Genomic DNA, 57,420 nt, shown 5'->3' with positions numbered 1-57,420 from the left:
ATTTTGAGGGAGAAGGACACACTATGGGTTTGATGCGTGGTATTTTCGCCGCCGGCTTGATCGCCGCTGCAAGCTATCTCCCGGCCGCTGCCGGCGGCCCGGAATTGTCGGATTGGACGGCCGTCGAAAAGGCAGCGTCCGGACAGACAGTCTATTTCAACGCCTGGGGCGGATCGGAAAACATCAACGCCTATCTCGAATGGGTCGGCGCTGAAATGCAGTCGCGCTACGGGGTGACCGTGGTGCAGGTGAAACTTGAGGATACCGCAAGCGCCGTTGCCAAGGTGATTGCTGAAAAAGCTGCCGGGAAGAACGAAAACGGGTCGGTCGATCTCATCTGGATCAATGGCGAGAACTTCGTCTCGATGAAGCAGCAGGACCTGCTCCTCACCCCCGGCTGGGCAAGCGCGCTGCCCAATTGGCGCTATGTCGATATCGAGAACCAGCCCACCATCCTGACCGACTTCACCGAACCGACGGACGGGCTGGAAAGCCCCTGGGGCGGCGCGAAGATGGTCTTCTTCTACGACAGCGCCCGCACGGAAGCTTCAAGCCTGCCTGACAATGCCACCCAACTGCTCGACTGGGCGAAGAACAACCCCGGCCGCTTTTCCTATCCCGCGCCCCCGGATTTCATCGGCTCTTCCTTCCTGAAGCAGGTGCTGAGCGAAGTCATCGTCGATCCGGCCAAGCTGGCAAAGCCGGTGGTCGAGGAGAGCTTCGAGCAGGATGTCGAGCCGCTGTTCGCCTATCTCGACCAGCTGCATCCGGTGGCCTGGCGCGGAGCCAAGACTTTCCCGCAGAACTATCCTGACATGAAGCAGAAGCTGGCCGATGGCGAGTTGGACATCATTTTCGCCTTCAATCCGTCCGAAGCCTCAGCCGGCATCAAGGCGGGAGAACTGCCCGAAACCGTGCGCTCCTTCACCTTCTCCGGCGGCACGCTCGGCAACACCCATTTCGTCGCCATTCCCTATAATGCCAATGCCAAGGAGGGGGCGCTGCTGACGGCGAACTTCCTGATTTCGCCGGAAGCGCAGCTTCGCAAGCAGGACCCGACCTATTGGGGTGACCCGACCGTTCTTGCCATGCCGAAGCTTCCGGACGCCGATCGTGCCGCCTTCGCAGCGCTTGACCTCGGCGTTGCAACGTTGACACCGGACAAACTCGGCCCCGTGATTGCCGAGCCGCATGCGAGCTGGATGGAGCGCATCGAAGTCGAATGGCGTCGGCGCTATGCCAGCGGCAACTGAGCCGTGAAAGCCCGGGCGACCGATCGCTCCTTCGTGGACGGGTTGACCGCACATCTCCCGAGAAGTGCGGTCGCCCTCACGCTTGGCCTTCTGATCTTGCCGATCACCTTTGGGCTCCTCGGCACGCTGCTGCCGGCCTTCGGCTATCTGCCCGCGCTCGGCGGAGATGACGTCAGCCTGCAACCCTTTCGAGAGCTTGCCGCGACACCAGGCCTTGCCACAGCGGCAGTATTGAGTGTGGCGACCGGCCTTGCCGCCACGTTCATATCTCTCGGTATCACGCTGATCTTCATTGCGAGTTACGCGGGCACACCGACGCTGTCGCGCCTGCAGCATTTGCTGTCGCCCCTGCTGGCGGTTCCGCATGCGGCCGCCGCCTTCGGCTTCGCCTTCCTGATTGCCCCGTCAGGCTTCCTCATCCGCCTCGCCGCGCCACTCCTTGGCATCGACCGGCCGCCGGATATTCTCATTCCCCATGATCCGATGGGGCTGACGATGATTGCGGGCCTGGTGATCAAGGAAACGCCCTTTCTTTTTCTCGTCACGCTCGCAGCCTTGCCGCAGGTCGAACTCGCCTCAGCTCGAAGGCTTGCAGCCTCCTTTGGCTATGGGCGCATCGCGGGCTTCGTCTATCTGCTCTGGCCGGCGCTCTACCGGCAGATCCGTTTCGCCGTCTATGCCGTCATCGCCTATTCGTCCTCGGTCGTGGACGTGGCCCTTATCCTTGGACCAAACTTGCCCGGAACGTTGGCAACCCGGCTCGTCCAGTGGATGAATGATCCGGATCTGTCCGCGCGTTTCCTCGCTTCGGCCGGTGCCGTCCTGCAACTGGGCGTTACCGTGGCCGCACTGCTCACGTGGTTTATCCTCGAACGGCTGGCGTCCGTCCTGCTTCGGCTGGCGAGAGAAAAAGGCTGGCGGTTCCTCCGCGACCAGTTCTTACGCCGCCTATCGATCGTGGTCGTCGGCCTGATCGGCGGCGCGGTGTTTTCAGGTCTTGCCATTCTCGCCCTCTGGTCTCTCGCCGGTCTCTGGCAGTTTCCCGATCTCCTGCCGCAGAGCTTTACGCTCAGAAGCTGGATGAGTGCCCTGCCGCGCATCATCGATCCGCTGATGACCACGCTGGTGACGGGCCTCGCCTCGACGCTCATGGCCATCCTGCTCACCATCGGCTGCCTCGAACGCGAGCTGCAGACGGGACGCAGCGTCGGCGAGAAGGCGCTGTTGATGCTCTATCTGCCGCTGATCGTGCCGCAGATCACCTTCGTCTTCGGTCTTCAGCTTCTTTTCATTGGCAGTGGCGGCGGCGAACACGGGCTCACAGCACTCGTGCTCGTCCACCTCGTCTTCGTGCTGCCTTATGTCTTCCTCTCGCTGGCCGATCCCTGGCGGGCACTCGACCGTCGCTACGAGATCATCGCGACGGCCCTTGGCCGGTCGCGGATTTCGGTGCTCCTGTCGATCCGCCTGCCCATGCTGATCCGTCCGATCCTGACGGCGCTCGCCGTTGGCTTTGCCGTCTCGGTCGGGCAGTATCTGCCAACGCTGCTGATTGGCGAGGGGCGGCTCTCGACCATCACCACGGAGGCCGTCGCTCTCGCCTCTGGCAACAATCGCCGTGTCATCGGAGTCTATGCCCTGCTGCAGACCATCCTGCCTTTCCTCGCCTTCGCGCTCGCGGCGTTGATCCCCGCAGCCCTCCACCGCAATCGCCGGGACATGCGGGTGTGATGATGCTCCAGCGACAGCCCAGCAAAGGTCTCTGCCTCTCGAATATTCTGATCCGCCTCGGTGATGTCAGCCTAATCCAGGTGACCGCAGACGTGCCTGCCGGTTCGGTCTTCACCGTCATGGGACCGTCGGGATCGGGGAAATCCACCTTGCTGTCCTTCATCGGTGGTTTCCTCGATCCAGCGTTCCACGCCGAGGGGACCGTCTCCGTCGATGGTGTCGATCTCCTGGCGCTGGAGCCGCAAGCCCGCCGGGCCGGGATCCTCTTTCAGGACCCGCTGCTCTTCCCGCATATGTCTGTTGGTGCCAATGTCGCCTTTGCCATACCGGCGGATGTGTCGGATCGACGCCAGCGTCGGGAGATCGCGGCAGACATTCTGGCCGAGATGGACCTCGCCGGTTTTGCCGACCGGGACCCGGCCACGCTTTCCGGCGGACAGAAGGCGCGGGTGGCGCTTGCCCGCGTTCTCGTCTCCCGACCCAGACTGCTGCTGCTCGACGAACCCTTCTCCAAGCTCGACATGGCGCTGCGCGCCCAGATGCGCAGCCTGGTATTCGAGCGCGCAAGGACTGCCGGCCTGCCGGTCATTCTCGTCACCCATGACGAGGCCGATGCCGCTGCCGCAGGGGGGCCTGTTCGTCGTATCGGCATGAAGGATGCCTCGGATGGCTGAGGCCCGTGAAACGACGGGATCGATCGTGCTTCTCGGCGGGGGCCATGCCCATGTCGAGGTGGTCCGCCGGCTGGGCGAGCTCGGCTTCGGCGGGCAGATCACACTCGTTTCCCCCTCTCGCCATGCGCCCTATTCCGGCATGCTGCCGGGCCACATCGCGGGGGAGTACAGTTTCGACGATTTCCATATCGACCTGGCCGCACTCTGCAGACGCGCTGGCGTCACCTTCCTCGAAACCGTCGCAACCGGGATCGACCCGGAAGGCCGCATGGTCTCGCTCGCGAGCGGCGAAAGCATCGGCTACGGCCTGCTCTCGATCGATATCGGCTCCACCCCGTCACTGCCTGAGGGCATATCGACCGGTATCTCCGTGAAGCCCATCGCGAGCTTTGCCGATCGCCTTGCGCGGCTCGATGCGCTGGCGAGAGAGGGACGGCTTTCGACACTGGCTGTGGTCGGGCAGGGGGTCGCCGGTGTCGAGGTTGCCTTTGCGCTGAAGCGCCGGTTGGAGGGGCGTGGTATCAGTGTTGCCCTTGTCGGTCGGGCCGCGGAGCCCGTCCCGGAGCGCAGCCGCTGGGCCTGTCGACTGCTGGAACGCGAAATGCGAAAAGCAGGCATCGCCCACTATCCGGCTTTCGATGTTGTGGCTTTCCGCGACGGCGAACTCGTGTCGCGTGACGGGCGGACGCTCTCGGCAGACGAGGTCGTCTGGACGACATCAAGCGGTGCGCCGGCCTTCCTGCGCGCGACCGGGCTCCTCCTCGACGAAAAGGGCTTCATCCGCGTCGAAGAGACGTTGCGTTCCCTATCCCATCCGCAGATCTTCGCGGCTGGCGACGTTGCATCGCTGCCAAGCCCCCGTCCCAAGGCCGGCGTTTTCGCTGTGCGTCAGGGACCGGTGCTGGCCGAGAATATCCATCGTAGCCTCGTGGATAAAAGCCTCGAGCCCTATCGCTCGCAAACCTCCTGGCTGGTCCTGATCTCGCTCGCCGACGGACGGGCCATTGCCGATAAATGGCGCTTCGCGATCCTCGGCCGCTGGGTGGCCCGGTGGAAGCATCGCATCGACAGCCGGTTCATGCACAAATATCGGTCGTGAAGCTATGGGAGGGACGTTCATGACGATGCGAATTCCAGTGAACTCGGCCGTCGAGTTTTCCCGCTCCGCGAATATATCCCAAATAATGCATAGACTGCCTTGAAAACCCTGGAGTTGGGCGAGCGGGAATAGCGGTCGAACACGGCATGCGCACCGGCAATCCTTTGCGGCGATGCGGTCTTCGGCCAGCCATTGCCATCTGGCTCGACAAGTTGTGCGGCGCGTGACTACAGTGATGTCAGGCCCGCTGGGAGGCGCGCCGACGCAGGTCAGCCAATGTCGCCGCATGCACCGCTCGTGTCATCACATGAGCGGTGAATCTGAATGCCCGAAGTTTGCAGAGACAGCCATGACGGAACTCACCTCATCGTTCAGCTACAGCCCGATCCTTGTCGCCCTTTCGGTGGTGGTGGCGATCCAGGCCGGATATGTGGGCATCAGCCTCGCGCTTTTGATCCCCAGCGCCTTTGCCAACCGCCGCCGCCTGTTGATCGCCGGCTCGGCGATGACGCTCGCGGTCGGCATCTGGAGCATGCATTTCATTGGCATGCTGGCAATCACCACCGCCGTCCCGATCGACTATGCTGTCGTGCCCACGCTTCTTTCATTCCTGATTTGCAGTCTCGTCACGGGCGTCGCCATCTACCTCGCTAGCCTGAGGTCACAGCGCCTGCTGGTGATCGCCGCTGTGCTAATGGGTATCGGTATTACCATGATGCACTATGTTGGCATGACGGCTGTGCATTCGGTCTTTCATCTCACGCATGATCCGGTCTACACGCTCGCCAGCATTGCTATTGCCATCGCTGCATCCGGTCTTGCGCTCTGGCTCGCCTTTTCCGCCGAAAGGCGGCCGCCTCTATTTCTCTGTGCTGTGGTGCTCGGCTGCGCGGTATCGGGCATGCATTATATTGCGATGGCCGGTACGACGCTGCATCCGTCCGCCGCAGAGGTTGCAAACACGGCTTCCCTGATCTCCGGAGACATATTGGCGGCCATTGTCAGCGTCGTGGCCTGCAGCATTTCGGCCGTGTTCATGCTGGCGCTGATCCCAGCAGAGGCAATGGATGCGCGCAGAGAGACTGTCTGGCGCGAAGCGCATGCTGTGCCCAATGCTCCTCTTGCGGCAGGTCCGCAGTTGGGCACTCCTCCACAAACCCCGAGAAAACTGGCTGAGCAGCACCTCACGCGGGTCGCAGTGGAAACCGTCGAGTTGCCCGAAGTTGCCGCGTCGTCTGCCCCGATCCCGTCCGTGGGCGACCTTTTGCTTCCGATCGAAAAGAACGGCAAGCGTTTTCACATTGCAGCGGATGATATTGCGTCGGTTCATTCCAACGCGCACTACACCTACATCTTCAATGGTCGTGACGACTTCTTCTGTCCGTTGTCGATCTCTGACATCGCAGCGCGTCTTCCCGAGACGATATTCTCCCGGATCCATCGCAGCTATATCGTCAATCTCTTCTTCGTCATCCGCATCAAAAAGGCGGGCGATTCCGGCGTTGTCGAACTGGACACGCCCGTCAGACGCACCGTGCCAGTCAGCCGGTCGAAATTGACGGCCTTTCGCTCTGAGCTCGCGGCCTTCAAGGCGTCGATGGACGCCGGCTCAACCGACAATCGTTAAGTCAGCTTCCCTGCCGCATTTCGTGCAAGCCACTCCGCATTTCGTGCAAATCGGGGCGATTGGTGTGCTTCTCGTTGTTTGCAGGGCGCATTCATCGCCTGCTGTACGAACTCGACGATCGGCCCAGGAGGTGTGGTCTTGCGTCGTTCGGAACGAAGCTTTGGGAGGAGCGGCGGATGATACCAGGTACATTCGATTACCACCGGCCAACGACGGTCGAAAGCGCTGTCGCGCTGTTGGAGCAACTCGGCGAGGATGCGCGACCGCTGGCTGGCGGTCACAGTCTGATACCGTTGATGAAGACCCGGCTGGCGGCGCCCGAGCATCTGGTGGACCTTTCGGCGATTGAAGGACTGCGGCATGTGGAGGTTGTGGGTGCGGATGTCGTCATCGGTGCGATGACGACGCAGTATTCGGTCATCACCAGCGCTTTGCTCGCCGAACTCGTTCCGATTTTGCGTGAGACCGCCCTGGTCATTGCTGACCCACAGATCCGCTACAAGGGGACGATCGGCGGCAACTGCGCCAATGGCGATCCGGGCAATGACATGCCGGCTCTGATGCAATGTCTTGGGGCGAGCTACGAGCTGACCGGCACAGGCGGCACCCGTCAGGTGCCATCGCGAGATTTCTATCTCGGCGCCTATGAGACGGCGCTTGCGCCAGGTGAGATCCTGACCGCGATCCGTATCCCCATTCCCCCGGCGGGTCATGGCTACGGCTATGAAAAGCTCAAGCGAAAGGTCGGAGACTATGCGACTGCGGCGGCAGCCGTGGTCATCACCATGGCATCCGGGACTTGCACCAGTGCTTCGATCGGTCTGACCAATGTCTCGGAAACGCCGCTCTGGGCCGCCGAGGCGGCAAGGATCCTGGTGGGCAGCACGCTCGACGCGTCCACCGTCAATTCGGCGGTCGCGGCGGCGGAGGCCATCACCAATCCGGCATCCGACATGCGTGGTCCTGCCGAATACCGGACCAAGATGGCCGGTATCATGCTGCGCCGCGCTCTCGAGCGGGCCCGCGTCCGCGCCACCGTCTGAGGGGGGAACCAATGACCAAATCGCATATCAAAGTCACCATCAATGGCAAGGTTGTCGAGGCTCTCGTTGAGCCCCGCACCCTGCTGATCCATTTCCTGCGCGAGCAGCAGAACCTGACAGGTGCCCATATCGGATGCGACACCGGCCATTGCGGCGCCTGCACGGTTGATATGGATGACATGTCGGTGAAGAGCTGCATGACCTTCGCGGTGCAGGCCAACGGCGCCAGTATCACCACAATCGAGGGCGTCGCCAATCCTGACGGAACGCTGAGCGCTCTGCAGGAGGGCTTCCGCATGATGCATGGCCTGCAATGTGGCTACTGCACGCCGGGCATGATCCTGCGCGCGCATCGCCTGCTTCAGGAAAATGCCAATCCGACCGAGGACGAAATCCGCAATGGCATCGCCGGTAATCTCTGTCGCTGCACCGGCTATGTGAACATCGTGAAGGCCATCCAGTATGCGGCGGCCAAGATCAATGGAACACCGTTTCAGGAGGCCGCGGAATGAACGAGCAAGTCAAGATCGATATCGATCGCGCAGAGCGGACCGAAAAACTGCAGGGCATGGGGTGCAAGCGCAAGCGCGTCGAGGACGTCCGCTTTACGCAAGGCAAGGGCTCCTATGTCGATGACCTGAAGTTGCCGGGCATGCTGTTTGGCGATTTCGTCCGCTCGCCGCATGCCCATGCACGCATCGTCAGCATCGACACGTCGCGGGCCAAGGCGCTGCCGGGAGTGATCGCGGTGCTGACGGCGGCGGATCTGAAGCCGCTCGGCCTGCACTACATGCCGACGCTTGCCGGTGACGTGCAGGCGGTTCTTGCTGAAGAGAAAGTGCTGTTCCAAAACCAGGAAGTCGCCTTTGTCATTGCAGAGGATCGCTATATTGCCTCTGATGCGACCGAGCTGGTGGATGTCGTCTATGAAGCGCTGCCCTGCATCGTCGACCCGTTCAAGGCAATGCTGCCGGACGCGCCGATCCTGCGCGAGGACATCAAGGACAAGATGGTGGGTGCGCACGGGCCGCGCAAACATCCCAACCATATTTTCGAATGGCAGATCGGCGACAAGCAGGCAACCGACGACGTCTTTGCCAATGCGGATGTCACCATCAAGGAAATGCTGGTCGATCACCGCACCCATCCGTCGCCACTCGAAACCTGCCAGTCGGTCGCCTCGTTCGACAAGGTCAAGGGGGAGCTGACGCTCTGGGGCACCTTCCAGGCGCCGCATGTCATCCGCACCGTGGTCTCGCTGATCTCGGGCCTGCCGGAGCACAAGATCCATGTGATCGCACCCGATATCGGCGGCGGTTTCGGCAACAAGGTCGGCGCTTATGCGGGCTATGTCTGCTCTGTCGTCGGCTCGATCGTGCTGGGCGTGCCGGTCAAATGGGTGGAGGACCGCATGGAGAACCTCTCCACCACCTCCTTTGCCCGCGATTATCACATGACCACGGAACTTGCTGCCACCAAGGACGGCAAGATCCTCGGCATGCGCGTGCATGTGCTGGCCGATCATGGCGCCTTCGATGCCTGCGCCGATCCGTCCAAGTGGCCGGCCGGTTTCATGAACATCTGTACCGGCTCCTACGACATTCCGGTCGCGCATCTGGTCGTCGATGGTGTCTACACAAACAAGGCGTCAGGCGGCGTGGCCTATCGCTGTTCGTTCCGGGTGACGGAGGCGGTATTTGCCATCGAGCGCGCCATCGAAGTGCTGGCCCAGAAGCTTGGCATGGATGCGGCCGAACTGCGGATCAAGAACTTCATCAAGCCCGAGCAGTTTCCCTATCACTCGGCGCTCGGCTGGGAATATGACAGCGGCGACTATCACACCGCCATGAAGAAGGCGATGGACGCCATTGGCTATACCGCCCTCAGGGCCGAGCAAGCGGAAAAGCGTGAGGCTTTCAAGCGCGGCGAGACACGGGAGATCATGGGCATCGGCATTTCCTTCTTTACGGAAATCGTCGGTGCCGGTCCGGCCAAGAACTGCGATATTCTCGGCATCGCGATGTTTGACAGCGCCGAGATCCGCATCCATCCGACCGGCTCCGTGATTGCCCGAATGGGCACCAAGAGCCAGGGCCAGGGTCACGAGACGACCTATGCCCAGATCATCGCAACCGAACTCGGCATTCCCGCCGACGACATCATGATCGAGGAAGGCAATACCGATACGGCTCCTTACGGTCTCGGCACCTACGGTTCGCGCTCGACCCCGGTCGCGGGGGCGGCCACTGCCGTCGCCGCCCGCAAGATCAAGGCCAAGGCGCAGATGATCGCCGCCCATATGCTCGAAGTGCATGAGGGCGACCTGGAGTGGGATATCGACCGCTTCCGGGTCAAGGGCCTGCCGGAGAAGTTCAAGACGATGAAGGAGATCGCCTGGTCGGCCTATAATGCGCCGCCGCCGAACCTTGAGCCCGGCCTTGAGGCGGTCAATTATTACGAGCCGCCGAACATGACCTATCCTTTCGGCGCCTATTTCTGTGTCATGGATATCGACGTCGATACGGGCGTCGCCAAGACACGGCGCTTCTACGCGCTGGATGATTGCGGGACACGCATCAACCCGATGATTATCGAGGGGCAGGTGCATGGCGGGCTGACCGAAGCCTTTGCCTGTGCCATGGGCCAGGAAATCCGCTACGACGAGATGGGCAATGTGATGGGGGCGTCCTTCATGGACTTCTTCCTTCCGACCGCGGTCGAGACGCCGAAGTGGGAAACGGATTTTACCGTCACACCATCGCCGCATCATCCAATCGGCGCCAAGGGGGTCGGGGAAAGCCCCCATGTCGGCGGCGTGCCGTGTTTCTCCAACGCGGTCAACGATGCCTATGCCTTCCTCGATGCCGGTCACATCCAGATGCCGCATGATGCCTGGCGGCTGTGGAAGGTGGGCGAACGTCTCGGGTTGCACGGATAAGCACGGATCAGTCGATGGCAGTGACGCTTCCACAGGAGAAGATTGCCGCGCAGATGGCCGCGGTCGGGTATGTTCCCGATCGCGACCTGTCGACCGCGCTGTGGCTGATGGACAGCCTGTCACGGCCGCTGCTTCTGGAAGGTGAGGCGGGTGTTGGCAAGACGGAGGTCGCACGCGCCTTGGCGCTCGCACATGATACCAAGCTGATCCGGTTGCAGTGCTATGAAGGGCTGGACCAGAGTTCGGCCCTCTATGAGTGGAACTACCAGCGGCAATTGCTGGCGATCAAGGCGCGTGAAGGCGTCGATGCCGACGAAGTCGAAGAGGCCATATTTTCCGAAAGATATCTGCTTGAACGGCCTCTCCTTGCCGCCATCCGGCAGGCAAAGGCACCGGTTCTGCTGATTGATGAGGTCGACCGGGCAGACGAGGAGTTCGAGGCCTTTCTGCTGGAGCTCCTGTCGGATTTCCAGGTGTCGATACCGGAACTCGGAACCGTGACGGCCATGACCATTCCGCGGGTTATCCTGACGAGCAACGGGACCCGCGAACTGTCGGACGCGCTCAGGCGGCGTTGCCTCTACCACTATGTCGATTTTCCCGATGTCGACCGCGAAGCGCGGATCATTCTGTCGCGACTGCCGGGCATTGATGCGGCGTTGGCGTTACAGATCGCGTCTATGGTGAGCCTCATCCGCAAGGAAGACCTGCGCAAGACGCCGGGCGTGGCCGAGACGCTCGATTGGGCTGCAACGCTTGCCGGCCTCGAGATCCGGCAGCTGCATGACGAACCCGAAGCGGTTCATGAGACGCTCATGTGTTTGATCAAGACGGCCGAGGATAAGGCCCGCATGACGCAGCAGGTCACTGAACGTTTGCTCGGAAAGGTGGCGTGAGATGAGCGCGCTGCGAAAGACCGAGCCTGAACTGGGCGAGTTGATGCGCACGAAGCTTGCGGCCTTTGCGGCTGTCCTGCGCGACAATGGTTTCATCGTCGGTCTTGCGGAGTATCGCGACGCGCTGACGGTGATCAGTGGAGACACTGCAAGACGCCCGTCGCAGCTTCGCCCGGCGCTCAGGTCGCTGTTTTGCAGTCGACACTCGGATTGGATGAAGTTCGACGAGATTTTCGATGCCTTCTGGCTTAAGCGCGGGATGAAGTCCGCTACCCGGATGTCGGGCGCGCCGCAGAAGGCCCCTGATGGAGTGCAGGCCGCGGCGTCCGGTGCGCGTGGCCAAGGTCAGCAGGAACACGCCGATCATGTCCAGCGCGGTGAGGGGGCAGAGGCTGTTGAGACGGGCGAGACCCGGCGCGACGGAGCGTCACGCGCCGAGTTCTTGGGCAAAACCGATTTCCGGCACCTGACGCATCCGGACGATCTCGCCGAAGCGCATCGTCTGGCTGAGCGACTGGCGCTTTCAATGCGCGCACGGATGACGCGGCGCATGCGGTCGCGCCCGCGTGGCCAAAGGCTCGATCTCAGGCGCACCATCCACAAGAGCATTGCGAATGGCGGCACGCCGATGCAGCTCGTCTTCCGGAAACGTCGGGAAAAGCCGTTGCGGCTCGTCGTGCTTCTCGACGGTTCCGGATCGATGAGCCTCTACTCTGCGGTGTTCCTGCGCTTCATGCATGGCGTGCTCGACGCTTTTCAGGAGGCCGAGGCATTCCTCTTTCACATGCGGCTGGTTCATATCTCGCCGGCGCTGCGGGAGCGCGATCCGGAGCGCGCCGTCGAGCGCATGGCACTGATGGGGCAGGGCACCGGCGGCGGCACCCGCATCGGCGACAGTCTGGCAACCTTCAACAAATGGCATGCGAAATGCTGCATCCATTCGCGCACCTGCGTCATGATCGTGTCGGACGGCTATGACACGGGACCGGCCGAACGGCTGGGCGATGAGATGCAGGCGCTCCGCCGCCGGTGCCGGCGGATCGCATGGCTGAACCCGATGATCGGCTGGCAGGGCTATGCCCCCGAGGCTGCCGGTATGAAGGCAGCACTTCCGTTTGTCGATCTTTTTGCACCGGCGCATAATCTGGAGAGCCTGAAGGCGCTCGAACCCTATCTGGCGAGGATCTGAGCATGCAGGAAGCCTCCGATATTCTCGATCTGGTCAGTTTGACCAAGGCGCGGGGCGAACCGTTCGCCATTGCGACCGTCGTCCGTACGGTCTCGGTGACGGCCGCAAAGGCGGGTGCCAAGGCTGTTGTGCTGGCGGACGGAAGTATTTCCGCCGGCTGGATCGGCGGCGGTTGCGCTCGTGGGGCCGTGCTCCGGGCCGCGAGCGACGCCATCCGCGACGGTCAGCCCCGGCTCATCAGTATCCAGCCTGAAGATTTGCTCGATGTGCAGCAGGTGAAAGCCGGAGACGTCAGAGACGGCGTGCTCTACGCACGCAACATGTGCCCGAGCCAGGGTACGATGGATGTGTTCGTTGAACCTGTTCTGCCGCGTCCGCATCTTGCCATTCTCGGGGCGTCCCCGGTGGCTGCGGCCCTTGCCGACATCGCCCGTCGCATGGTTTTTTTCGTTACGGTCTGTGCGCCGCTCGCCGATCATGCAGCTTTTGGCACCGCAGACCGGATGGTCGATGGTTTCGAGCTGCCGACCGATGGTTCGCAACATGGCTTTATCGTCATCGCCACTCAAGGGCGCGGCGACAGTGCTGCGCTGAAAGCGGTTCTCGGCACAAAGAGCCGCTATACCGGCTTTGTCGGTTCGCGCAAAAAATTTGCGGCACTGAGACGCGATCTGGAAGCTGCGGGGCTGGATGTCGGGGCCATGGATGCCATTCGCTCGCCAGCCGGTCTCGACCTCGGCTCCATCACGCCTGATGAAATTGCCTTCTCGATCGTGGCGGAAATGATCGAGATCCGTCGACGCGGCCAGAGAAACTGACAATGGGAGAACAGTCATGGATATGAACGGATCACAACGCATCGAGGCGTCGCGCGAGGTGGTGTACGCGGCACTGAACGATGTCGACATCTTGCGCCAGTGCATACCCGGCTGCGAAACCATCGAAAAGACATCCGAAACCGAGATGGTTGCCAAGGTTACGCTGAGGATCGGTCCGGTGAAGGCGAGCTTTGCCGGCACTGTGACCCTGTCCGATCTCGATCCACCGAACGGTTACACGATCTCGGGCGAGGGCTCGGGCGGCATGGCCGGTTTTGCGAAGGGTGGAGCCAAAGTCACCCTCGACCCGGATGGTGACGCAACGATCCTGAACTACACTGTCAAAGCCGAAATCGGGGGCAAGCTGGCGCAGATGGGTAGCAGGCTGATCGACAGCACTGCGAAGAAACTGGCTGGCGATTTCTTTGAGAAGTTTGGCGCGGTTGTTGGTAAGCCGGCCGACGTAGAGACGGTTGCTGCCGAGGAACCTCCGGAAGAGCCCGCCAGCAAAGGCTGGATGAGCCGCATCCTCGGCACGAGCGCCACAGCCTTCTTCCTGGTCGCTCTCTCACCGAGCCTGTGCTGCCTCACGGGCGATCATGCAGCCATGGCGGACGACATGATGATGTCCTCGATCTGCACATCGCAAACTGCATTGTGACGTCTCTTTGGCCTTGAGCGGATCAGGTTCCAATCCGGGCGCAAGACGCACATCACGGAAGATATGATCGTCGGCGCCCAAAGTCGGCTTTGGGCGTTGCCTTTGCTGGGTTTCAATGGGGGTGCCTCTTCGTATTCGGCTGGGCAGCGCGACATGTTGGAGGCAGAACCGTGGTGGTCCGACCCGTCGGTATTGGTAGCTGCGGTGTTGCACTATTTTGGACCTGGGAGCGCGTTGCACTGTGAGGGAGGACGATAGCCGTGCGAGCGTTGCGGCGCCCCGGGCTTGTCCTCGCCCATACCGCTGCCTGTTCACCGGACGCGGTTGGCCAATTGACCGCGTGAAACCGAGTTCACGCGGGCAGGTGGCTAGCGTTTATTTCATCAGGCCTGCGGCCCGCAAAGCATTCTCGATGACATCCTGAATGCCATCGGTTCTTTGCGGTGTTGCTGGTTTCGTGCCCGCTTGGCGTGCGCCATCCGAGGCGAGTGGCATGTCTCTTCGCTCGAACGACGGCGTCAGTCCCCAACTGCGCGCAATGTGCACCGTTGATGAAATGCCGACATCGAGCATATGCGCAGCGGCGTTGCCGTATCCGGATGTCGTATCGATGGGGGTCCCGTGGCTCATTCCGGAAATCCTGTAGTGCTCGATGGCGTTGCGGCCTGACATGTCTTTCCAGGTTTCCAGTCTGTGGCCATCTACGATTTGCGTGTGGCTTGCGCTTGCGTCGATACCGTGAACGCCTCGCCATTGATCAATGATCGCCTGGGCGTTCGCTTCCACAACAGTGTTGTCACTGGTTCCATGCCAGACGGAGACGGTTGGCCAAGGCCCCTCATGTTGCGAAGCGCTCTTGAGCTTGGCGTCGAGCGTTGCTGTTGATGGAAGCCCATGACCGCGCATGCGGTCGAACGCTTCCGGCACTGTCGAGGCAACGCCAAAGGGCAGGCCGGCAATCATTGCGCCACCGGCGAATACGTCGGGGTAGGATGCAAGAAGCGCATTTGCCATGGCCGCCCCGGCCGAGAGACCGGTCACGAAGATCCTGCGTGGATCGACCCCGTGATGTCCGACCATGTGGGCGATCATCTGGCGGACGGAATGAGCCTCGCCCTTATCGCGTCTAACGTCATCGCTCTGGAACCAGTTGAAACACAGATTGGCATTATTCTGCCTGGACTGTTCCGGAAACAGAACTGCAAATCCGTAGTCGTCGGCAAGCCTAGACCAACCTGATCCGTGATCATAGGCAGCCGCTGTCTGAGTGCATCCATGCAGGACGACGACGAGGGGTGGCGATGTTTGCGGACTGTCGGGCATTCTATACCAGCCTGTTAGCTGGCCGGGATTGTGGAAGGACCCTTCCAGCCTCGTCAGCATGCTTGGCTGATCAGCGGAGCCCTGGACTTGGGTTCGGTAACGAGCCAATCGCTCGATGGTGTCATTGATGCTTCGCATGGGTGACCTTCTGGCGTTCCGGAAAGCCAACCGACATCCCTTTTGCTAAAATAATGCTGCAGTGCACAAATGCAAGGCGGAGGATCGGTTATTGCCGATCCTCCGCTTTATCCCTTACAGGGGGCGAACGCGGTACCGGTCGCGTTCCTTTTCGATTTCTGCCGGACCGTAAGGTTCAGCCGAATGGTCAAACTTCGTCCAGCCCTGTTCCGAATAGGCCTGACGTCGTACCGTCGGGTCGACCCAGTTGGACTGCTTCAGAATCGCCTGGGCTTCCGCTTCCTGGTTGTCCTCCACCCTTGCGGTGACGAGCGTACCGCCGCGGCGGACACCTTCCGCGTAGACATGGGCGTCTTCTTCGGAGACGCCGGAATCGGTGAGTGCACCGATCAAGCCACCGGCTGCACCGCCGGCAACCGCGCCGGCAAGAGCGCCTGCCGCAGTGGCAGCCAGCCAACCTGCTGCAACCACGGGGCCGACGCCTGGGATGGCCATGATGCCAAGGCCCGTCAGAAGGCCGCCTGCGCCGCCGACGACGGCTCCGATGCCAGCACCCGTTCCGGCACCTTCAGCGGCAGCGCTGTCATTGTCGCCGTGCTTATGGCGGTTGTCCGCATTGTTGGACACAATACTGATATCGTCCGATGGAATGCCGCGGGCTTCCAATGCGCTGACGGCCGAGCTTGCGTCGGTATAGGTGTCAAAAAGTCCGGTAACAGTTTTCATGGGAATGACCTTTCTCTGCGTTTCCGCGCTTATTTCGAGACAATATTGCCCTGGTAATCCATGGCGACAGACATGGACTTGCCGTCCTTTGTGGCTGTCGCCTGCCAGACGCCCTTGTCATCGAGCTTGAGATCGGTAACGGCAGTGTAGCCAGCCGCCTCGATGCGCTCTTTGGCCTGTGCCTCAGTGAAGGAATTCGCGCCTTCCACCGGAGCTGGAGCGTTCGGGGTGTCAGGTGTTGCAACCGCTGGCGTGTCGCCGTCCGTTGCTGGAACGGTTGTGGTCTGGGCATAGGCAGACACTGCCGAGGCGCACACGAGCGCCGCCGCGAAAATCATCTTTTTCATGGGTTTTCCTCTTTAGCGGACCTAGTTGTCAGGCCTCGGAGCAACAACACGATTGCGTGCTTAAAGTTCCGCATCGTATTGGCATTCCATGCGGATTCGCTAGGGCGGCGCACTTTGCGCCAGCCCGGTTTTCAGTGTGAACCCCTGGAGGCCTATGGCTTCATGCCCGTGACGTATCGGCTGGGTGTGCCGACGAAATGGCAGGGGGGTGCGGCACACTCCCGGATACATGGAGGCTTGCTTGGCCACGCCTGACAACAGTTCAGACGTTCCGTCCATGCATCCTGGGCGGGTCAGAAATAGTGGGAAAAGTTGGTCATCGGTGAACGCTCATCTGTGAATGAGGCTTCACGTTCAGGCGTATCGTTCAAGAAGCGAACGAAGCGGAAGACGCGCTTGGATGTTCATGTTGAGGAGCACCATTCCGGCGATCTTGCGCTGAATGAACAGCCCGTCAGGTGAGGGCAGGCCCCAGGTTGCCCGGTCGCCGATCAGAACAGTTGCCTTGTCCCGCAGAGACGCAATGATCTGACGGTCGGAAAAGTCGAACATGGGTGTTTCGAGCCTGTGCTGAAGAAGCCCGATTAGCTCATCAATATCCCTGCCGTGTTTCGAAAGCTGCTGAGGGGTCAGGAAGCCCATGGCAACCAGCGCCTGGTGGACCGGCGCCGCCTTGCCGGTCAAACCCGCTCTCAGAAGGTTGCGATAGGCATCGACGCTGGGCCGCGTGAGCGAACGCGTCGCGCCAAAATCGAGAAGCACGATCTTGCACGTCTCCCGTTGCCAGCGGTAGTTGGCGAAATTGGGATCGGTTTGCATCAGCCCGAAATCGAAAAGCTCCTTCAGGACAAGTTCGATCAATGCCGTGGCTGCTGCATCGCGTTCCGGCGCGCTCTGCAGCAACACGGTCTCGATCGGCGTTCCCGCCATGAAAGTCATCGGCAGCACTGTCGGGGTGAGCAATGCCTCGATCGGTTGGGGGACAAGGAAGCGCGGATCGTCTGACAACAGGGCGCGGTACTGCTGCATCTGCGCGGCCTCACGCAGATAATCCGCTTCCTCACGCAGTTGCCTTTTCGCCTCAGCCAGATGGGGTGTAATATCCAGTCTCTGCGGCAGGAGGCCTGAGATGCGCAGCAGTGTCGCGACATTGTCGATGTCGGATTCAATGCTGGCAGCCACCCCCGGGTACTGAACCTTGACGGCTACCTCTTCGCCTGACCGCAGAGTGGCGCGATGCACCTGTCCGATTGAGGCGGCGGCCAGAGGATGCGTGTCGAAGCGCGACACATGGCGGCGCCAGTCTGTGCCCCAGGCCGATCGCATCACCTGCTCCAGCTGGGCCGGTGGCATGATATGTGCGTGATTTCTCAATTGCGCGAGAATCGCCTGCAGTTCCGCAGGCAAGATTTCGCCGGCATCAAGCGAGAGCATCTGGCCAAGTTTCATCGCCGCCCCCCTCATGCGCGAGAGATGCTCCGTGACCTTATGCGCATTGGCCGGTGTTAAGATGAGATCGGAAAGTTGCGGCCTTTCCCCCTGTGCAAGCCGCCGCAGCCCCTCGGACATGATGCCGGTCGCCACGCCACCCGCCATTTGTCCAAGCGTCGCAAGGCGACCAAGACGGGAGGTTCTGACGGGACTGTAACGGGGATCTTTCATCGTAATAGCGCCTGCAAACGGGGGCGAATGCGCAAAAAGCCGCGATAGGCGCGTTCAAAGAGTGGTGTCATCGGTGCCCAGCCGGCGATCAGGCCAAGCGGGCGCAGAATGGGGATTGCCCGCCACATGGCCGCGAAGGCCGCAGCACCGGAATAGAGCATGCCGTTCGCCTCTGCATGGAAGCGAGCAAGGATCTCAGCGCGGTCCAGGGGGCAGGCGTTTGTCGGATCGCAGGCGTCAATGAACTGGATCGCATTTTTGCGATCGAGCCGTCGCATCAGCGCGATTTCGCGCAGGCAAAGAGGGCAGCTGCTATCAAACCACACCTTGACCAGTTGGGTCATGCCGTCAGCCCCGCAGACCGCAGCAATGCCGGGATCTTCTCCTTGAGTGCAAAAAAGCCCTTTCGGCAATGCGGCCAGGCCTGACGATCCCATGCCCTGACATGCTCGGTCCATATCATCTGGTGTTGCTCCGCAGATCGTCTGACCGTTTCGGCGTGCGGCACGGTTGGTCCGACAGTGACAAAGCCTGTCACCACCTGGCGGCAGCCTTGAGCGCGCGCGGCGGCGGTCGTTGCGTCTGAATACACTCCCAGGCGTTCGGCGTTCGGCCAACGAGCTTGGGCCCGCAAAACCGCATCATCGAGTGCGGCGCTGTCATAGGGATCCGTGCCCGAGAGATAGGCAATGGCGGATACCTGCAGGCCCGATAACTCCGGAAGGGTCTCGAGTGAAAGATCCTCGACAGACAGCAAGAGCAGGCTCTCAACTTTCTCGTCCACGGGGGGTGCCGGTCGTGGTGATGACGGTGCGGGAACGACGATCTCTTCGATCGGAATTCGCGCCTGTCGGGCCAGACCTACAGGCGCAAACCGTCCATTTGTCATCGCCTTTATTTTCTCGGCATCCGCCAGATAGGCTTTTCCAATCGTATGAAGCCCCGCGACCCAGCGCCATGAAAGGGTGTTGGAAGCCGGGTCCCCATCGATGAGGTGGAGCCGCATGAACTCGGCTCCAAGCGCCCATGGCAGGCCAAGCGTGAAGATCCAGATCGATGCAAACTGCATCCGTGACCAATTGTGCAGATACCCGGTTGACAGGAGTTCCTTGGTCCACCCATCGAAACAATCGATCCCGGTGCGCGCATCTGTGGCGTCTCGGTAACGGCGCGATCGTGCACCATCAGCCTCAAGTGATTGCATTTCCCTCTCGACCAGACGCTCATAGTCGAGCCAGAGGCTGGAGCGCTGTTCAAGCCAGCCTTTCCAGTAGGTTCGCCAGAAGATTTCGCTGATGAATTTTTCCGCGTGCCCAACCCCGTGCAGAGACAGCACTCTTTTGATGGTATCTACCTCGCTTATCACGCGGCGTCTCAGGCTCGCTGAAAGTCGCGAGACATGTTCGTGTTGCCCAGGCCCCCGGTCGAGATTTCTCAGTTTGCCATAAGCGGCGCCTGCGACTGGCGCGAATGCGTCAAGCCGCGCAAGCGCCGACGCTCGTTTAAGCGGGAACTGCGCATCAGCCCTGGCAGAAGGATATGTATTCAAAACGTCATGCCCCGCATTGTGAGTACAAACCGACTACGTTGGGCGGCAGCCTGCGGATCAAGCCATTCGGCTCCAGGCATAGCAGCGTTCAAAGCATGGCAACCCGCAATCAGCGAACCGAGTGAAGGCGGGTCGCAGAGGGCGCATATGGGGTTTCTGTCCCCGGTCTTTCGATATGCCGGAAATTGTGGCTCATTCTTGCCGAAAATCATTCCGGTTTGGTGCATGTGCTGTCGGAAACGTCAATGTCCCGATCCATTCCGACGCCAGCGCCTGCTTCGGTTAATCGACTTTTTATCTCATCATGACAAGTTGGTTCAAACTTGTATGATTTGCCCGTGGCGTATGAGGCTTCGGTCAAGCAGGCAGCGTCTTGGGAACCCTTATGAAAATATCCATCAAACATACTCTCATCCTGGCCTTTGCGGCCTTGAGCCTGGCGGTTATTGGCCTCGTCGGGCGTCTCTTGCTGCAGGAGGTCGCGGTTTATCGCAGTTCGACAGAACTGTCACAACTCGCACAGCTTGACGCCCGGCTGTTTGATGCGCTGCTCGGCCTGCGCGGTGAGCGTGGCGCGGCGTCCTCTGCCTCCAAGCTCGAGCCGGCGGATATCCAGTCAAGCCTGACGAACCTTCAGGAAGGCCGTAAGGCAGTGGATCCCGCATTCGATGCCGTGAAGGCATTGTCAGAGGAAATCGGCTCTGACGAGCTCAGCCGGTCCATTGTCCCCCTAATGGATGCCTATGGACGGTGGGTTTCGTTTCGTTCCCAGATCGACGCCGCGTTTCAGAAGCCGGTCGCAAGCCGCGACCCGGACCTGACGAAACAGGTGCTGGCGCTTGCCGATCAAATGCTGGCCGATCTCGAGGCAGCGTCGAATGCCGTGGAAGTCGTCATTGCGGCACGCAATCCGCAACTGATGATGTTCACGCAGCTTCGTGCGCTTGGCTGGTCCATGCGTACCTATGGCGGTTCGGCGAACTCGACGCTGGTTGGTGCAATCATTGCCAAGGAGCCGCTCACTGCGGCCAAGCTCTCGGAAATCGCAGTTCACGACGGCAAGGTCGGATTTGCATGGAATCTCGTGTCGCAGATCGTCAAGGGTCCCTCCGTCCCGGCGTCGATCGTCGAGCAGTACAAGGTTGCCGAAAGCACCTATTTCGGCGGCGCCTATGCCGAGCAGAAGGCGGCTGCGCTGGCGGCTTTCGAAGCTGGCCAGCCGATGGACATGGCGGTTGATGCATGGCGCAAGCCGGCAGCACCCGCGCAGGCCTCGCTTGCCGACATCGCGCAAAAGTCGCTTGACCAGATGAATGTCGTCACGGCCGCCAATGTAGCGTCCTCGACCCAATCGATCCTGATCTACGGCGTTGCAATGGTGATGACGCTCGCGCTGTCGATCGCCGGCATCCTGATGGTCATCTTCCGCATCGCCAATCCGATTGCACAGCTGACAAGCGTGATGCGTAAACTGGCGGGTGGCGATCTGGCTGTTGCTGTTCCGGCATCCGGCCGTTCGGACGAGATCGGTGAAATGGCGCGCGCCGTTGAGGTGTTCAAGGAGGCGGCCCTTCACAACAAGACGCTGGAGGCCGAGGCCGAGGAAAGCCGCAAAATGGCTGAAGTGGAGCGGATTGCGTTCCAGGAGAAGGCCGAGCGCGAAGCGGAAGAGCGTCTGACGCAGGCGACTTCTGGGCTTGCACGCGGCCTGCAGGCTTTGGCATCGGGGAACCTCGCCTGCGAGATCAACGAGGTATTCAGCGCGCAGTTCGAATCCCTGCGTCACGACTTCAACAGCTCGGTTCGCCAGCTTCGCGATGCGCTGGAAGGTGTCAGCCAATCCGCACTCAGCGTTCGCAGTGGCAGTGGCGAAATCTCGATGGCATCCGATCAGCTGTCGAAGCGCACGGAGCAGCAGGCGGCCTCGCTTGAGGAAACGGCCGCCGCGCTTGAGGAAGTCACCACCAACGTCAAGCAGACCTCGGAACGGGCAAGCGAAGCCCGCGAGATCGTGCGCCATGCCAGCACGCGTGCGTCGTCGTCCAGTGAAGTCGTGTCGAACGCCGTGGAAGCGATGAAGAAGATTGAAATGGCCTCCAGCCAGATCACCAACATCATCGGCGTGATCGACGAAATCGCCTTCCAGACGAACCTTCTGGCGCTGAATGCGGGTGTTGAGGCCGCACGTGCCGGTGATGCAGGCAAGGGCTTTGCCGTTGTTGCTCAGGAAGTGCGCGAGCTTGCACAACGCTCGGCCAATGCGGCCAAGGAGATTAAGCTCCTGATCGGGAACTCCGAGGCTGCGGTGACGCAGGGTGTCAATCTTGTCAATGATACCGGAGCTGGCCTGAGTGAGATTGCCGATCTCGTGACAGCAATCAATCAGCATATGGAAGCGATTGCCACGGCTGCCAAGGAGCAGGCTTCAGGGCTCTCCGAAATCAATACCTCGGTCAACCATATGGATCAGATGACCCAGCAGAATGCGGCCATGGTAGAAGAGATGAATGCGGCTGGAGCGACCCTGGCGCAAGAAAGTGCGCGTCTCTCGCAGTTGCTTGAGCGCTTCGAAATGCGTGGCGCCGGTTCCGCTGGCACAGCGTCGCGCCAGCCTGGCCGTCGTCAGGCTGCCTGATACCGTTTTCGCGCTGAAACTTCAGGCCCGCACCGCCCCTGTCGGCGTTGCGGGCCGACTTGTCTCGTCCGCTGAAGCCTCAATCCGGCTCGGTCATCCGATAACCCACGCCGGGCTCGGTGCGTACGATCCGGGGTTCTGTCGGGTCCCGTTCGATCTTCTGGCGCAACTGGCCGATGAAGACGCGGAGATAGTGCAGATCGTCGCCGTGGGCCGGTCCCCAGACCGATGTCAGCAAGGTTCGATGGGTGACAACGCGGCCGGCATGTCGAGCCAGCAACAGCAGCAGATCATATTCCTTTGGCGTCAGATGCACGGTCTCACCGGCGCGTAATACGAGACGTCTGACCGGATCGATCGTCAGGCCATCAACCTCCATTACCGTCGGGATCGCTTCCGGGCGTCCGCGATGGCGCAGCGCGGTGCGCATGCGGGCCGTCAGTTCGCCGATGCTGAAGGGCTTCTCGACATAGTCGTCGGCACCGAGATCGAGCGCCGCAATTTTTTCGCTCTCCCGGTCACGCGCGGACAGGATGATAATCGGGATGTCCGACCAGCCGCGGAGGCTCGCGATCACCTCCTTGCCGTCCATGTCCGGCAGGCCAAGATCAAGGATGACGAGGTCGGGGGCTTGGGTGGCCACGGATTTCAATGCTTCCGCGCCGGTGCCCGCTTCCAGCACCTCGTAGCCGGCTGCGGTCAGGGAAGGCTTGAGAAAACGCTGGATCTGGGGTTCGTCGTCGACAACGAGGATGCGGGACTGGATCATTTCGGCTCTGTCCTAGACGTCTTTTCGGCTTGCCGGAAACGCATGATGATCCGCGTGCCGCGCCTCTTGAGTGCCGGGCTTTCCGCATGGATCGTGCCCTCCATTGCCTCGACAAAGCCTCGGGCAATGGAAAGGCCAAGGCCTGTTCCGGGTGCACGGCCGTCAGGCTTACCCCTGCGATAGAATTTTTCAAAGATGCGGTCCAGATCTTCGGGGGGGATGCCACGTCCAAGATCGGTCACCGAAATCAGCACATCCTTGCCGTCACGGCGGGCATAAACGTTGATCGGCTCTTCGCCGCCGTATTTCACGGCATTGTCCAGCAAGTTGAACAGCACCTGACCCAAGAGCACGCTATCGCCCCTTATCAGCGGCAAGTCCGCTGCAAGCCCGATCTCGATCAGTCGTCCAGGCGCATGCTTGCGGGTCCGCTCGACGGCCGACTGCACGACATCGGCGACATCGACCCAGTCACGTTTCGGCTTGAGCGTGCCTGCCTCGATCCGGGTCATGTCGAGGAGGTTGGCGATGAAACGGCTCATGCGGCCGCTTTCCTCCTCGATCGACTGCAGAAGGTCGTCGCGGTTTTCCGGCGTCATCCGTTCGCCGAGTTGGCGAAGGCCGGTAACGGCGCCCGTTATCGTCGCCAGCGGCGTGCGCAGGTCGTGCGAGATCGAAGACAGCAACGCTTCACGGTAGCGCTCGCCTTCCAGCCTTGCTGCCTGCTCGACAGTTTCGTCAGCAAGACGGGCGCGGTCGAGCGCAATGGCCGTCTGATCGAGGATCGCGGTCAGCGAGCGTTCGGCGTTGAGGTCAAGCCGCTTGCCCACATGTTCGATGCCGCAGACACCGACGATGCCGTGTGGTCCGAGCAGAGGGCGGAACTCGAAGCGGCTGTTCGGAAGAGTGCCTGTACCATGGCCGGCCGGTTCGCGCTTGTCATGGCTCCAGCGGGCGGCGGTCAAGTCCGTGACGTCGAGTTCGGTATCGGGCGGCCAAGCGGCGGCGAGGCCGAGATCGCTGCCGCGGGGGACCAGCAGCACGACTTTGCGTCTGAGACTTGCCTGCAGCTGTGAAACGGCGAGCCAGATTGCATCTTCGCCCTTGGCCGTGCTCGCGAGCTTACGGGAAAAGTCGAAAAGCGACTGCAGTGCTGTCGCGCGAATACGTGCAATCTCTGCCTGTTCGCGAATGCGCGAGGCAAAGCCGCCGGCAATCATTGCGACGGCCAGGAAAACGAAGACCGCGAAAACCTCGTGTGGCGCTGCAATCGTGAAGGTGTGGACGGGATCGATGAAGAAGAAATTGTAGGCGAGGGCGGAGAATGCTGCCGCGAGGAAGGCCGCCGCATAGCCTCCAATCACAGACGCACCGAGAACCGCGAGAAGGAAGAGCAGGGAGATATTCGGCAGCTCGACGAAGGCGTCGATTCCCTTGCCCAGAAGCGTTGTCAAGGCGACCAGGCCAAGCGCTGTCACGCTGGCGTGCTGGATGACGGCCAGCCTTGGCAGTTCGAACGCGGTGTGTCGCCGTTCTCGGTTCGCATTGTCAGGCGTGACAATGTGGATGCCGAGGCCGGACGCCTTTCGGGACAGCGCATCGGGCAGGGATCGCGAAAACAGCTTTTGCCATCGGCTCCGTTTCCGTGTGCCAATGACGATCTGGGTGGCGTGCTCACGGCGGGCGAGCTTGAGGATCTCCTCGACGAAATCATTGCCGATGATGCGTCGTGTTTCGGCGCCCAGCTGTTCGGCGAGCCGGAAGAGCGTTTCAATGCGTTGCAGGCGCTCCGGCGTCTCGACTTCCCGGTCGGCCCGCTCGATCGAGACAACCAGCCACGGCGCATTGAGACCGGAGGCCAGGCGGCTCGCGACCCGCACCACCTTTTCCGAGAGGGGATCCGAGCCGACGCAGACGATGAGGCGCTCACCCGTGGCCCAGGGGCCGTCGATGGCATTCTGCTTGAGATAATCGACCATCTGGTCGTCGACGCGGTCGGCGGTGCGGCGCAGCGCAAGTTCACGCAGGGCCGTCAGATTGCCGAGGCGGAAGAAGCGATCGACAGCGCGGTTGGCGCTTTCGGGCAGGTAGACCTTGCCCTCCTTAAGGCGCTCGATCAGTTCCGAGGGCGCGAGGTCGACGAGCAGCACCTCGTCTGCACGCTTGAGGACGATGTCGGGCACCCGTTCGCGCACGGTGACGCCGGTGATCTGGGCAACGAGATCGGCAAGGCTTTCGAGATGCTGGATGTTCAGCGCCGTCCAGACATCGATCCCGGCAGCGATCAGTTCCTCGATATCCTGATGGCGCTTCGGATGGCGGCTGTCTTCCGGGTTGGAATGGGCGAGCTCGTCGACGATGACGATCCGGGGACGCCGTTGAAGCGCCGCATCAAGGTCGAACTCCTCGAGCATCCGCCCGCGATGAGCAACCCTGCGCCGGGGCAGGATCTCGAGGCCGTCGAGCAGGGCTGCCGTCTCACCGCGACCGTGGGTCTCGACCAGTCCGACGACGACGTCGGTGCCATCCGTCTTCAGGCGTCTGGCCCGCGACAACATCGCATAGGTCTTGCCGACGCCGGGAGCGGCCCCCAGAAATACGGTCAGCTTGCCCCGGCGGTCCTTATCCGCCAGGGCAAGCAGGGCATCGGGATCGGGACGCCGGTCGTCCCTGCGGTCGTCATCCGCCATCAACTACTCATCTGTTCAGGGCATCGAGCGCCAGATTGAGCTCTAGCACATTGACCCTTGCTTCGCCGATAACGCCGAAGTCGGGTTTTTCGATCGTCTGCTCGACGAGGCTTGCAACAACTGCCGGTTGGAGCCCCCTCGCCTGCGCCACCCGCGTCACCTGCGCCTCGGCAAAGTCGGGCGAGATATGCGGGTCGAGGCCGGAGCCGGAGGTGGTGACGGCATCGCCTGGTACCGGCTGCGCGATGCCGGTTGCGGTCAGCCGTGCGACATCGGCCGCCACGCGCGCCTTCAGCTTGACCGAGGTCGTGCCGAGGTTGGAGCCGGACGAGGCTGCTGCGTTATAGGGGTCTGGCCCCGTTGCCGAAGGGCGTGGCCAGAAATACCGTTCGGAGGTGAAATTCTGGCCGATCAGGCTTGAGCCGATAACCTTGCCGTCGCGTTCGATCAGGCTGCCATTGGCTTGGGCCGGCATGACAGCCTGCGCGACGCCGTTGATTGCCAGCGGATAGGCGAGACCGGTGAGTGCGGTCATGGCAATGACGAGGGTGAGTGCGGGTCTGATATGGTTGAGCATGATTACACCAGATGAAGAGCGCTGACGGCGATATCGATGACCTTGATCCCGGCGAAGGGAAGGAGCAGGCCGCCGACGCCGTAGACTAGAAGGTTGCGACGAAGGAGTGCGGCAGCACCGGATGGACGGTAAGCCACGCCTTTCAATGCCAGCGGGATCAGCGCCACGATGATCAGCGCGTTGAAGATGACGGCAGACAGGATGGCCGACTGCGGTGAGGCAAGCCCCATCACGTTCAGTGCCTCAAGGGCCGGATAGGTGGCGACGAACAATGCCGGGATGATGGCGAAATACTTGGCCACGTCATTGGCGATCGAAAACGTTGTCAGCGACCCGCGCGTCATCAAGAGCTGCTTGCCGATTTCGACGATCTCGATGAGCTTGGTCGGGCTGGAATCAAGGTCCACCATGTTGGCGGCCTCGCGCGCGGCCTGGGTGCCGGTCTGCATGGCGACACCGACATCGGCCTGGGCGAGCGCCGGGGCATCATTGGTGCCGTCGCCGCACATGGCGATCAGGCGGCCGCCCTGCTGCTCGCGGCGGATATAGGCGAGCTTGTCCTCGGGCGTGGCCTGGGCGAGGAAGTCATCGACGCCGGCTTCCGAGGCGATGGCGGCTGCTGTCACCGGGTTGTCGCCTGTCACCATGACCGTGCGAATGCCCATGGCGCGCAGGGCCGCGAAACGTTCCTTGATACCGGGTTTGACCACGTCCTTGAGGTGGATGACGCCGAGCAGGCGGTCACCATCGGCGACGCCGAGCGGCGTGCCGCCGGTGCGGGCGACCTGATCGACGGCGCGGCGGAATTCGGCCGGGGCATCCTGTTCGTTGAGGCCAGCGAATTTCAGCACGGCATCGACGGCACCCTTGCGCAGGCGGCGCGAACCAATGTCGACGCCGGAGAGGCGGGTTTCGGCGGTGAAGCCGATGATGGCATCGAACTCGGCCTTCGGCATGGGCACGCCGAACTCGCCGGTGGCCAGCGCCACGACCGAGCGACCCTCAGGCGTTTCGTCGGAGAGCGAGGCGATGAGGGCGGCCTCCGCAAGTTCCGTGGCTGTGACGCCAGGAGCGGCGAGGAGGTCGCTTGCCATGCGGTTGCCGAAGGTGATCGTGCCCGTCTTGTCGAGGAGCAGCGTGTCGACGTCGCCCGCCGCTTCGACGGCGCGGCCGGAGGTGGCGATCACGTTGAAGCGCACCAGGCGATCCATGCCGGCGATGCCGATGGCCGACAACAGGCCGCCGATCGTGGTCGGGATCAGCGTGACGAGCAGGGCTGCAAGCACCGTGACGGAGAGCACCGTGCCGGAATAGCCGGCGAGGCCCCAGATGGCGACGCAGACGAAGAGGAAGATCAGCGTCAGGCCCGAGAGCAGGATCGACAGGGCGATCTCGTTCGGCGTCTTCTGACGCTGGGCGCCTTCGATCAGCGCGATCATGCGGTCAACGAAGGACGAGCCGGGCTGGACGGTGATCCTGATCCTGATCTCGTCCGAGAGCACCTGCGTGCCGCCTGTCACCGCCGAGCGGTCACCGCCGGATTCGCGGATGACGGGGGCGGATTCGCCGGTGATCGCGCTTTCGTTGACCGAGGCGACACCTTCGATGACCTCACCGTCGCCGGGGATGAGTTCACCGGCTGCGACCAGCACGATATCGCCGACCTTAAGACTGGAAGCCGGGATGGTTTCCGTCTTGCCGTTGGCGGCAAGACGACGGGCGACGAGTTCGGACTTGGTCTTCTTCAGGCTGTCGGCCTGGGCGCGGCCACGGCCCTCGGCCACGGCTTCGGCGAAGGTGGCGAAGAGCACGGTGAACCAGAGCCAGGCGGCGATCTGGCCGGAGAAGCTGGCCTCGCCCGGATTTGAGGCGAGGTCGCGGATGAAGAGGATCGTCACGACAACGGCGACGATTTCGGTCACGAAGATGACCGGGTTGCGCAAGAGCTTGCGCGGATCGAGCTTGACGAACGCATCGCGGATCGCCGGAAACAGGATCGAGGGGTCGAGAAGACCGGGAGCCTTGTGGTCTTTTGACATGATGGGTCCTTTAGAACGTCTGGCCGGCGAGCATGGCGAAGTGTTCGACTATGGGGCCGAGCACCAATGCGGGCAGGAATTGCAGGCCGCCGAGAATGAGGATGATGCCGATCAAGAGGCCGACGAAGAGCGGGCCGTCCGTCGGGAAGGTGCCGGCGGAAGCGGGCGACTTCACCTTGGCAGCGAGCGATCCGGCGATCGCCATGACCGGCACGACATAGGCGAAGCGGCCAAGCAGCATCGCGATGCCGAGCGTAGTGTTGTACCAGACCGTGTTGCCGGTGAGGCCACCGAAAGCCGAGCCGTTGTTCCCGGCAGCCGAGGTATAGGCATAGAGGATTTCCGACAGGCCGTGCGGGCCAGCCGTGCCAATGCTCGCCACCGCGAAGGGCAGCATGGCCGATACGGCGGTGAAGCCGAGGATGACCAGCGGCAGGATGAGCACGGCGAGCATGGCGAATTTCATCTCGCGTCCCTCGATCTTCTTGCCGAGGAATTCCGGCGTGCGTCCGACCATCAGGCCGGCGACGAAGACGGACAGGATTGCGAAGACCAGCATGCCATAGAGGCCCGAACCGACGCCGCCCGGCAGCACTTCGCCGAGCTGGATGAGGAACATCGGCACCAGACCGCCCAGGCCCGTAAACGAGCCGTGCATGCCGTTGACGCCGCCATCCGAAAGACCGGTCGTTACCGCCGCATAAAGTGCTGTCATGGCCTGGCCGAAGCGGACTTCCTTGCCTTCCATATTGCCGAGTGCCGGATCGACGCCGATCGCCGTCAGTATGGTATTGCCCTGGGCCTCGGCCCAGTAGGTGACGGCGACGCCTGTGATCAGCAGGAACGCCATGGCCGAGATCAGCGCCCAGCCTTGGCGGCGGTTTCCGACCATCTGGCCGAAGGTGTAGACTAGGGCGGCCGAGATCGACAGCATGGCGAAGATGTTGAGATAGTTCGACCAGGCCGTCGGGTTCTCGAAGGGATGTGCGGCATTGACGTTGAAGAAGCCACCACCATTGGTGCCGAGCTGCTTGATCGCTTCCTGGGAGGCGACGGGCCCAAGCGAAATCACCTGATTGGCGCCTTCCAGCGTCGTGGCGGTTACCGATGCATCCAGCGTCTGGGGCAGGCCCATGGCGACGAAGGCGAGTGCAACGACGATGGCAAGCGGCAGCAGCACGTAGAGCGTGGCTCTCGTCATATCGACCCAGAAGTTGCCGAGTGTGGCAACCTTGGAGCGGGCGAGCGCGCGGGTAATGGTAACGGCAAGCGCCATGCCGGTCGCGGCCGAGAGGAAGTTCTGCACGGTGAGGCCGGCCATCTGAGAGAAATGGCTCATCGTCGTCTCACCGGCATAGTTCTGCCAGTTGGTGTTGGTGACGAAGGAGACGGCCGTGTTGAAGGCGAGATCCGAGGGCACGCCGGAGAAGCCTTGCGGGTTCAGCGGCAGATAGGCCTGCAGCCGCAGCATGGCATAAAGCGCCAGGAAGCCGGCAAGCGAAAAGGCGAGCATGGCAAGCGTGTAGCCGAGCCAGCTCTGCTCCTTCTCGGGGTTGATGCCACTCACTTTGTAGAGGTCACGCTCCACGCGGCCGAGTACGGGGGACAGGAAGGTCCGCTCGCCAGAAAACACCCGGGCCATGTAGAGACCGAGTGGTTTGATGACGAGGAGGACGGTGAGGAAGAAGAGGCTGATCTGCAGCCATCCGACTAGGGTCATGGATCTGCTCCCGATCAGAAACGCTCGGGACGCAGCAGCGTCACGACGAGATAGACGCCAAGCGCAATGGCGACGGCGAGGCCAAAGAGGGGTTCAAGCATCTGCGCGCCCCTCAAAGCCGGTCGAGCGCGCGGGCATAAAGAGCGAGCACGAGAAGCGTGCCTGTGCCCAGCGCGATGAAGATGAAGTCGGACATGTCCGTTTCTCCTGTTGATACCGACAGAGGATTAAGGGCGCTTCGGGTCAGGCTTCGATTGCGAAGTGATGGGGCTGGCAAAAGGAAAACATAAGGGCCTGCCGGGCCCGGCAATGCTCATGCAGGAGATCAATGCCAGCGGTGTGCGACTGCCTCACTATGCCTTTGATCGTCGCCTGAAAGTGACAAGCTCGGCGGGAGGCATCCAGCCGCCGCCGCTCCAGAAAAGCTGACTCACGCTTTATCTGGTTTGAAATTCAATGCTCAAATTCTGAATTTTGAGCGATTATCTTGGAATCTAGTTCTGTCGAAATAAGCGTTTTGGGTCATGATTGCCAATTCCGCTTTGTTCGCTCGAAAAGGTTGCCAAGATCGCCATTGAAAGGAAATCAGATTTTCTTATTTCATCCATTCAATTGATTATTTCTACCATTTTTATAGGCTTTATCTATCCAGAATGGAGGACGATAAATGTCTCTGATATCGAAAAGTATCGCTACAGCCCTGAGCCTTGGTCTCGTCTTGTCAACTTTCGCGCCAGGCTTTGCCCAGACGACACTGCTCAACGTATCGTATGACCCGACACGCGAGTTCTACAAGGAATTCAACGAAGCCTTTGCCAAGCACTGGAAGGCGGAGACAGGCGAGGACGTGAGTGTTCAGCAGTCGCATGGTGGTTCCGGCAAGCAGGCGCGCGCAGTCATTGATGGTCTCGACGCCGACGTCGTCACGCTGGCCCTCGAAGGCGACATCAATGCCATCGTGAAGGAGACCGGCAAGATCAAGGAAGACTGGCGTGGCCGGCTGGAGAACAACTCCTCGCCCTATACGTCCACGATTGTCTTCCTGGTCCGTAAGGGCAACCCGAAGGGCATCAAGAACTGGGGTGACCTCGTAAAGGGCGACGTCCAGATCGTCACGCCGAACCCCAAGACCTCAGGTGGTGCTCGTTGGAATTATCTCGCTGCCTGGGCCTGGGCCAATGAGGAATTCGGCGGCGATCAAGAGAAGATCAAGGCGTATATCGGTGATCTCTACAAGCGTGCACCGGTTCTCGATACAGGTGCTCGCGGCTCGCTAACGAGCTTTGCTCAGCGTCAGATCGGCGATGTCCTCCTCGCATGGGAAAACGAAGCCTATCTTGCGGGTCAGGAATTCGGTGCTGATGCCTTCGACATCGTCGTTCCTCCAATCTCCATCCTGGCCGAACCGCCGGTGACGGTTGTCGATGGCAATGTCGATGCCAAGGGTTCGCGCAAGCAGGCGGAAGCTTATCTCGCCTATCTCTACTCAGAGGAAGGGCAGAACCTTGCAGCAAAGCACTTCTACCGGCCTGCAAAGCGCGACTTGGTCAAGCCTGATCTCCTGAAGCAGCTTCCGGACATCAAGCTGGTCTCTATTGACGATCCGCTCTTCGGGGGCTGGAAGAAGGTGCAGCCTGAACACTTCGGCGACGGCGGCATCTTCGACCAGATCTACAAGCCGCGCTGATCTTCCTGGCTTCGCGAAAACCCGCATCGTCGTTCCGCTGCGGGTTTTCCATCTCGGGGAACGCATCGTTCGCCGCGCATGTCTGCGGCTCTCTAACAAACAGGCAAGCGCAAACCAATGTAGATCCCGTGTTCTAAACATGGGCATCAAAAGCGAACCAATTTACCGGGTCGCCGCATAATATAGAACACTAATTTGGTAGAATATATTGATTGATTGCCGGCGTCAGCCGACACTGTGATAATCCTGTGAAGAAGAAGGGGTCAGGACATGCCTATCGGCTTCAATTTGTATTCGTTCGATTTTTTCGAAGCATTCCGGAGAGGCCGGCAAGAGGAACTCGAAATGGGGATTGTAAATGTTGCATCCCGTTCTGCTGCAAGTGCCAATGACAAAAACGGAGATGAGCGTTCCCGCGATCAGGTCAACGCTCACGCCTTTTGGGGTCTCGGTTATTATCCGGTTCTGTGAAGCGCGCCCGCCAATCTTCCCTCGATCATGAAAGATCCAAGATGTCGAATCCTAGCGCCCAATTTCTCAACGGAAGGGGCGATTACCGAGAAGCCAATGCCCCGGAAATCGACCCGCTATTGTTGAAGGCCGCATTGCGGCAGCTTACTGGAGGCGTCACCATCCTCACAACAGGCTCTGATGCTCAACGGACCGGGGCCACGGTGACATCGGCGACGGCACTGTCAGTGCATCCGCCCCGGATGCTGGTCTCGCTGAACAAGAGCTCCTCAACTTGGCCTGTCTTGCAGATGAGCGGCACATTCGCCATCAATATAGCCGGAACGCGGCATCGGCAGCTGGCAGATCAGTTCGCTGGTCTTGGTGGACTGAAGGGCGCGGACCGCTACAATGGTGGTTCTTGGACCCGCCTGATTTCGGGCGCGCGCATTCTAGAGGATGCTGTTGCCGCCATCGATTGCGAACTCGAGGAGGCGATCGAAAGATACAGCCATGTGCTGGTCATCGGGCGTGTTCTGGCGATCCGGTCTGGCATTGGGGTTTCGCTCGCCTATGTGGATGGTGGATACCGCGTCCTGGACTGACTGAATGACGATCACGCGGATCGATGTTGAGCTCCTTCAACTGGTCTTGCCATGAGGGCTGAAGGCATGGGCACTATTACGCAGATCAGCGAAAAGCTGCGGCCTGTTCCGCAGCAACTGGTTTCTGAAGATCAGGCCCGAGTGTCGATCTCGGATCTTGCAGCCATTCCGGCTGAGCCGACTGCCTTGCTGGAGTTCATTTCCAAGCGTGGTCTGCTGGCAATTTCCGTCCCGGATGATTTCGGCGGTGCAGACCTTTCCAATGAACTGATGGCCGATCTTTTGATGGCGATCGCGGAAAGGTCGGCGCTGGCTGCCGTGCGTGCTGCATCTCACTTTGTTGCATTGGAGTTGGTCCGGACATCTGGCAGCGTTGAACAGCGGCGCGCGATCTATAGCCGTGTGCTTCTGGGAGAGCGGCTGGCGCATGTCGGTTTTGACCTGCCGGATATCGAGAGCTTAGCAGACGGTCTCGCTCTCGGTATCTCTCTGCCCCGCAGCGCGGTTCCCTCTTTGGAACAAGACTGGACAATCCTGCCTCTTTTGAACCCGGATGGTCGACGCGGAATTGCGATCCTTTCGGCCGAAAGTCTGCGCCCTTTTCCAGAGACGGCCTCAACCTTGCGTCTCGCCGGGGATCATTTTCTTTTGCTTGGCGAGAGTGCGGAACGCCTGGCTACAGCCTTGGGCGTGGTTCTGGACGCTGCAATGACTCGAGCCTTTCTATGTTCTGCAAAAGCCGGCGAGGATGGGTTTCAGCTTCCAGGAAGGACAGATGCAGACGACGTTTGGAATGAGTTGCTCGGCGCCATGATTACGCGCCTAGCGGGTATCATCGACGGACTGCAGGTTGGAGCAACCACGGTCAATATGAGCAAGCTGGAGACCGCTGAGGCTGCTCTCAGGGCGCTCAATCTCCGGGCGCGTGAGGGGCGTGCGTTCTAGGCAACAGGTCTGATCTTCGCATCTGCAGCCGCCCTTTTGCCTGCAGCCCATCTGGTGGGCTGGGCTGCCGAGCGTCTTGAACCTGTCGTCTATTCGCCGGCGATTAATTTACTCGGGGCGGCCTGATCCTTGGCAACGAACTCGGCAAGGGTCATGTTGTCCAAAATTGTCGCAATGGCATCTCTGACCTCAGTCATCGAGATGCGCACCTGGCAAGTCTCCGGCTCTTTGCAATCGTCACAGGTTTCGAACGCGGTGCGGCTGGCGCAACGGATGGGCGCGAGGGGACCGTCAAGTGTACGAATGACCTGACCAATCATGATTTCTGTCGGTGGCTTCGATAGCGAGTAACCGCCATTCGGCCCCTTCTTGGATCTGAGGATCCCTGTGTTGCGGAGTTCCAGGAGAATGGTATCGAGAAATTTCTTTGGAATATTGTTGCGAATGGCGATTTCCGTAACGAATGCGGTTTCGCCTTGTCCCAGGCGCGCAAGATCGACCAGAGCCTTCAGCCCGTATTTGCCTTTTTTGGTGAGCATGAGATCGCCTGCAGGTTGGGATATTTTGAGAAATGTATCATTTCCCATTTTCTAAATAGTTTTTGAGAGCTTTTTTCACAAGTGCCATTCACCGGAGGCGCTACCATCTCCTGGGCTTTCTCGGGCTATGACCGATATGCCGGTTAATAAATTCTACAAATTCAATAGAAAAGAAAAGTTTTGCCTTTTCTCTCCCCATGCACTCGTTTTGAATATGCGGGACAAGCCGCACAGGCAGCAGTTCAGGGATAAGGCAGGGGAAGCGGATGAAGCGTGCGATCGGTGCACAATGGCGGCAGCCGAGCATATTGCCCGGTTTCGGCCTGACGTTGGGTTATACGCTCGTCTATCTCACGCTGATCATCCTCATTCCGCTTACAGCCCTTGTGATCCGAGCAAGCTCTCTCGGATTTGCGGATTTTTACGCGATCCTCATGGATGAACGTACGCTCCTGGCCCTTCGCATATCTTTCGGAGCCGCGCTGATTGCTGCCTTGGTCAATGTCGTCTTTGGTGTTCTCGTCGCCTGGGTGCTGGTGCGCTATGATTTTCCGGGACGCCGGCTGCTGGATGCCATCGTCGATCTGCCATTTGCCCTACCAACGGCCGTTGCCGGTATCGCGCTGGCGGCTCTCTATGCAAATAATGGCTGGATCGGAGCGCTGTTCGCGCCACTCGGCATCAAGATCGCCTTTACCCCTGCCGGCATTGTCGTTGCCTTGATTTTCATCGGGCTGCCCTTCGTCGTTCGCACGGTCCAGCCTGTGATGGAAGAGCTCGACCGGGAGGTCGAGGAAGCCGCCGCCACGCTCGGCGCCAATCGCTACCAGACGATCCGCATGGTGGTCTTGCCCGCGCTGACCCCAGCCATTCTCACCGGCTTCGCGCTCGCCTTCGCGCGTGCCGTGGGCGAATATGGCTCCGTCATCTTCATCGCCGGCAACATTCCCTATGTCTCGGAGATTGCGCCGCTTCTCATCGTCATCCGTCTGGAAGAATTCAATTATGCAGGTGCGACGGCCATTGCCGCGATCATGCTGATCATCTCGTTTGCGATGCTGTTTCTGATCAATCTGCTACAGGCCTGGAGCCGCCGGAGGTTCACCAATGTCCGCTGATCTCCGTCCAAGGTTTCGCGATCCGGCGAGCGAGGCTCCGTTTGCGCGTTTCGTCCTGATTGCGATCGCCGTCATCTTCATGGCCGTGATCCTGCTTCTACCGCTGCTGCTTGTCTTTATTGAAGCATTTCGGCGCGGTGTGGCGGCCTTCTTCGAGGCGCTCGTCGAGCCGGACACGCTGTCTGCCATACGGCTGACACTGACGGTTGCGGCAATCGCGGTGCCATTGAACCTGGTCTTTGGCGTATCGGCCGCCTGGGCAATCGCCAAGTTCGAGTTCCGAGGCAAGTCTTTCCTGACGACGCTGATCGATCTGCCGTTCTCGATCTCGCCGGTTATATCAGGTCTCGTCTATGTGCTGCTCTTCGGGGCCAACAGCTTCCTCGGGCCGTTCCTCAAGTCCTGGGGTATCGAGGTGCTCTTTGCGATCCCCGGCATCGTGCTTGCCACCGTCTTCGTGACGTTTCCGTTCGTGGCACGCGAACTGATTCCGCTGATGCAGGAGCAGGGAACGGGCGACGAGGAGGCGGCCTTGTCACTGGGTGCGTCCGGCTGGCAGACCTTCTGGTACGTGACCTTGCCGAATATCAAGTGGGGTCTGCTTTACGGCGTGCTGCTCTGCAATGCGCGCGCCATGGGCGAATTCGGCGCCGTCTCCGTCGTCTCCGGCCATATTCGCGGCCTCACCGATACCATGCCCCTGCATGTCGAGGTTCTCTACAACGAATACAATTTTGTCGCGGCGTTCGCCGTATCGACCCTCCTGGCTCTCCTCGCGCTCGTGACGCTCGCGCTGAAGACGATCCTTGAGATCCGATACAGTGCCGAACTTTCCGGCACTCGCAAGCATTGAAAGGTTCCCCTGCATGGAAGTCGCGATCAAGAATATCCGGAAAGAGTTCGGCCAGTTTCCGGCGCTTCATGATGTTTCCCTTTCCGTCAAGACGGGCGAACTCATTGCCCTTCTCGGACCGTCAGGTTCCGGAAAGACAACGCTTCTGCGCCTGATCGCAGGCCTTGAGCAGCCGACCGAGGGGCAGATTTTCTTCGGCGCCGAAGACGCGTCGCACAAGACCGTGCAGGACAGGCATGTCGGTTTCGTCTTCCAGCATTACGCGCTGTTCAAGCATATGACCGTTGCCGAGAATATCGGCTTTGGTCTGCGGGTGCGGCCGAAGGCGACGCGTCCCACAAGCGCCGAGATCAAGACGCGGGTTGCCGATCTTCTCGCCATGGTCCAGCTCGAAGGTCTCGACAGGCGCTATCCCGCCCAGCTGTCCGGCGGTCAGCGTCAGCGTGTGGCGCTCGCCCGTGCGATGGCGATCGAGCCTTCCGTTCTGTTGCTCGACGAACCCTTCGGGGCGCTCGATGCCAAGGTCCGCAAGGACCTGCGCCGCTGGCTGCGCGAATTCCACGACCGCACCGGCCACACGACCTTCTTCGTCACCCATGACCAGGAAGAGGCGCTCGAACTCGCCGACCGCGTTGTGGTCATGAGCCAGGGTAAGGTCGAGCAGGTCGGTACCGCCGATGACGTTTATGATCGCCCGAACTCAGCCTTCGTCTTCTCCTTTATCGGCGAATCCTCGCATCTGCCGGTCAAGGTTCAGGATGGGAATGTCATGTTCGAGGGTGTGGTCATTGCCCCGGCGGACCAGGAGGCGGATGGTGAAGGCCAGCTTTACTTCCGGCCGCAGGATGTTGAGCTCGCCGATGGCCCCGGCAGCATCGTCGGCACGGTGACCGCGCAGCGGCGTCTGGCGGGCACCCGGATTGCCGAACTCGATGTCTCGGGCGAGGGCCCCGCACATCACATCGAGATCGAGATCCCGCTGAGCGCCGAAGTGGCCGTCGGTTCACCGCTGCGCTTCCAGCCGACGAAATGGCGGATTTTCCGCTAGGCCTCAGGCGCCGATTTCGATCGTTCTCGTTTGTTGCGTCGACCACCTGAGAAGATAGTCCACGATGGCGCTTGCCTGGGAGGCGATCTCGGGAACGCCGGTAATCTCGCCGAACCTGCCGCGGGTCAAAGGGCCGGCCACGACGATTGAAGGCTGCGGGTTGCCCCTGAGCGAGATTGCCCGGCAGAGATGATCGCAATCGATGCCAAGCCCCAGCCGGTCCGGCCTTAGCATGCCTTGATCCGCCAGGTTCTTGAGGAAGGGCTGGTAGTCCAGCACATTCGATTGATCCGGACCCGTTGCAACGATGATGCGGTCCACCTCAAGGGTTTCAGCTGTTTTTGTTATCCGCCGGGATAGGTCTACGCGGATCCTGTCGCCGTGAGAGCCGACTTTGGTCAGGCGACCGCTCAGAAACGTCACTGGAGCGTCGCCCACTTCGGTTTGTAACAGCGCTTCGATCTGTGGCGGCATTCGAAACCGGTGGACTTCATACCATCGCCGCAAATGCCGGAGGACGCGTCTCTGCTCTTGCTGCGGCATTTGCATCCACAGGGTCTGGCCTTGATGTCTCAGGGCATCCATGGCGCTTTGCCAGGGCACACCATCTCGTGTCAATTCGGCGACGACATCCCGGAACCGGCGCAAGACGGAGATGGCGGTTGGCTGTTCAAGCGTGAAATCTCCATAGGGCGAGAAGTCCCCGCGGGCGTGAGAGCGCGGCAGAAGGCCACTGCGCGACAGGATTGTGATTGGCCCCCTGTGGTTTCGGGACTTTAGGCACGACAGGGCATCCAGCGCTGACAAGCCAGATCCGACGATGAGGATGGTTTCGTCAGTTGAGATCCGCTTGAGCCCGCCGATATCGCCCGCGGCAACACATTGCCCGGTCCGCATCAAATGTGTGGGGATCTGGAATGGGGTCTTGGCCGGTGCATGTCCCGTGGCGATAACGACGGCGTCGACCACCGTGGGTGTCCCGCTCTTCGTGAAAAGCGTCCAGCCTGCCGAGGTACGTTCCATTGAGACTACCTGTTCGCGAACATGGAGAATTCGTCCTGTCTCCATGTGCGGACGAAGCAGCTCGCCCATGAAATCCCCGAAATCGCTGCGCCTGGCGTAGATGCCGCTATCCGTGACTGCCGATACGTCGGCTGACAGACGTCCCGTTTTTTTGAGCCAGACGGCAAACGCGCCGGGATCTCCGGGAACGGCTCGCATGCGATGCGCTGCCACATTCAGGCGCAGGGATGGATCGGGAGCGGAATAGGCGAGGCCCGCCCCTAGTTCAGTCCTTGGTTCGAAGACAAGGATCTGATCGATCCTCTCATGGGCGCGTTCGGCCAGATGCCGCGCAATGATGGCTCCCGTATATCCGCCACCGATGATCGCGAACCTGGTCGCGCCGGGGCCTCTGGCTCTCGGTTGTTGGGTGATCGACATGGTGATGCGCAACATGATCATTCTCCCTATGATTTGTACATATAATAGGTAGAAATACTAGATTGTCCAGAATGTCAGATCCTACGATTTTCTGGTCGCGGACGTACGGACGCGCTCAGATGCAAAAGCCGATGCAAAAAACTTGATTGGGCAGCGCCGATCTATCTGTCGCGTTCCACAGGGGGGGGGGCGTCATGTGCGCCGCGATCACTTTCAGGAACTGTTTTCCAGCCTGTACCGGCTGCCTGGATATAGAAGCCGCACTGATGTGACGATGCGGTCGGAGGACCATGTCCTGCGACGAATGAGAAGGCAGGGCTCTGCGCGCATGACCGCCAGATGCTTGCATTCCCATGGCTGCGGCAGGACGGCTTCGACGAATTGTTCCGTATGGGAAATAGGTGCGACAGTCGTCAAATATGCATTGGGCGTGGTGCTGTCGAAATCCTGCATCAGATAATCCGGCGCAACGGCCGGGTTGACGAAACGATCCTCCAGCTGGATCGGTAGGTCGTCCTCATGGTGCAGGATGACGGAGTGGAAGACCGGTGCGCCGACATCCATTTCCATGGCTTCTGCCAGATCGTGGCCACAGATCTCCGTCTGTGCGAGGATCACCAGTGCGGTATGTAATGCGCCACGCTCGACAATCTCGTCGGCAATGTTACGCACGCCCATGAAAGGCGCGCTGCGCTTCTTCTTTGCCACGAAGGAACCTCGACCCTTCACCCGAACGATGACGCCTTCCATCGCAAGCTCGCGCAATGCGCGGTTGGCTGTCATTCGGCTGACATTCAGCGTGTCCGCAATCTCGTTTTCCGAAGGGATGCGATGATGAGCCGGCCATTCGCCGGTTTCGATGCGATTCTTGATGTCCGCTTTCAGGCGCTGATAGATCGGAACCTCCTGCAAGCCTGCAGCCTGAATTGCCGTCTCTTTCTTCGTCATGGTCGCCTCTCCCCGTCTGCCCTCATGTGCATACGAAATATGCATACGAAAGAAAGCGCAAAGTTTCGGCAAAGCCACTTGCCGGCCCAGAAAATCTCTGCCATCTTCCCTATACAACTTAGCAAGGCTACGCAAATGACCGCGTCGGAAACTCTTTTTTGTGAACATATCCTGCTGCCGCAGGGCTGGTCATCCGACGTATTGCTGACCTTTGGGGCAGATGGTGGCATTGCGGCGCTTGACACGTCTGTAGAGGCCATACCGCAGACGGTCAAAGCCTCCGGGCCTGTCGTTCCAGCCTTGCCGAACCTGCATTCGCACGCATTTCAGCGCGCAATGGCCGGACTTGCCGAACTGGCGGGGTCGACGGAGGATAGTTTCTGGACCTGGCGCGACAGCATGTACAAGCTTGTGGCGCGCATGTCGCTTGATGACATCGAAGTCGTGGCTACAAAGTTGTATAGTGAACTACTCAAGGGTGGCTTTGGTCATGTGGTGGAGTTTCACTATTTTCATCAAGCAGGCGCGGACCGTCGTCGCGGCAATGCAGCGGATACCTCACGGCGAATCCTGTCGGCGGCCAGGGGTGCGGGCATCGGCCTGACCCATCTTCCGGTCTTTTACGCCCATGCGGGTTTTGGCGGAACGGAACCGGGCGAGGGCCAGCGCCCCTTCATCCACACTGTCGATGGTTTCCTCGGTCTGCTGGATGCGTTGAGGCCCGATTGCGATGCCATGGGCGCGACGCTTGGTCTGGCGATCCATTCGCTGCGTGCGGCAACACCGGATGAAATGCGGGCGATTCTTGCTGCTGAAAAGACCGGCGGTCCAATCCATATCCATGTCGCTGAACAGGAACGCGAGGTTGAAGACTGCCTTGCCTGGAGTGGACGCCGTCCGGTGGACTTCCTGCTCGACGAAATGCCGGTCGATGCGCGCTGGTGTGCGATCCACGCGACCCACATGACGCCGGAGGAAACGGCAAGGCTTGCCCGCTCCGGGGCGGTCGCGGGCCTTTGCCCGGCGACGGAAGCCAATCTCGGCGACGGCATTTTCCCGGCAACCGATTATCTCGCCCAAGGCGGTGTCTTCGGCATCGGCACGGATAGCCATGTTGCAACATCGGTTGCGGAAGAGCTTCGCCTGCTCGAATACGGACAGAGACTGCGCGACCGTCGCCGCAATCGGCTTGCAAGCGGTCCGGGCGCCTCGGTAGGCCGTACGATGTTCGATGCAGCCCTCAAGGGGGGCGCGCAGGCTGCCGGTTTGTCCGGCCATGGCATCCGGATCGGGGCCCGCGCCGATCTTGTCGTGCTTGATGGCAACAATCCATTCATCGGCGCTGCATCCGCCGACCAGATCCTCGACCGCTGGCTGTTCGCCGTCGGTGACGCCGCTGTGCGCGACGTGATGGTGGGCGGGCAATGGGTCGTCCGTGAGGGGCGGCATCGCGATGAAGAGGCCATCGACCGCCGTTTTCGCGACGTGCTTCAGAGGCTCGGATAGTCATAAATCCGAGGTTGTCGACCAGCAAATCACCACGAGGGGTACTTCCATGCAGCATGTCAGTTTGAATGGTCCCCTGCTTGGGACGGAGTGCAACGGGGTGCTCGGTGCAGGTGCGGAGGTGGCGCATCATGGTTGAGCAGATTGTTGTCGACGGACCTCTGACCTGGAGGGATATCGCCTCGATTGGCCAAGGGGCGTCGCTCGCGCTTTCTGAGGCCGCATGGGCGCGTGTTGCGAAGGCACGCGCCATTGTCGATGCTTTGGTAGAGCGCGAGATTCGTGGCTACGGCATCAATACCGGTGTCGGCGCATTGTGCGATGTCATCATCAGCCAGGAAGACCAGCAGGCCCTGTCGCGCAACATCATTCTCAGCCATGCCTGTGGCGTTGGTGAGCCGCTTGGCAAGGCCGAAACGCGCGCCGTGATGGCAGCGCAGATTGCCAATTTTTCCCATGGCTATTCTGGTGTCAGCCCGTCGGTGGTTGAGACGCTTTTGGCGCTTCTCAATGGCGACATGCTGCCGGTCATCCCCTCGAAGGGATCGGTCGGCTATCTCACCCATGCGGCGGCCATCGGCCTCGTGCTGATCGGTGAGGGTGAATGCCGCCATGACGGCGGGTTGATTTCCGGGCCCGAGGCACTCGGCCGGCTTGGCCTGGCGCCGCTTGTCCTGAAGGCCAAGGAAGGCCTCAGTCTCGTCAATGGTACCCCTTGCGCCACCGGTCTTGGCGCCTTGGCAGTATCACGCCTTTCGCATCTGGCCGATTGGGCCGATGCCGCTGCTGCGATGACCTATGAAAACCTTGGCGCGCAGTCTGATCCGTTTGCCGAGATGCCGTTGGCGCTGCGCCACTCACCCGGACTTCAGCAGGTTGGCCGCAACCTACGCCATTGGCTGTCCGGCAGTGCGCTTCTTGCGCAATCGGGCGGCAGCCGCACCCAGGATCCGCTCAGCCTGCGGGCTGTGCCGCAGATCCATGGGGCGGTGCGTGATGCCTTGGCGCATGTTGCGGAGATCGTTGACCGGGAACTGGCGAGCGTCACCGACAACCCCGTGGTCGCCGGTTCGCCAGAGGCGCCCGAAGTGCATTCGCAGGCTCATGCGGTGGGGGCCGCTCTTGGCCTTGCCATTGACAGTCTTGGAACGGCTGCCGCAGAACTTGCGGCGATTTCCGAACGGCGGATCGACCGGCTGGTCAACCCTTTGGTCAGTGGCCTGCCGGCCTTTCTCGCCTCCGGAAGCGGCGTCGCCTCCGGCTTCATGATCATCCAGTATACGGCCTCTGCGCTTGTTGCCGAAAACCGGCGGCTTGCTGCACCCGCCAGCCTCGATGGCGGCATCACCTCGGCCCTGCAGGAGGATATCCTCACCCATGCGACGCCGGCCGCCGACAAGGCGCTGGCGATCATTGGCAACCTGCAGACCATTCTGGCCATTGAAGTGATGGCGGCGGCACAGGCTTATGATTTGCAGGCCGGTTCGGCGGAGAAGGCCTCTCGGACTGCAGCACTTTATGGCAAGGTCCGTGAAGCTGTTCCCTTCTATCGCGACGACCGGCCGCTCAATGTCGAGGTCGCCAAAGTGCGCGCGATGATCGCCGCCATTCCGGCCTCACTTCAGGAGGACGTACGATGAAAACGCTTCTGCGGAATGCGAAGCTGGCGACGATGGCGCAGACCGAGCCCGGCCTCGGCATCATCGAAAACGGGGCAATCCTGATCGAAAATTGCCGGATCGCCTATGTTGGCGATGACGCAGGCATGCCAGAGGTCAAGGGTGCCACGGTGGTGGATTGCGACGGTCGTTGGATCACGCCGGGCCTGATCGACTGCCATACGCATCTCGTCCATGCCGGCAACCGCGCCCGTGAATTCGAGATGCGTCTTGCCGGGGCAACCTATGAGGAAATCGCCCGGGCCGGCGGCGGCATCGTCTCATCGGTGCGGGAGGTTCGTGATGCCAGCGAAGCCGATCTTGTGGCCCAGACCCTGCCGCGCCTCGATGCCTTGATGGCGGAAGGGGTAACGACGGTCGAGGTGAAGTCCGGTTATGGCCTGACGGTTGCGGACGAGCTGAAGATGCTGCGGGCGGCCAGATCTCTGGGTGGGCAGCGTCAGGTCAATCTCACCACCACCTATCTCGGCGCCCATGCGACCCCGGCGGACTACAAGGGCCGCAATGGAGACTTCATTCGCGACGTGGTGCTGCCCGGGCTGGAGGCGGCCCATCGGGAAGGTCTGGTCGATGCGGTCGATGGATTCTGCGAAGGCATCGCCTTTTCGGTTGACGAGATGCGCGTCGTCTTCGATGCGGCAAAGGACCTGGGCCTGCCGGTGAAGCTGCATGCCGATCAGCTCTCCAATCTGCATGGGGCAGCCCTGGCCGCAGACTGCGGCGCTCTTTCCGCCGATCATCTGGAGTATACCGATCAGGAGGGAGCAGCGGCCATGACGCAGGCCGGCACTGTCGCTGTGCTTCTACCAGGCGCCTATTATTTTATCCGGGAAACGAAGAAGCCGCCGGTCGATCTGTTCCGCAAGCATGGGACGAAGATGGCGCTTGCCACCGATTGCAATCCCGGCACCTCGCCGCTGACCTCGCTGCTTTTGACGATGAACATGGGCGCGACGCTGTTTCACCTGACCGTCGAGGAATGCCTCGCCGGTGTCACGCGCGAGGCGGCCCGTGCGCTCGGGCGCCTCGATACGATCGGGACGATCGAGATCGGCAAGCAGGCGGATCTGGCCATCTGGAATATCGAGAGCCCAGCCGAGCTTGTCTATCGCATCGGTTTCAATCCGCTCCACCAACGGATCTGGAACGGGGAATTGACGGGAGGAAACCACGCATGACCATTACGCTCCATCCCGGCCGCGTCTCGCTGGCCGAACTGGCAACCATCTACTGGAACAGCGAAAGCGTCGTGCTCGACCGAAGCTTTGATGTCGGCATCGAACGCGCGGCTGCCCGCATAGCGGAGATCGCCGCCGGCAATGAGGCCGTTTATGGCATCAATACCGGGTTCGGAAAACTTGCCTCGATCAAGATCGATGCGGCCGATACGGCAGTGCTGCAGCGCAATCTGATCCTGTCGCATTGCTGCGGTGTCGGGCAACCACTGCCTGAAAACATTGTCCGGCTCATCATGGCGCTGAAGCTCGTCTCGCTTGGTCGCGGGGCCTCTGGCGTGCGGCTCGAACTGGTGCGTTTGATCGAGGGCATGCTGGAAAAGGGTGTCACCCCACTGATCCCGGAAAAGGGGTCGGTTGGTGCGTCGGGTGATCTTGCGCCGCTGGCTCACATGGCGGCCGTGATGATGGGCGAGGCCGAAGCCTTTTATCAGGGAGAGCGCCTGCCGGGTGGGGTGGCGCTCGAGCGTGCGTGCCTGACCCCTGTCGTGCTGGCTGCCAAGGAAGGGCTGGCGCTGATCAACGGCACGCAGGCCTCGACGGCGCTGGCACTCGCCGGTCTGTTCCGCGCCCATCGTGCAGCGCAGGCGGCGTTGATTACCGGTGCGTTGTCGACCGATGCGGCCATGGGCTCTTCGGCGCCTTTCACTGCCGATATCCACACATTGCGTGGCCACAAGGGCCAGATCGATACGGCGGCTTCCCTTCGCGGGTTGTTGGCGGGGTCGGTGATCCGGGAAAGCCACCTGCAGGGTGATGAGCGCGTTCAGGACCCCTATTGCATCCGCTGCCAGCCGCAGGTTGATGGTGCCTGTCTGGATCTTCTGCGCATGGCCGGCCGAACGCTTGAAATCGAGGCCAATGCGGTCACAGACAATCCGCTGGTGCTCTCCGACAACAGCGTGGTGTCCGGCGGCAATTTCCACGCAGAACCCGTTGCCTTTGCCGCTGACCAAATCGCCATCGCCGTTTGCGAAATCGGTGCGATTGCCCAGCGGCGCGTTGCACTGCTGGTTGACCCGGCGCTGTCTTATGGACTGCCGGCCTTTCTCGCTCGCAAGCCAGGCTTGAATTCCGGCCTGATGATTGCGGAAGTCACCTCTGCGGCGTTGATGAGTGAAAACAAGCAGATGTCGCATCCCGCATCGGTGGATTCGACCCCGACATCGGCCAACCAGGAAGACCATGTGTCCATGGCCTGCCATGGCGCGCGGCGCCTGCTGCAGATGACGGAGAACCTGTTCGGCATCATCGGCATCGAGGCGCTCACCGCGGCGCAAGGCGTCGAGTTCCGTGCCCCGCTTGCCACCAGTCCCGAACTGCAGAAGGCGATCGACACGCTGCGTATGGTGGTGGCGACGCTCGACGAAGATCGCTTCATGGCACCGGACCTCGCAGCGGCGGGTGCCTTGGTGGCGGATGGATCGCTGGTTGCCAGCGTTTCGGCTGGTTTGTTGCCGGGATTGGAGAGCTGAGATGGCGGTCTTCGACGTCACTCAGGGCACCTCGCCCGTCATTCTCGCGTTTCCGCATACCGGCACCGACGTTCCGCCCGAGATTTGGGCGCGTCTCAACGACAACGGTCGAATGCTGGCCGATACCGACTGGCACATCCACCAACTCTATGCCCGCCTCCTGCCGAATGCGACGACCGTGCGTGCCACCTTCCACCGCTATGTCATCGACGCCAATCGTGACCCGACAGGTACCAGTCTCTATCCTGGCCAAAACACGACCGGGCTCGTGCCGCAGACGGATTTTGACGGTCAGGCGATCTGGATGGAAGGTAAAGAGCCTACTGCTGCCGATATCGATGACCGGTTGACGACCTTTCATGCACCGTATCATGCGGCGATCGCGGCCGAGATCGAACGGGTCAAGGCTATCCATGGCGTTGCTGTTCTCTATGATTGCCACTCGATCCGCTCGCTGATCCCCTTCCTGTTTGAGGGAAGGCTTCCCGACTTCAACATCGGCACCGACATGGGCCGCACCTGCGATCCGCTCATCGAGGCCGCCGCAGCGGAGGCTGCACGCGCTGCCGAAGACTATACGTCGGTCGTCAACGGCCGCTTCAAGGGTGGCTGGACCACCCGTCACTACGGACAGCCGCAGACTGGCGTGCATGCCATCCAGATGGAGCTGTCGCAGATCTCGCACCTGACCACCGAAGCGCCGCCCTTTGCCTATGACGAGGAAAAGGCCGGACGGCTGCGAATTCACCTGAACCAGATCCTGGCACGCATCGAAGCCGTTGCGGATCAACTGAAGACCAAGGGGAACTGAGATGACCAACCCACGCCACAACATCCGCGACGTGCGCTCGCCGCGCGGAACCGAGCTCAACGCCAAGAGCTGGATGACCGAAGCGCCCTTGCGCATGCTGATGAACAACCTCGATCCCGATGTCGCGGAAAACCCGCATGAACTGGTGGTCTATGGCGGTATCGGCCGCGCTGCCCGTACCTGGGAGGATTTCGACCGGATCGTCGCGACGCTGAAGACGCTCACCGAGGAGGAAACCCTCGTTGTGCAATCCGGCAAGCCGGTCGGTGTGTTCCGCACGCACAAGGACGCGCCGCGTGTCCTGATCGCCAATTCCAACCTCGTGCCGCATTGGGCGACCTGGGACCATTTCAACGAACTGGATAAAAAAGGTCTCGCCATGTACGGCCAGATGACCGCCGGTTCGTGGATCTATATCGGCACGCAGGGCATTGTGCAGGGCACCTATGAGACCTTCGTGGAAGCCGGCCGCCAGCATTACGGCGGCAATCTGAAGGGGAAGTGGATTCTGACCGGTGGCCTCGGCGGCATGGGTGGCGCCCAGCCGCTGGCTGCCGTCATGGCAGGCGCCTGCTGCCTGGCGGTTGAAAGCGACGAAACCCGCATCGATTTCCGCCTGCGTACCCGTTACGTCGATGAAAAGGCGAAGACGCTGGACGAAGCGCTTGAAATGATCGACCGCTGGACAAAGGCCGGTGAAGCCAAATCCGTCGGCCTGCTCGGCAATGCTGCCGAGATCTTCCCGGAGCTGGTCAAGCGCATGCAGGCCGGCGGTCCGCGCCCCGACATCGTCACAGACCAGACCTCGGCCCATGATCCGCTCAATGGCTACCTGCCGATCGGCTGGACGGTTGCCGAACACAAGGCCAAGCGCGAAAGTGATCCGAAGACCGTCGAGATTGCGGCGCGCGCTTCGATGAAGGCGCATGTTGAAGCCATGGTCGCCTTCTGGGATGCCGGCGTTCCGACGCTCGACTACGGCAATAATATCCGCCAGGTGGCGAAGGAAGAGGGTCTTGAAAATGCCTTCGCCTTCCCCGGCTTCGTGCCGGCCTATATCCGCCCGCTGTTTTGTCGCGGCATCGGCCCGTTCCGCTGGGCGGCCCTGTCGGGCGATCCGGAGGATATCTACAAGACGGACGCCAAGGTGAAGGAACTGACGCCCGGCAACACGCATCTGCATAACTGGCTGGACATGGCGCGTGAGCGCATCGCCTTCCAGGGCCTGCCGGCGCGCATCTGCTGGGTGGGGCTCGGCGATCGCCATCGCCTGGCGCTTGCCTTCAACGAAATGGTCAAGAGTGGTGAGCTCAGTGCGCCTGTGGTCATCGGCCGTGACCATCTGGATTCGGGTTCTGTTGCCTCGCCGAACCGCGAGACGGAAGCGATGAAGGACGGATCGGACGCCGTGTCCGACTGGCCGCTGCTGAACGCCCTTCTCAACACGGCCTCGGGTGCCACCTGGGTGTCGCTGCATCACGGCGGCGGCGTCGGCATGGGCTTTTCCCAGCATTCGGGCGTGGTCATTTGCGCCGATGGGTCGGATGATGCGGCCAAGCGGCTTGAGCGCGTGTTGTGGAACGACCCGGCGACTGGCGTCATGCGCCATGCCGATGCCGGCTACGAGATCGCACTCGACTGCGCCAAGGAAAAGGGCCTTCGTTTGCCGGGCATTCTCGGCAACTGAGCGATAGGAGCGGGCCGTGACGATCAGGTTGCAGCGCTTCGGTGACCATCGGGTGATGCCATGGAAGAACGGTCTCGGGGTTACCCGCGAGGTGATTGCTCATCCGTCAGGCTCAGATGCGTCCGATTTTCTCTGGCGCATCAGCCTCGCCACGGTAAACGGGTCTGGTCCGTTCTCTCCCTTTCCCGGCATTGACCGCACGATTGCGGTCATGGCGGGGGAGGGAATGCGCCTGACGGTCGACGGTGTCGTGCGGACACCGCTGACTACAGACACGGACCCCTTTTCCTTTTCGGGAGATGCTGTCGTGCAGGCCGATAGCCTCGGTGGCGAGACGCTGGATCTGAACGTGATGACCCGAAGGGGGCTCTGGCGGCACACCATGCAGCGTTTGTCCTTGCCGGAAAAGCAGCTTAACATCGACAGTGATGCCGCCGCTCTCGTCTTTTCCGGACGCGTCGAGGTTAAGGCTGGTGGATGCGCCCATTCGGTCGATAAGGGTGATGTCCTGCTCGGCTTGGCACCGGGCGATCAGATCACCCTTGCCGCCGCTGAACCCACGGCAAGGGCATTTTTCATTCAGCTTCATACGGCCCACTGACGCCGACAGGATCTGTTTTAGGCTGGAACTTCAGCTCTTCTCGGCTTCCGCCACCTTGTGCTTCACAGCGATGAAGCTGTCCGGCGTTACCGAGATACTGTCTATTCCGGCCTCAACGAGGAAGCGGGCAAAATCCGGGTGATCGCTTGGGGCCTGGCCGCAGAGGCCGATCTTGGCGCCCGCCTTATTGGCTTCCCGGATGACGGTGCTGATCATCCATTTGACCGCCTCGTCCTCTTCGTCGAAAAGGTCGGCGAGATCGCCTGAATCGCGGTCTACCCCCAGCGTCAACTGTGTGAGGTCGTTGGAGCCTATTGAGAAACCGTCGAAATGTCGGGCGAACTGGCCGGCCAGGATGACATTTGAGGGGATCTCGCACATCACATAGATCTGCAAGCCGTCCTCGCCACGGCGCAGGCCGTTTTCGGCCATCACGGCCGTGACCTTTTCCGCCTCGCCGATCGAGCGGCAAAATGGGATCATCACGATCACGTTCGAGAAACCCATCTCGTTGCGCAATTTGCGGATTGCCCGGCATTCCAGCGCAAAGCCTTCCCGGTAGCGCGGCGAGTAATAGCGCGAGGCGCCGCGGAAACCGATCATCGGGTTTTCTTCGTCCGGCTCGAACTCGGTGCCGCCGATCAGACCGGCATATTCATTGGTCTTGAAGTCGCTCATCCGCACGATCACGGGCTTGGGATGTACGGTCGCCGCGATCCGGGCGAGGCCTTCGGCCAGCTGGTCGACAAAGTACTGGGTCTTGTCCTCGTAGCCTTTGGTTAAGGTCCAGATCTCGGTCTTGGCAGCTTCGTCCTTCAAGCGGTCGTAATGCACCAGCGCCATGGGGTGGATCCGCACGGCATTGCTGATGACGAATTCCATACGGGCAAGGCCGACGCCGTCCGCCGGAAGCTTCCACCAGCGGAAGGCGGCGCCCGGATTGCCGAGGTTCAGCATGATCTTGGTCCGGGTCTCCGGGATTGCGTCGACATCGAGTGTCTCGACGTCGAAATCCGCGATACCCTCATAGACCATACCTTCGTCGCCTTCGGCGCAGGAGACAGTCACGTCCTGGCCAGTGTGCAGCAGATGTGTCGCGTCTCCTGTCCCGACGATGGCCGGCAGGCCAAGCTCGCGGCTGACAATGGCGGCATGGGAGGTGCGCCCGCCGTGATCAGTGACAATGGCTGCTGCACGCTTCATGATCGGCACCCAGTCCGGATCGGTGGTCGAGGTTACGAGCACGGAGCCATCAACAAACTGGCCGATATCCTTCGCGGATTCGATCAGGCAGACCTGACCGGTAACGATGCTGTCGCCGATCGACAGCCCTTTGACCAATGTCTTGCCGCGATTGCGGATTTGGTAGGAACTGAACGTCGCACTCTTGCGGTTTGACTGTACGGTCTCCGGGCGTGCCTGCACGATGTAAAGCCGTCCCGTCTCGCCGTCGCGAGCCCATTCCATATCCATCGCACAGCCGTAATGCTGCTCAATGGTTGCTGCCCAGCGGGCGAGGGTCAGGATCTCTTCATCCTTCAGCACCAATGCTTCTCGCTCGGCCCGCGATGTCGGCACATTGCGCGTCGGCTGGTCGCTGCCGCCATAGATCATCTTGATCGCCTTGGCGCCGCGCTTGCGGGCTATGATCGGGCGAAGGCCGGGATCGGACAGGAGCGGCTTGAACACCTGATACTCATCCGGATCGACGGCGCCCTGAACGACGTTTTCGCCCAGGCCCCAGGCTGCATTGATCAGCACGACCTTGTCGAAACCGGTCTCGGTGTCGATCGAGAACATCACGCCCGAGCCGCCAATGTCGGAACGAACCATTTGCTGTACGCCGACCGACAGCGCGACCTTCATATGGTCAAAGCCCCTTGTCTGGCGGTAGGAGATGGCGCGATCGGTGAAGAGGGAGGCGTAGCAACGGCGGCAGGCATCCAGGAGGGATTCTTCTCCCGTGATGTTGAGGAAGGTCTCCTGCTGGCCGGCAAAACTCGCATCGGGCAGGTCTTCGGCTGTCGCGCTGGATCGTACGGCGACACTGACATCGGCATGGCCGGCGCGGGTCGAAAGCGTTCGGTACGCTTCGACGATGGCCCGGGCCGTCGGCTCCGGCCAGGTGCCGCGCAGGAAGAGTTTGCGCATCGCCTCACCCGTCTCGGGGAGGCTTGCCTTGCCGCCTGTCCAATCGGCAAGCAGGGCGGTCATCGCGCTGCGGATGCCGTTTTCATCGACATAATTCCAATAGGCTTCTGAGGTGGTCGCAAAGCCCGGCGGCACATGCACGCCCTTGCTTTCCAAGGTTTGGATCATTTCGCCCAGTGAGGAATTCTTTCCCCCGACGCGTGCGACATCCACGCGAAGGAGATCTTCGAACCACATGACCGGCATATTGTCTCGCATGATGCTTTCCTCCGCTATTAAACGCCTTGCAGGCGCCGTTGAAGTGATACTACCTGAGGGCGAAATGGGCGCCTTGATCGGTATCAATCAGTGCCATGGCACGAGGCGACGTCTGCCTCTCGTCGGCAATAGCTGGAAAGTTGGTCCCTGATGGACCTCTTGGCTTCGTTGTGCGTTCACAGTCGATGTCGGAAATGCCGGCGTGACGGTTCTCGCCACGCGTAGTCTTCCGGCAATGCACGGCGCGACAGTTCGTTTGCGCGTCTCCCCGTTTCTCCAGCCAGTGGAGCCGGCATGCACAGCCTCGGCCAAGCCAATCTCTCATCACCGCACTCTAAGCCGGCTCAAGAGGCCGCTCTCGGTCATCGATCGAGAGTCGCCTTTACGGTCAATGGCCAGACGGTCGACATAGTGGTCGACAATCGCATGACGCTGCTCGATGCCCTGCGAGAAACGTTGAAACTCACGGGTACAAAGAAAGGCTGTGATCACGGTCAGTGTGGCGCCTGCACGGTTCTTGTGGAGGGAAGGCGGATCAATGCCTGCCTGTCTTTGGTTGTGATGCATGAGGGCGATGCAGTGACCACCATCGAGGGTCTTGGTGAGCCCGGCGGCTTGCATTCGATGCAAGATGCCTTTCTTCGCCATGACGGGTTTCAGTGCGGCTATTGCACGCCTGGCCAAATCTGTTCGGCCGTTGCCGTGCTGGAGGAGATCAAGGCTGGCATTCCGAGCCATGTGACAGGAGATCTCGAAGCGCCTGTCGTTTTCAATGTCGACGAGTTGCGCGAACGGATGAGCGGCAATCTCTGTCGCTGCGGGGCCTACTCCAACATCATGGATGCGATCCTTGAGGTTGCGGGAGAGCGGGCATGAGAGCGTTCACCTTTGAAAAGCCGGCCTCGGTCGAGGCCGCGGTCAAAATGGTTGCCGGAAATCCGCAGGCACGCTTCATCGCGGGCGGAACGAACCTTCTTGACCTGATGAAACTGGAGATCGAAACGCCGACGCATCTGGTTGATGTCAACGGGCTCGACTTGGATCGCATCGAGACGACGGACCAAGGTGGCCTGCGCATCGGAGCATTGGTGCGTAACACCGACCTCGCCGCAGATGATCGTGTGCGGCGCGACTATCCGCTCCTCTCTCGTGCGCTGTTGGCTGGCGCGTCCGGCCAGTTGCGCAACAAGGCGACGACGGCGGGCAACCTCCTGCAGCGCACGCGCTGCCCCTATTTCTATGACCCGAACCAGCCCTGCAACAAGCGCAACCCGGGCAGCGGTTGCTCCGCGCTTGGCGGTTTCAGCCGTCAGCATGCTGTGGTCGGAACGAGCGAGCACTGCATCGCCACGCATCCGAGCGACATGGCCATAGCCATGCGTGCGCTGGATGCGGTGGTCGAGACGGTAAAATCGGATGGAACCCGGCGGTCTATTCCGATCGCCGAATTCCACCTCCTGCCAGGCGATACGCCTGATGTCGAGACTGCTTTGGAGCAGGGTGAGTTCATCACGGCCGTCGTGCTTCCAGCACCGATCGGTGGCCGACAGATCTATCATAAGGTCCGCGACCGGGCCTCCTATGCCTTTGCTCTGGTGTCCGTCGGTGCCGTGATCGGTGATGACGGCATGCAGCGATATGCCATCGGCGGCGTGGCGCACAAACCGTGGCGGGTTGAGGAAGCGGAGGCGCTGGAAGGTCCCAAGGCCCTTTCTGCAGCCTTGATGGCCGATGCTCGCCCCACCGATCAAAACCGATACAAGCTGGATCTCGTTGAGCGAATGCTCGCGTCCATCCTCGCAGAAGCGAAGGGTTGAGCCCATGAAGTTCGACAAGCCTGAGACCACCAATCCGATCGACAGCCTCAAGGTTGTCGGCAAGCCGCATCTGCGTATCGATGGCCCGTTGAAGGTCAGCGGCCAAGCTCCCTATGCCTATGAGCACGCAGTTATCGGCAGCGATGTCGCCTATGGTTACCCCGTCTGCGCTGCGATCGCCAAGGGACGGATCCGCTCGATCGATGCTACTGCTGCACGCGCCGCGCCAGGCGTGCTCGCTGTGGTGACGACCATCGAGTTCGGCGAGGCGCGCAAGGGCGAGAACAACACTGCCCATCTCTTCGGCGGGAACAGGATCGAGCACTACCATCAGGCGATCGCCGTCGTCGTTGCCGAGAGTTTTGAGCAGGCACGGTCTGCGGCTGCCTTGGTCGAAGTGGATTACGATGAAGCGGAAGGATCGTTTGATCTTGATGCGGCAAAAGGTTCGGCTACCTCTCCGGACCCAGAGTCTGAAAATGCCGATACGGCCGTGGGCAATTTCGACGTGGCTTTCAACTCGGCTGAGGTGACGCTCGATGCGCGCTATGAGACGCCCGATCAGAGCCATGCGATGATGGAGCCGCATGCTTCGATTGCCAGGTGGGATGGCGATCAGCTAACGGTCTGGACATCGAGCCAGATGATCGACTGGTGGCACACCGATCTCGCCATCGTGCTTGATATGGACAAGGAGAAGATCCGTCTGAAGTCGCCCTATATTGGAGGCGGTTTCGGCGGCAAATTGTTTCTGCGCGTGGATGCAGTGCTTGCGGCGGTCGGCGCGAAGGCCGCAGGCCGTGCCGTCAAGCTGACGCTGCCCCGCCCGATGATCATGAACAATACCACGCATCGTCCAGCCACGATCCAGCGCATCCGGATCGGAGCGGAATCAACCGGCAAGATCACGGCGATCGCGCATGAGAGCTGGTCCGGCAATCTCCCGGATGGAGATCTGGAAACGGCAGTCATGCAGACGCGTCTGCTTTATGCGGGTCAAAACCGGATGACCGCAATGCGGCTTGCACAGCTCGACCTTGCCGAAGGCAATGCGATGCGGGCTCCCGGCGAGGCCCCCGGCCTGATGGCTCTGGAGATCGCCATGGATGAAATGGCGGAGAAACTCGGCCTGGATCCTGTCGAGTTCCGCATCATCAACGACACACAGGTCGATCCGGAAAACCCTGAACGACCCTTCAGCAAACGCGACCTGATCGGCTGCCTCCAACGCGGTGCCGAACGCTTCGGCTGGAGCGACCGAAGCGCCAAACCTGGTGTCCGGCGGGAAGGGCGCTATCTGATCGGACATGGCGTGGCTGCAGCTTTCCGCAACAATCTGCTCGTGCCGTCGGCTGCACTCGTCAGGCTGGAGCCCAGCGGGCGTCTTGTCGTCGAAACCGACATGACCGATATCGGCACCGGCAGCTATACGATCCTTGCGCAGACTGCGGCGGAGATGTTTGGTGTCGAGATCGGCGCGGTCGACGTTCGGCTGGGAGATTCCCAGTTTCCAATATCGGCTGGCTCCGGCGGGCAGTTCGGCGCCAACTGTTCTACGTCAGGGGTTTATGCCGCCTGCGTCAAGCTGCGAGACGCCATTGCACAGCGGCTCGGGTTCAACTCCGCCGATATCACGTTCGAAGGCGGCTTCGTGCGTTCCGGCGACAGATCGATCCCGCTCGCTGAGGCCGCGGGTCCCGAAGGTTTGGCAGGCGAAGATGGCATTGAATGGGGCGATCTTGCCAAGACGCATCAGCAGTCGACCTTCGGCGCGCACTTCGTCGAGGTGGCTGTCGACGCATTCACGGGTGAAAGCCGGGTTCGTCGGATGCTCGCCGTTTGTGCGGCCGGGCGCATCCTGAACCCGATCACGGCGCGTAGCCAGGTGATTGGCGCCATGACCATGGGCATTGGCGGTGCCCTGTCAGAGGAGCTGGTAGTCGACACCAAGCGAGGTTTCTTTGTGAACCACGACCTCGCCGGTTACGAAGTGCCCGTCCATGCGGATGTCCCGCATCAGGAGGTGATCTTCCTCGATGAAACCGATGCGATGTCATCACCGATGAAGGCGAAAGGAGTCGGCGAGCTCGGGCTGTGCGGTGTTTCGGCGGCTATCGCCAATGCAATCTATAACGCCACCGGGGTTCGCGTTCGCGACTATCCGATCACGCTCGACAAGGTGATTGGCGGTCTGCCGAAGGTTGCGTGAGGTCTGAACGGCCTTTGCCTGTCACGCCGTGACGTGAATGAGGTCATTGATCACTTTAATCAAGCTGGCAGCGGCGACGGACAAGTCGCCGCTGTTGTCGATGGTAATCGTGCCTGGGCCATCGGGCAGGATGTCCGGGGTGCGGCGCAGTCGGGCTTCGATTTCCTCTGCGCTTTCCCGTCCACGGGCCGCGAGACGTGCGGCGAGGATTTCCGGACGGGCAGAGACGTTGATGACGAGCAGTTTCGGAAACCGATCCGCAAACTGGTCGAGCGCAGACCGGGAGCCGTTGGCGATGACGATCCGCCCTTTGGCGAGATCTTCCATCACATCCACAGGGATGCCGTAGCACAGGCCATGCGCTTCCCAGTCAATGGCGAAAGCGCCTGCGGCTTTCATTCTCTCGAATTCGTCATGCGAGGCCGGGCGGTGGTCTTCGCCGATGCCGTCTGCGGCCCGCGTGATCACGCGCTGTACGAAGCGAACCTTGTCGGTATTCGAGAAGTGCCGTCTGGCTTCAGCCATAAGGCTGTCCTTGCCGACGCCACTGGGGCCCACGACAACGATGATTGTGCCGCCGTCTGCGAATGTGTTCACCGCTGCCAGAGGCTCCTGCATCAGGCTACCCTTTGCCCGGCTCGCCAGACGGAGCGGACGACCGGAACGCCCTCCGTGCGGCGGACGCGAACCAGATCGGCACGCAGGCCGGTTTCGATCCGGCCGCGGTCATCGAGGCCGACGGTCCGTGCCGGAGTAGATGTGACCATGGCGAGCGCTTTCGACAGGGTGATCGTGTCGATTTCGTCGGCGAGTACGAAAGCGGCATGGAGGAGACTCAAGGGCACGTAGTCCGAGGAGAGGACGTCCAGCACGCCGCGTTCGGCCAAATCGCGCGCCGCGATGTTTCCGGAATGAGACTTGCCGCGCACAACATTCGGCGCGCCCATCAGCACGCTCATGCCTGATTTGTGCGAGGCTTCGGCCGCCTCAAGGCTGGTTGGAAATTCGGCCAGTTTCACGCCATGGCCTTTGGCTTCCTCGACATGGGCAAGGGTCGCATCGTCATGGCTGGCGACCGTGATGCCGCGTGCGGCACAGGCCATGGCGAGCGCATCGCGATGAGACGCGGAGAAGCGGGCAGACAGCGCCAGGCGACTTTCAACGAAGCGGGCGAACTGCTCATCGGTCAGGCCGCGCTTTGTCTTGTAGTAGAGGGTGTACTGGTCCATCGTCTGGAACTGGCGCTGGCCCGGTGAATGGTCCATCAGCGATACAAGCCGCACATGGGGATCGTTCTCGAAATCGGCAAAGTGCTCGAGAACATTGTCGGAGGCGACTTCGCAGCGCAGGTGGATCAGGTGTTTTGCGCGCAGTCGGTCGTCGCGTTCTGCTGCCTGGATGGCATCGGCCATCTCGCGCATTTCACCCTTATCAAATCCGCCGTCCTCGTCCGACCCCATGCGCAGGCAGTCGAAGACCGTCGTGATGCCTGATGTCACGATCTGGGCGTCGTGTGCCTGGATGGCGGATGTCATGTGCCAGCGCACGCCGGGGCGCGGAGAGTAGTGGGACTCGAGGTGGTCCGTATGCAATTCGACGAGACCTGGGATCAGGTAGTCGCCGCCGAAATCCTCGCCCTCGCTGCTGTGGCCTTCGCCGAGATCAACGATCACGCCGTCGCGGATAACGACGCTGCCTTCGAGGACACGGTCTTCAAGGACGATACGGGCATTGGAAAAGATCTGTTCGGACATCGGATTAGCCGTTTGTTGGGGCAGCAAGCGCCTGCCAGGAATGGACTTGGAAAGGGGCACCACGCTCGGGCTCGACGAAGAGGGCTAGCCCGTCAATGCGGAGCGCGCGGTTGGTGAAGGCCGAGAAATGCGTTTCGAGTGCTTCTGCCATGACGGGGGCACGGTCATCCGGAACGGGGCCGCTCAGCGTCATGTGGAAGCGGAAGTCATCGAAGACATAGGGATAACCCCAGGTCGTCAGATGTTGGCGTTGGCTGCCCGTCAGGCGTTCAGGTTTGCGGCGGGCCATATCGTCTGCGGACAGCGGCGCGCGGAAAGGCTCGAACGCTTCCACGACGGATGCGGCAAAATCCTGCAGCGGGCCATGGGTCTCTGCAGGCACGATGGCGAAGAAGGGACCGATGCGGCTGATCATGACGCCTGGAATGTCGAAGGCCTGCCGCGCGGTGCAAAAGCTGCGAAGCGCGTCGAGAAGATCGGCTTCTTCCATCTCATCC

At 61.0% G+C, this 57,420-nt stretch carries 49 protein-coding genes (1 of these 49 running past the window's edge); 30 read left to right on the top strand and 19 right to left on the bottom strand.

Annotated elements, in window-relative coordinates; all coding sequences use genetic code 11:
• The first annotated feature begins 23 nt into the window (after nt 1-23).
• The 12 genes from IP76_RS09885 to IP76_RS09830 all read left to right on the top strand — a co-directional run bounded on the left by IP76_RS09885 (nt 24) and on the right by IP76_RS09830 (nt 13,929).
• Complete coding sequence (locus IP76_RS09885) at nt 24-1,253, top strand: ABC transporter substrate-binding protein (protein ID WP_156318533.1); 1,230 nt, start codon at nt 24-26, stop codon at nt 1,251-1,253.
• Between the two features lie 42 nt (nt 1,254-1,295).
• Nucleotides 1,296-2,984 (top strand): ABC transporter permease, encoded by a 1,689-nt coding sequence (locus tag IP76_RS09880; protein WP_054158092.1) that lies wholly within the window; start codon nt 1,296-1,298, stop codon nt 2,982-2,984.
• Nucleotides 2,985-2,986: 2 nt separating this feature from the next.
• Nucleotides 2,987-3,658, top strand: a complete 672-nt coding sequence (locus IP76_RS09875) for an ATP-binding cassette domain-containing protein (protein ID WP_054158091.1) — start codon at nt 2,987-2,989, stop codon at nt 3,656-3,658.
• A complete protein-coding gene (locus IP76_RS09870; RefSeq protein WP_054158036.1) occupies nt 3,651-4,757 on the top strand; it encodes an FAD-dependent oxidoreductase in 1,107 nt (368 codons plus the stop codon). The genes IP76_RS09875 and IP76_RS09870 overlap by 8 nt, the downstream gene beginning before the upstream one ends.
• Nucleotides 4,758-5,106: 349 nt before the next feature.
• Nucleotides 5,107-6,384 carry an MHYT domain-containing protein gene (locus IP76_RS09865; RefSeq protein WP_054158035.1) on the top strand — a complete coding sequence of 426 codons (1,278 nt, stop codon included), beginning with the start codon at nt 5,107-5,109 and terminating at the stop codon, nt 6,382-6,384.
• Between the two features lie 176 nt (nt 6,385-6,560).
• On the top strand, nt 6,561-7,427 hold the full coding sequence (locus IP76_RS09860) for a xanthine dehydrogenase family protein subunit M (protein WP_054158034.1): 867 nt from the start codon (nt 6,561-6,563) through the stop codon (nt 7,425-7,427).
• Between the two features lie 11 nt (nt 7,428-7,438).
• The gene (locus tag IP76_RS09855) at nt 7,439-7,939 is read left to right on the top strand and encodes a (2Fe-2S)-binding protein (RefSeq protein WP_054158033.1); all 501 of its coding nucleotides are present in this window, start codon (nt 7,439-7,441) and stop codon (nt 7,937-7,939) included.
• Nucleotides 7,936-10,365, top strand: coding sequence for an aerobic carbon-monoxide dehydrogenase large subunit (locus IP76_RS09850; RefSeq protein ID WP_054158032.1), 2,430 nt, complete (start codon nt 7,936-7,938; stop codon nt 10,363-10,365). Before IP76_RS09855 ends, IP76_RS09850 begins: the two co-directional genes overlap by 4 nt.
• 14 nt (nt 10,366-10,379) lie before the next feature.
• The gene (locus IP76_RS09845) at nt 10,380-11,261 is read left to right on the top strand and encodes a MoxR family ATPase (protein ID WP_054158031.1); all 882 of its coding nucleotides are present in this window, start codon (nt 10,380-10,382) and stop codon (nt 11,259-11,261) included.
• 1 nt (nt 11,262) lies between these two features.
• A complete protein-coding gene (locus tag IP76_RS09840; RefSeq protein WP_054158030.1) occupies nt 11,263-12,450 on the top strand; it encodes a VWA domain-containing protein in 1,188 nt (395 codons plus the stop codon).
• A gap of 2 nt (nt 12,451-12,452) precedes the next feature.
• Nucleotides 12,453-13,268 carry an XdhC family protein gene (locus tag IP76_RS09835; RefSeq protein ID WP_054158029.1) on the top strand — a complete coding sequence of 272 codons (816 nt, stop codon included), beginning with the start codon at nt 12,453-12,455 and terminating at the stop codon, nt 13,266-13,268.
• A 16-nt stretch (nt 13,269-13,284) separates the two neighbouring features.
• Complete coding sequence (locus IP76_RS09830; protein ID WP_054158028.1) at nt 13,285-13,929, top strand: carbon monoxide dehydrogenase subunit G; 645 nt, start codon at nt 13,285-13,287, stop codon at nt 13,927-13,929.
• A gap of 375 nt (nt 13,930-14,304) precedes the next feature.
• Here the strand turns inward: IP76_RS09830 and IP76_RS09825 are convergent, their stop codons facing one another.
• The 6 genes from IP76_RS09825 to IP76_RS09800 all read right to left on the bottom strand — a co-directional run bounded on the left by IP76_RS09825 (nt 14,305) and on the right by IP76_RS09800 (nt 19,491).
• Nucleotides 14,305-15,390 (bottom strand): PHB depolymerase family esterase, encoded by a 1,086-nt coding sequence (locus tag IP76_RS09825; protein ID WP_054158027.1) that lies wholly within the window; start codon nt 15,388-15,390, stop codon nt 14,305-14,307.
• Between the two features lie 114 nt (nt 15,391-15,504).
• A complete protein-coding gene (locus tag IP76_RS09820; RefSeq protein WP_054158026.1) occupies nt 15,505-16,116 on the bottom strand; it encodes a general stress protein in 612 nt (203 codons plus the stop codon).
• Between the two features lie 29 nt (nt 16,117-16,145).
• The gene (locus IP76_RS09815) at nt 16,146-16,463 is read right to left on the bottom strand and encodes a PepSY domain-containing protein (protein ID WP_054158025.1); all 318 of its coding nucleotides are present in this window, start codon (nt 16,461-16,463) and stop codon (nt 16,146-16,148) included.
• Nucleotides 16,464-16,817: 354 nt separating this feature from the next.
• On the bottom strand, nt 16,818-18,125 hold the full coding sequence (locus IP76_RS09810) for an AarF/ABC1/UbiB kinase family protein (RefSeq protein WP_054158024.1): 1,308 nt from the start codon (nt 18,123-18,125) through the stop codon (nt 16,818-16,820).
• Complete coding sequence (locus tag IP76_RS09805) at nt 18,122-18,469, bottom strand: DUF393 domain-containing protein (RefSeq protein WP_054158023.1); 348 nt, start codon at nt 18,467-18,469, stop codon at nt 18,122-18,124. The genes IP76_RS09810 and IP76_RS09805 overlap by 4 nt, the downstream gene beginning before the upstream one ends.
• Nucleotides 18,466-19,491, bottom strand: a complete 1,026-nt coding sequence (locus tag IP76_RS09800) for an FAD-binding domain-containing protein (protein ID WP_245281430.1) — start codon at nt 19,489-19,491, stop codon at nt 18,466-18,468. The genes IP76_RS09805 and IP76_RS09800 overlap by 4 nt, the downstream gene beginning before the upstream one ends.
• 568 nt (nt 19,492-20,059) lie before the next feature.
• Here IP76_RS09800 and IP76_RS09795 point away from each other — a divergent pair.
• Nucleotides 20,060-22,309, top strand: a complete 2,250-nt coding sequence (locus IP76_RS09795; protein WP_054158021.1) for a methyl-accepting chemotaxis protein — start codon at nt 20,060-20,062, stop codon at nt 22,307-22,309.
• A gap of 79 nt (nt 22,310-22,388) precedes the next feature.
• Here the strand turns inward: IP76_RS09795 and IP76_RS09790 are convergent, their stop codons facing one another.
• Genes IP76_RS09790 through kdpF form a run of 6 tightly spaced genes read right to left on the bottom strand, consistent with a single transcriptional unit; the run spans nt 22,389 to nt 30,205 of the window.
• A complete protein-coding gene (locus IP76_RS09790) occupies nt 22,389-23,078 on the bottom strand; it encodes a response regulator (protein WP_054158020.1) in 690 nt (229 codons plus the stop codon).
• The gene (locus tag IP76_RS09785; RefSeq protein WP_054158019.1) at nt 23,075-25,768 is read right to left on the bottom strand and encodes a sensor histidine kinase KdpD; all 2,694 of its coding nucleotides are present in this window, start codon (nt 25,766-25,768) and stop codon (nt 23,075-23,077) included. Before IP76_RS09785 ends, IP76_RS09790 begins: the two co-directional genes overlap by 4 nt.
• Before the next feature lie 7 nt (nt 25,769-25,775).
• Nucleotides 25,776-26,345: a potassium-transporting ATPase subunit KdpC gene (gene kdpC, locus IP76_RS09780; protein ID WP_054158018.1), complete on the bottom strand. Its 570-nt coding sequence runs from the start codon at nt 26,343-26,345 to the stop codon at nt 25,776-25,778.
• A gap of 2 nt (nt 26,346-26,347) precedes the next feature.
• Nucleotides 26,348-28,384 carry a potassium-transporting ATPase subunit KdpB gene (gene kdpB / locus IP76_RS09775; protein ID WP_054158017.1) on the bottom strand — a complete coding sequence of 679 codons (2,037 nt, stop codon included), beginning with the start codon at nt 28,382-28,384 and terminating at the stop codon, nt 26,348-26,350.
• A gap of 10 nt (nt 28,385-28,394) precedes the next feature.
• On the bottom strand, nt 28,395-30,104 hold the full coding sequence (kdpA, locus tag IP76_RS09770; protein WP_054158016.1) for a potassium-transporting ATPase subunit KdpA: 1,710 nt from the start codon (nt 30,102-30,104) through the stop codon (nt 28,395-28,397).
• A gap of 14 nt (nt 30,105-30,118) precedes the next feature.
• Nucleotides 30,119-30,205, bottom strand: coding sequence for a K(+)-transporting ATPase subunit F (gene kdpF, locus IP76_RS23685; protein ID WP_082352480.1), 87 nt, complete (start codon nt 30,203-30,205; stop codon nt 30,119-30,121).
• A 566-nt stretch (nt 30,206-30,771) separates the two neighbouring features.
• Here kdpF and IP76_RS09765 point away from each other — a divergent pair.
• The 4 genes from IP76_RS09765 to IP76_RS09750 all read left to right on the top strand — a co-directional run bounded on the left by IP76_RS09765 (nt 30,772) and on the right by IP76_RS09750 (nt 33,791).
• Nucleotides 30,772-31,791: a sulfate ABC transporter substrate-binding protein gene (locus IP76_RS09765; protein ID WP_054158015.1), complete on the top strand. Its 1,020-nt coding sequence runs from the start codon at nt 30,772-30,774 to the stop codon at nt 31,789-31,791.
• A gap of 270 nt (nt 31,792-32,061) precedes the next feature.
• Complete coding sequence (locus IP76_RS09760; RefSeq protein ID WP_054158014.1) at nt 32,062-32,262, top strand: hypothetical protein; 201 nt, start codon at nt 32,062-32,064, stop codon at nt 32,260-32,262.
• Between the two features lie 41 nt (nt 32,263-32,303).
• Nucleotides 32,304-32,846: a flavin reductase family protein gene (locus tag IP76_RS09755; protein WP_054158013.1), complete on the top strand. Its 543-nt coding sequence runs from the start codon at nt 32,304-32,306 to the stop codon at nt 32,844-32,846.
• 66 nt (nt 32,847-32,912) lie between these two features.
• Nucleotides 32,913-33,791, top strand: a complete 879-nt coding sequence (locus IP76_RS09750; protein WP_054158012.1) for an acyl-CoA dehydrogenase family protein — start codon at nt 32,913-32,915, stop codon at nt 33,789-33,791.
• 89 nt (nt 33,792-33,880) lie between these two features.
• Here the strand turns inward: IP76_RS09750 and IP76_RS09745 are convergent, their stop codons facing one another.
• Nucleotides 33,881-34,330, bottom strand: a complete 450-nt coding sequence (locus IP76_RS09745; protein WP_054158090.1) for an Rrf2 family transcriptional regulator — start codon at nt 34,328-34,330, stop codon at nt 33,881-33,883.
• A 266-nt stretch (nt 34,331-34,596) separates the two neighbouring features.
• On the opposite strand from IP76_RS09745, the gene cysT reads away from it, so the two are divergent.
• The 3 genes from cysT to IP76_RS09730 are packed head-to-tail and all read left to right on the top strand — an operon-like array spanning nt 34,597 to nt 37,349.
• Nucleotides 34,597-35,448 (top strand): sulfate ABC transporter permease subunit CysT, encoded by an 852-nt coding sequence (gene cysT, locus IP76_RS09740; protein WP_054158011.1) that lies wholly within the window; start codon nt 34,597-34,599, stop codon nt 35,446-35,448.
• Nucleotides 35,438-36,301 (top strand): sulfate ABC transporter permease subunit CysW, encoded by an 864-nt coding sequence (gene cysW, locus IP76_RS09735; RefSeq protein WP_054158010.1) that lies wholly within the window; start codon nt 35,438-35,440, stop codon nt 36,299-36,301. The genes cysT and cysW overlap by 11 nt, the downstream gene beginning before the upstream one ends.
• A gap of 13 nt (nt 36,302-36,314) precedes the next feature.
• Nucleotides 36,315-37,349, top strand: coding sequence for a sulfate/molybdate ABC transporter ATP-binding protein (locus IP76_RS09730; protein ID WP_054158009.1), 1,035 nt, complete (start codon nt 36,315-36,317; stop codon nt 37,347-37,349).
• A gap of 3 nt (nt 37,350-37,352) precedes the next feature.
• Here the strand turns inward: IP76_RS09730 and IP76_RS09725 are convergent, their stop codons facing one another.
• Nucleotides 37,353-38,807: an FAD/NAD(P)-binding protein gene (locus IP76_RS09725; RefSeq protein ID WP_054158008.1), complete on the bottom strand. Its 1,455-nt coding sequence runs from the start codon at nt 38,805-38,807 to the stop codon at nt 37,353-37,355.
• A 198-nt stretch (nt 38,808-39,005) separates the two neighbouring features.
• Nucleotides 39,006-39,740, bottom strand: coding sequence for a histidine utilization repressor (gene hutC, locus IP76_RS09720; RefSeq protein ID WP_054158007.1), 735 nt, complete (start codon nt 39,738-39,740; stop codon nt 39,006-39,008).
• Between the two features lie 135 nt (nt 39,741-39,875).
• Between hutC and hutF the strand changes: the two genes are divergently transcribed.
• The 7 genes from hutF (at nt 39,876) to IP76_RS09685 (ending at nt 48,734) form a co-directional block, all read left to right on the top strand.
• Complete coding sequence (gene hutF / locus IP76_RS09715; RefSeq protein ID WP_054158006.1) at nt 39,876-41,246, top strand: formimidoylglutamate deiminase; 1,371 nt, start codon at nt 39,876-39,878, stop codon at nt 41,244-41,246.
• Between the two features lie 131 nt (nt 41,247-41,377).
• On the top strand, nt 41,378-42,886 hold the full coding sequence (hutH, locus tag IP76_RS09710; protein ID WP_054158005.1) for a histidine ammonia-lyase: 1,509 nt from the start codon (nt 41,378-41,380) through the stop codon (nt 42,884-42,886).
• Complete coding sequence (gene hutI / locus IP76_RS09705) at nt 42,883-44,103, top strand: imidazolonepropionase (RefSeq protein ID WP_054158004.1); 1,221 nt, start codon at nt 42,883-42,885, stop codon at nt 44,101-44,103. Before hutH (IP76_RS09710) ends, hutI begins: the two co-directional genes overlap by 4 nt.
• On the top strand, nt 44,100-45,635 hold the full coding sequence (gene hutH / locus IP76_RS09700) for a histidine ammonia-lyase (protein ID WP_054158003.1): 1,536 nt from the start codon (nt 44,100-44,102) through the stop codon (nt 45,633-45,635). The genes hutI and hutH (IP76_RS09700) overlap by 4 nt, the downstream gene beginning before the upstream one ends.
• A 1-nt stretch (nt 45,636) precedes the next feature.
• Entirely contained in the window at nt 45,637-46,446 is an 810-nt protein-coding gene (hutG, locus tag IP76_RS09695; RefSeq protein ID WP_054158002.1) for an N-formylglutamate deformylase, read from the top strand.
• Nucleotide 46,447: 1 nt separating this feature from the next.
• The gene (gene hutU, locus IP76_RS09690; RefSeq protein ID WP_054158001.1) at nt 46,448-48,133 is read left to right on the top strand and encodes a urocanate hydratase; all 1,686 of its coding nucleotides are present in this window, start codon (nt 46,448-46,450) and stop codon (nt 48,131-48,133) included.
• A gap of 16 nt (nt 48,134-48,149) precedes the next feature.
• Nucleotides 48,150-48,734, top strand: a complete 585-nt coding sequence (locus IP76_RS09685) for a HutD family protein (protein WP_156318531.1) — start codon at nt 48,150-48,152, stop codon at nt 48,732-48,734.
• Nucleotides 48,735-48,764: 30 nt separating this feature from the next.
• Here IP76_RS09685 and ppsA read toward each other — a convergent pair whose 3' ends face one another.
• On the bottom strand, nt 48,765-51,143 hold the full coding sequence (gene ppsA, locus IP76_RS09680) for a phosphoenolpyruvate synthase (protein ID WP_054157999.1): 2,379 nt from the start codon (nt 51,141-51,143) through the stop codon (nt 48,765-48,767).
• Between the two features lie 294 nt (nt 51,144-51,437).
• Between ppsA and IP76_RS09675 the strand changes: the two genes are divergently transcribed.
• Genes IP76_RS09675 through paoC form a run of 3 tightly spaced genes read left to right on the top strand, consistent with a single transcriptional unit; the run spans nt 51,438 to nt 55,169 of the window.
• A complete protein-coding gene (locus tag IP76_RS09675) occupies nt 51,438-52,019 on the top strand; it encodes a 2Fe-2S iron-sulfur cluster-binding protein (protein WP_054157998.1) in 582 nt (193 codons plus the stop codon).
• Nucleotides 52,016-52,960 (top strand): xanthine dehydrogenase family protein subunit M, encoded by a 945-nt coding sequence (locus IP76_RS09670; RefSeq protein ID WP_054157997.1) that lies wholly within the window; start codon nt 52,016-52,018, stop codon nt 52,958-52,960. Before IP76_RS09675 ends, IP76_RS09670 begins: the two co-directional genes overlap by 4 nt.
• 4 nt (nt 52,961-52,964) lie before the next feature.
• The gene (gene paoC / locus IP76_RS09665; RefSeq protein WP_054157996.1) at nt 52,965-55,169 is read left to right on the top strand and encodes an aldehyde oxidoreductase molybdenum-binding subunit PaoC; all 2,205 of its coding nucleotides are present in this window, start codon (nt 52,965-52,967) and stop codon (nt 55,167-55,169) included.
• A gap of 21 nt (nt 55,170-55,190) precedes the next feature.
• On the opposite strand, the gene phnN is transcribed toward paoC, so the two are convergent.
• The 3 genes in view from phnN to IP76_RS09650 are tightly spaced (at most 4 nt apart) and all read right to left on the bottom strand, a layout consistent with a single transcriptional unit that may run on beyond the window.
• Nucleotides 55,191-55,787 carry a phosphonate metabolism protein/1,5-bisphosphokinase (PRPP-forming) PhnN gene (phnN, locus tag IP76_RS09660; protein ID WP_054157995.1) on the bottom strand — a complete coding sequence of 199 codons (597 nt, stop codon included), beginning with the start codon at nt 55,785-55,787 and terminating at the stop codon, nt 55,191-55,193.
• Nucleotides 55,787-56,923 (bottom strand): alpha-D-ribose 1-methylphosphonate 5-triphosphate diphosphatase, encoded by a 1,137-nt coding sequence (locus tag IP76_RS09655; protein ID WP_054157994.1) that lies wholly within the window; start codon nt 56,921-56,923, stop codon nt 55,787-55,789. The genes phnN and IP76_RS09655 overlap by 1 nt, the downstream gene beginning before the upstream one ends.
• Nucleotides 56,924-56,927: 4 nt before the next feature.
• On the bottom strand, nt 56,928-57,420 hold the 3' portion of the coding sequence (locus tag IP76_RS09650; protein WP_054157993.1) for a DUF1045 domain-containing protein. The gene runs 206 nt beyond the window's last position; only the last 493 of its 699 coding nucleotides appear in the window; its start codon lies off the right edge, out of view; it ends in the stop codon at nt 56,928-56,930.

The sequence above is a fragment of the Rhizobium sp. AAP43 genome (assembly GCF_001296045.1).
Lineage (GTDB): Bacteria > Pseudomonadota > Alphaproteobacteria > Rhizobiales > Rhizobiaceae > Allorhizobium.
This window is presented reverse-complemented; position numbering and strand designations above follow the sequence as displayed.

What these genes read in the sequence shown, in the direction of transcription:
- IP76_RS09885 (WP_156318533.1), top strand. Translation starts at nt 24, where the DNA reads ATGGGTTTGATGCGTGGTATTTTCGCCGCCGGCTTGATCGCCGCTGCA.
- IP76_RS09875 (WP_054158091.1), top strand. Translation starts at nt 2,987, where the DNA reads ATGCTCCAGCGACAGCCCAGCAAAGGTCTCTGCCTCTCGAATATTCTG.
- IP76_RS09870 (WP_054158036.1), top strand. Translation starts at nt 3,651, where the DNA reads ATGGCTGAGGCCCGTGAAACGACGGGATCGATCGTGCTTCTCGGCGGG.
- IP76_RS09865 (WP_054158035.1), top strand. Translation starts at nt 5,107, where the DNA reads ATGACGGAACTCACCTCATCGTTCAGCTACAGCCCGATCCTTGTCGCC.
- IP76_RS09860 (WP_054158034.1), top strand. Translation starts at nt 6,561, where the DNA reads ATGATACCAGGTACATTCGATTACCACCGGCCAACGACGGTCGAAAGC.
- IP76_RS09855 (WP_054158033.1), top strand. Translation starts at nt 7,439, where the DNA reads ATGACCAAATCGCATATCAAAGTCACCATCAATGGCAAGGTTGTCGAG.
- IP76_RS09850 (WP_054158032.1), top strand. Translation starts at nt 7,936, where the DNA reads ATGAACGAGCAAGTCAAGATCGATATCGATCGCGCAGAGCGGACCGAA.
- IP76_RS09845 (WP_054158031.1), top strand. Translation starts at nt 10,380, where the DNA reads ATGGCAGTGACGCTTCCACAGGAGAAGATTGCCGCGCAGATGGCCGCG.
- IP76_RS09840 (WP_054158030.1), top strand. Translation starts at nt 11,263, where the DNA reads ATGAGCGCGCTGCGAAAGACCGAGCCTGAACTGGGCGAGTTGATGCGC.
- IP76_RS09835 (WP_054158029.1), top strand. Translation starts at nt 12,453, where the DNA reads ATGCAGGAAGCCTCCGATATTCTCGATCTGGTCAGTTTGACCAAGGCG.
- IP76_RS09830 (WP_054158028.1), top strand. Translation starts at nt 13,285, where the DNA reads ATGGATATGAACGGATCACAACGCATCGAGGCGTCGCGCGAGGTGGTG.
- IP76_RS09825 (WP_054158027.1), bottom strand. Translation starts at nt 15,390, where the DNA reads ATGCGAAGCATCAATGACACCATCGAGCGATTGGCTCGTTACCGAACC.
- IP76_RS09820 (WP_054158026.1), bottom strand. Translation starts at nt 16,116, where the DNA reads ATGAAAACTGTTACCGGACTTTTTGACACCTATACCGACGCAAGCTCG.
- IP76_RS09815 (WP_054158025.1), bottom strand. Translation starts at nt 16,463, where the DNA reads ATGAAAAAGATGATTTTCGCGGCGGCGCTCGTGTGCGCCTCGGCAGTG.
- IP76_RS09810 (WP_054158024.1), bottom strand. Translation starts at nt 18,125, where the DNA reads ATGAAAGATCCCCGTTACAGTCCCGTCAGAACCTCCCGTCTTGGTCGC.
- IP76_RS09805 (WP_054158023.1), bottom strand. Translation starts at nt 18,469, where the DNA reads ATGACCCAACTGGTCAAGGTGTGGTTTGATAGCAGCTGCCCTCTTTGC.
- IP76_RS09795 (WP_054158021.1), top strand. Translation starts at nt 20,060, where the DNA reads ATGAAAATATCCATCAAACATACTCTCATCCTGGCCTTTGCGGCCTTG.
- IP76_RS09790 (WP_054158020.1), bottom strand. Translation starts at nt 23,078, where the DNA reads ATGATCCAGTCCCGCATCCTCGTTGTCGACGACGAACCCCAGATCCAG.
- IP76_RS09785 (WP_054158019.1), bottom strand. Translation starts at nt 25,768, where the DNA reads ATGGCGGATGACGACCGCAGGGACGACCGGCGTCCCGATCCCGATGCC.
- kdpC (WP_054158018.1), bottom strand. Translation starts at nt 26,345, where the DNA reads ATGCTCAACCATATCAGACCCGCACTCACCCTCGTCATTGCCATGACC.
- kdpB (WP_054158017.1), bottom strand. Translation starts at nt 28,384, where the DNA reads ATGTCAAAAGACCACAAGGCTCCCGGTCTTCTCGACCCCTCGATCCTG.
- kdpA (WP_054158016.1), bottom strand. Translation starts at nt 30,104, where the DNA reads ATGACCCTAGTCGGATGGCTGCAGATCAGCCTCTTCTTCCTCACCGTC.
- kdpF (WP_082352480.1), bottom strand. Translation starts at nt 30,205, where the DNA reads ATGCTTGAACCCCTCTTTGGCCTCGCCGTCGCCATTGCGCTTGGCGTC.
- IP76_RS09765 (WP_054158015.1), top strand. Translation starts at nt 30,772, where the DNA reads ATGTCTCTGATATCGAAAAGTATCGCTACAGCCCTGAGCCTTGGTCTC.
- IP76_RS09760 (WP_054158014.1), top strand. Translation starts at nt 32,062, where the DNA reads ATGCCTATCGGCTTCAATTTGTATTCGTTCGATTTTTTCGAAGCATTC.
- IP76_RS09755 (WP_054158013.1), top strand. Translation starts at nt 32,304, where the DNA reads ATGTCGAATCCTAGCGCCCAATTTCTCAACGGAAGGGGCGATTACCGA.
- IP76_RS09750 (WP_054158012.1), top strand. Translation starts at nt 32,913, where the DNA reads ATGGGCACTATTACGCAGATCAGCGAAAAGCTGCGGCCTGTTCCGCAG.
- IP76_RS09745 (WP_054158090.1), bottom strand. Translation starts at nt 34,330, where the DNA reads ATGCTCACCAAAAAAGGCAAATACGGGCTGAAGGCTCTGGTCGATCTT.
- cysT (WP_054158011.1), top strand. Translation starts at nt 34,597, where the DNA reads ATGAAGCGTGCGATCGGTGCACAATGGCGGCAGCCGAGCATATTGCCC.
- cysW (WP_054158010.1), top strand. Translation starts at nt 35,438, where the DNA reads ATGTCCGCTGATCTCCGTCCAAGGTTTCGCGATCCGGCGAGCGAGGCT.
- IP76_RS09730 (WP_054158009.1), top strand. Translation starts at nt 36,315, where the DNA reads ATGGAAGTCGCGATCAAGAATATCCGGAAAGAGTTCGGCCAGTTTCCG.
- IP76_RS09725 (WP_054158008.1), bottom strand. Translation starts at nt 38,807, where the DNA reads ATGTTGCGCATCACCATGTCGATCACCCAACAACCGAGAGCCAGAGGC.
- hutC (WP_054158007.1), bottom strand. Translation starts at nt 39,740, where the DNA reads ATGACGAAGAAAGAGACGGCAATTCAGGCTGCAGGCTTGCAGGAGGTT.
- hutF (WP_054158006.1), top strand. Translation starts at nt 39,876, where the DNA reads ATGACCGCGTCGGAAACTCTTTTTTGTGAACATATCCTGCTGCCGCAG.
- hutH (WP_054158005.1), top strand. Translation starts at nt 41,378, where the DNA reads ATGGTTGAGCAGATTGTTGTCGACGGACCTCTGACCTGGAGGGATATC.
- hutI (WP_054158004.1), top strand. Translation starts at nt 42,883, where the DNA reads ATGAAAACGCTTCTGCGGAATGCGAAGCTGGCGACGATGGCGCAGACC.
- hutH (WP_054158003.1), top strand. Translation starts at nt 44,100, where the DNA reads ATGACCATTACGCTCCATCCCGGCCGCGTCTCGCTGGCCGAACTGGCA.
- hutG (WP_054158002.1), top strand. Translation starts at nt 45,637, where the DNA reads ATGGCGGTCTTCGACGTCACTCAGGGCACCTCGCCCGTCATTCTCGCG.
- hutU (WP_054158001.1), top strand. Translation starts at nt 46,448, where the DNA reads ATGACCAACCCACGCCACAACATCCGCGACGTGCGCTCGCCGCGCGGA.
- ppsA (WP_054157999.1), bottom strand. Translation starts at nt 51,143, where the DNA reads ATGCGAGACAATATGCCGGTCATGTGGTTCGAAGATCTCCTTCGCGTG.
- IP76_RS09675 (WP_054157998.1), top strand. Translation starts at nt 51,438, where the DNA reads ATGCACAGCCTCGGCCAAGCCAATCTCTCATCACCGCACTCTAAGCCG.
- IP76_RS09670 (WP_054157997.1), top strand. Translation starts at nt 52,016, where the DNA reads ATGAGAGCGTTCACCTTTGAAAAGCCGGCCTCGGTCGAGGCCGCGGTC.
- paoC (WP_054157996.1), top strand. Translation starts at nt 52,965, where the DNA reads ATGAAGTTCGACAAGCCTGAGACCACCAATCCGATCGACAGCCTCAAG.
- phnN (WP_054157995.1), bottom strand. Translation starts at nt 55,787, where the DNA reads ATGCAGGAGCCTCTGGCAGCGGTGAACACATTCGCAGACGGCGGCACA.
- IP76_RS09655 (WP_054157994.1), bottom strand. Translation starts at nt 56,923, where the DNA reads ATGTCCGAACAGATCTTTTCCAATGCCCGTATCGTCCTTGAAGACCGT.